Origin of the sequence: Mucilaginibacter sp. UYP27, from assembly GCF_040547175.1 — a bacterium.
Lineage (GTDB): Bacteria > Bacteroidota > Bacteroidia > Sphingobacteriales > Sphingobacteriaceae > Mucilaginibacter.
Genome location: NZ_JBEPPE010000011.1, coordinates 1 through 57,671, shown reverse-complemented (window position 1 = coordinate 57,671; position 57,671 = coordinate 1). Strand labels below are relative to the sequence as shown.

The following is a 57,671-nucleotide window of genomic DNA, read 5'->3' as shown; positions in this document are numbered from 1 at the left end:
TCCTTTAAGTCAACTTAGGATGGAATGGCATCGTAATATTGTTACCTTAGACAACTCGGTACTGATAAAGCGGATAAAATTTAAGAACGGGTCAGTTACATTTACTTATGAAGGCGGACGCAAGGATTTCATGAATAACAGATTGAGCGCTGTAACAATCAACACCATCAATAACGCCGGTGCGGAGGTTCCATTAAATAGCTATCAATTAGCACATACCTATTTTGGGGATGTGAATGCAGCAAACCCCCAATTTGCTACAAGGTTACGCCTGGATGAAATTAAAAGATTCGATAAAAATAATCAATATATCAATAGTTATCATTTCCATTACAATCAAATGATACTGCCGGCGATGATTGATCCGAATCATCCTTCAGGGCCAGCTTTAAGCAGCCCTGCATTTGCGCAGGATTATTGGGGCTATTATAATGGTCATTTGGAAAATAGGCACCTCATGCCTGATATACCGGCGGAGGGCGGAAGTCCGGCTAACCGTAACAGTGATGAAACTTATATGAAAGCTGAGAGCCTTGAAGAGATTGATTTCCCAACCGGTGGAAAAACGGTATTTGAATTTGCGGCCAACCGTCTGGGCTTATCTTTAACGGGAGGCCTAAGGGTGAAAACGATAACTTCAACAGCAAATAGTATGGCTCCGGCTGTAGTCAAACAATATCAATACGGCAATGCAATATCTATAACGCCAAATGGCGAACCTATCTATTTTTCATTTCTTCAAAAGTTTGATAACGGGTTGGCAGAAAATTGGGGCTCTTACGAATGTCCTGCTAAAGCCGTTTATTTTTCAGAGCCGGTCGTTCCATCGGGCTCTCATCACGGAAGCCCTGTAATTTACGGGCAGGTTACAGAATTAATGGACGACGGCTTGAATCAGAAGCAAAAAACGGTGTATACTTATGATACCGAAAGCGACCGGTCTTATTCTGTTCCTGAAACTGGCAAATATGGCAACTCGGCTTATTCGGATAAGTCCTGGGCCAGGGGAAATCTTTTGAATACCGCGTATTATAAATTCGTCAGCGGGAACTATGTGATCAACAAAAGCATCACCAATCTTTATGACCCCAAACAGGTTAGCACGATAAATACCGGTTTAAATTGTTATATACAGACGCTACATAGTCAAAGACAGGTTCCCGATGTTGGATATCAGGATGGTGTTGCATTCTCCCATTACCCACCTCCCTTTGGTTATCCAGCCGGCACAGCTCCCGCTCCGCGCTATTATGATTTTAGCTATTTCGATGTTTATGAAGAAGCCGGCGTAAAAAAAGTAACCAGCACAGAAGAAATCGATTATGATGATAACGGAAACCCAACCACAGATAAGGTAACCAACCTGGCTTATAATAGTCCTGACCATCTGTTCCCTACACAAAAAGATGAAACTAACAGTGACGGTACAAAGTATATAACCCAATATAAATATCCGCTAGATTTTCGTGGAATACCTCCATATGATGTAATGATAGCAAATAACATACTTTCGCCAACGATCCAGGTTTTTAATTATAAAAACACAATAAGCAACCTGCTATCCTTCCAAAAAACGAATTATTCCGATTGGGGAAATAACATCATTGCGCCGGCAACGATAGACTTACAAAAAAGCAACAATCCGGTGCAAAGAGTCTATAATTACCTCGGCTATGATGAGGAAGGTAATGTGGTTAGTACGGGAAAAACTGCAGGGCCGATAACCAGCTATCAATGGGGATATCAGCAACAATATCCCATTGTACAAATCAAAAATGCGGCGAACACCTTAAAAACAACAACGAACTCTGTAGGAAACAGCTTTTCCATTCAATTCCCGGCCACAAGCAGGGCCGTCAGTAGCCAACAGTTTACCGTAGGGGCCAATGGTACTGCCAGCTTATCAATCGATTTTGGTGGTGACGAAGGAAACGGTACTGTTCGTGCGGAAGTTTCTATAAGTCTTACAGGACCAAACAATTATAACTCGGGTTCTTTTTCGCTCTGTCTGGCTGCTGGTACAGCTACTTGTGGAAATTATTCGTCAAGCAGGGTTTTGACCGGCTTAGCTCCCGGAAACTACACGCTGTCAGCGAGTATTTTTGACGCTCAGAACCTGATCGTTCCCGTTAACTTATCTGGGTCTTATTCAAGCTTGGTACCTATCATCTCAGGTAATAAGGACTTTTACTATGACGGTTTTGAAGAGAGCGGGGGAAACAGCGCCAATAACGATTGTAGGACTGGGCATTTAAGTCATACAGGAGGATATAACGTTATTTTAAGTAATTTATCATCAAGGAGCTATATCCTGAGTTATTGGATGAAAAGTGGCAATAGCTGGGTTTTACAAACATCTTCACCAGTAAGTGTAACAGGCGGAACTTGTACAATAGGTATCCCCGGTGGACAGGTTGATGATGTGCGTTTTTGCCCGGTGGATGCCCAAATGACAACTTATACATACGATCCATTAGTAGGTATGACAAGCATGACGGACTCCAAAGGACTTACGATGTATTTTGAGTATGACGGTTTTCAACGTTTGATAAATATTAAGGATAAAGACAGAAATATTATCAAGCACACAGATTACCATTACCAAGGCCAATAAAACTATAACCACAAACCTTACACATGTATATTTATAACATTCGCATAATAAGGCTGTTTGTAGCTTTGTTTTTAATATTTGCCACAATTAGCCTACGCGCCCAAACGCAGGTAACGTCACCGATGACGACAACACCTGCTGCGGGGGACTATTTCAGTTATACGGGAATAGTGCTAAGCCCGGGATTTAGTTTTACGGCAGGGGCCGGACAAAGCTTCCGCGCATACATTGCCAATGCCGATTGTCAGCCGCTGGTTACCACTGCAAGCGCAAACCAAAACTATATCATGACCTCTGTGCCGAGGCAACCGGGGATCAATCCATTAGCTACAGGATTATCCACCTGCGACATGATGCGGACGGTACAATATTTTGACGGGCTGGGCCGCCCGTTACAAACGGTTCAGGTACAAGGCTCGCCATTAGGAAAGGACATTGTACTGCCGGTAGTTTATGACCAGTTTGGCAGGGAAGCGGTAAAATACCTGCCATATGCCTCTTCGGGTAATGGCGGCAGTTATAAAGCGACAGCTGTTTCTGACCAGCTCAACTTTTACCACCCTTTAGGTACAGCCTATACCACAACACAGTTGGCAGGAGGAATAGCCCATATCCTTACACCTTATGCCCAAACCGGTTTTGAGGCGTCCCCGTTAAACAGGGTGTTGGAGCAAGGTGCCGCCGGTGATGCCTGGCAGTTAACCGGAACGGTTAACCCAAGCGGGGTAAGCAGCGGCCACACCGTAAAGATAAATTATACTACTAATAACACCACCGCATTATCCACCCCCTCAACCAGCTATTATGCGGCGCTGTATACGATCAGCGCGATCAGCGCTACGGACCAGAAACGTACGCTTGCCCTAGGTAACGGAACAACAAATGCATACAACGCCGGGGAACTATATGTAACAGTGAGTAAAGATGAGAACTGGACAAGCACAAACGGCAAAGCCGGTACAACGGAGGAGTACAAGGACAAAGAAGGGCGTGTAGTGCTTAAACGCACGTTTAACCTGCCATCCGGCTCATCTACCATAGAAGTACTATCTACCTACTATGTGTATGACGACCTTGGCAACCTGGCCTACGTGCTGCCCCCCAAAAGCAATGCCGACAATGCGCTGCCTACGCAAACTACGCTAGATGCACTTTGCTACCAGTACAGGTATGACGAGCGGAACAGGCTTACCCAAAAAAAGCTGCCGGGCAAGGGCTGGGAGTATATGGTGTATAATATGCTGGACCAGGTAGTAGGTACGCAGGATGCTATACAAAGGGGCAAAGCCCCGCAGGAGTTCACCATTAATAAATATGATGTCATGGGACGGATAGCGATAACGGGTATTTACACACACCCGTCAAGTACCGCCGGTACCGATTACCGGTCAGCCATCCAAACCCTGGTCAATAATCAAACTATGCAATGGGAAAACCCAACAGGCGCATCGGGTAGCTATGGGTATACAGCCGAAAGCTGGCCTGGATTAATATCCACCTTTTTATCTGTCAACTATTATGATGACTATAGGTTTTCGGGTACAAATCCTTATCCCTTTACAGGCAGCAATATGACCCAAGGCACGCCAACAGGTACCCTTACCAACGTACTTGGCACATACTATATGCTTTGGACAGTAATGTATTATGATGATCTGGGCAGGAATGTAAAAACCTTTAAACAGCATTATTTGGGCGGCGTGGTAAGCCCATATAATTATGACGAGATCACAAGCACCTATAACTTTACTGACCAGGTAATTGCTACCAACCGTAAACATTATACAAAACCCACAACAGGGACAACCGCAACATTAGCTGTAACCATTGCCAACAGCTACGAATACGACCATATGGGGCGTAAAACCAATACCAAAGAAACGATAGACAGCAACCCTGAAATATTGTTATCCAGGAACAACTACAACGAAATAGGCCAGTTGAAAGACAAACATCTGCACAGTACAGACCAGGGGGCTACTTTTAAGCAGGATATTGACTACGCATATAACGAACGGGGCTGGTTATCAAAAATCAATGACCCTGCCGTAGCTGCTACGGCTACCCGATTATTTGCCGAGCAATTAAACTACAATACCGTACAATATGGTGCCACACCACAATTTAACGGTAATATAGCCGAACAGACTTATAAGGTATATAACTCAATGGCAACCGGCATCCAGACGGTAAATTACGCTTATGACAAATTGAACCGGCTTACAGACGGAACCGGTAGCAGCGGTTTCAGCGAAACGGGCATTACCTATGACCTGATGGGGAACATCAATTCGCTGACACGGACAGCGCCTAACGCAGCCGTTCTAGGTTACATCTATAGCGGGAACCAGTTAACCAGGGTAACCAAAGGAGGCGCAGCCTTCCGCAGTTACGTTTACGATTCAAACGGGAACGCGACCAGCGACGGGCAGGGCAATGCCATTACTTATAATATGATGAACCTGCCGCAAAATATAACAAGCAAATCATTAAGCTACGTTTACGATGCAGCGGGCAATAAACTCAGGAAAGGGAGCCAAGCTACCATAACCGAATACATTAGTGGCCTTCAATATACCGGGGCCAATATTGATTTCATCCAAACCGAAGAAGGCCGCGCTATAAAAAGTGGGGCGACTTATAACTATGAATACACGCTGACGGATCATTTAGGCAACAACCGGGTGACGTTCGACCAAACGGGCGGCAAAGTAGGCGAGGACGATTATTATCCTTTTGGTTTAAATGTACACAGACAAATAAACGCCGGAAATAAGTACCTTTACAATAAAAAGGAGCTACAGGAAGAATTAAGCCAATACGATTATGGGGCAAGGTTCTATGATCCGGTGATTGCAAGGTTTACTACAGTAGATCCGTTGGCTACCCAATATCCTTGGTATGCATCATATCAATTTGCAGGTAACGAAGTTCCTAATGCTATTGATCGTGATGGTTTAGAACCAGCTTACCCAAGGGCTGACGGCACCTATACAATAGCAAGGGATGGCCAGCTTCAAAGGCCACTTTCAGACGCTGCGGCAAAAGATTTTAAAGAATATTATGGTAGTAAAGTATCGCCAGGAATAAGAGAAGTTGACCCTGTGACTCAAGTATTGGCAGGTTTTGTAACACCAGCATTGGGAGCTCTTAATACACTTATAACCGGTGAAAATATTGATGGAACAAAAGCCAATGCCTTTGACTATGCAGCCGCACCATTCGTGATATTAACTTCATTACCCGCGAAAGGCGGGGAAGGTAATATTGGGCTTCCTGACGAATCATTTGTAGTACGTGGAGGAATGAATACTCCTGAAAGTCTTTCAAAGATTAGTACAGAAACACATCCCAGTGGTGTTACAGGTGTTTCCGTAGAATGTGGAACTTGTTCTATTAAAGAATTATCTAAAAACATTCCACATGGTAAAATTGGGGTAACAACTGTTGGTGAAGTTCGCGCAGCAGGTGGTGATGTAATTCAAACTACAGGCGCGAGCAAGTTTCATGCTACTTTAACTAATCTGCCACCTGAAATTGCTAGCAGACTTTTAAACCCGGTTTTTAAAAACCCCAATAAGCATTAAAATAAATTTATTGAAATGGGCGGTTGTTTGATACTGATAAAATTAGTAAAATAGCTTTATGTAGCAACGATTTAAGAGTTTGTCATTATTTGAATTTCAGGCGAGATATCTCGATGAGGATAGCTGTATAAAATATTTAGCTGAGTTGAAGTGGTCTGACGGTTATAATTGTAACAAGTGCGGTCACGATCATTACTGTAAAAGTAATTGTAGCGAAGACCGGCAATGCACCCGGTGCAGGTATATAGAATCCGCTAAATCGGGGACATTGTTTCAGGGCTGTAAGTTTTCAGTTTTAAAGGCATTCTATATTGTATATTCTGTTTCCACTAACAAAAAATGGCATCAGCAGTACTGAACTGAGCAGGAAGCTAGCTTTAAGACAGAAAACTTGCTGGTTGTTTAAACAAAAGGTAATGAGGGCGATGAAAAGTAGCGGTAACTTTCCTATGAATGGCAAGGTAGATGTCGACGAGACTTATGTGGGCGGACAGGACGATCAGGTCATAGGCCGAAACGAAGGCCGAAAGAAAATTGTAGTGGTATCTATTGAAAAACAGGGGAAGGGTGTATCCAGAATGTATGCACGCGTAATTGAAACAGCCAGCAAGGATAACTTGAGGGGCTTTATGAAAGATCATCTCAAGGCGGAAGCCAATGTGCGTACCGATCAGTGGGAGCGCTATAAGGGCTTAGAAAAAGAGTTTCCGGATATTGTGCGTGAAAAGTCAGAAAAGAAAGGTAAAAACTTTGCTGAACAACACCGGTGCATTATGATGTTTAAAGCATGGTTAAGAGGTGTCCATCATTCAGTCAAACACCTCCAATCCTATCTCGATGAATATACCTACCGCTTTAACAGGCATACAATGAAAGAGGGCATTTTTGAAAATCTCATGACCAGAATGATCGAAAACCCGCCGTATACCTATAAAAGGATTATCAACTAAACGCCTATTTCAATAAATTTATATATTATGATGTCAAAAGAAGAATTGGATCAAGTTGAACAACGATGTTTAAGAGCTCAAAAAGGCCCTTGGAAGGCTTATATCGAAGGTAGAGATCATGAAAGTGGATCTGACTTTATTATGACCGGTGAAGGTGAAGGGCGTGGTGAAGATATAGAGTTATTAGGTGCAACGAACTCAGACTACGATTTTATTGCCAATGCTAAACAGGACATCCCTATTTTGATTAGAGAAATAAGAGAATTACAACAACAAATTTTGGAGATAAAGAGGCATTCCTAACCTGGCGCGAAAACGTAGCGTAGCGTAGTGTAGTGCCGACATCATCGATTATGACTTTAGATTTTATAAACAGATGCAGAATAGTAAATGCAAGAATTGGTTTATCAGCATAACTTGCAGCAATCTATATAAATTACTAAATTTACCTAAGTCATTAGGAATCAAACTGTATCAAATCAATTGTGGAAAATTCGGGAATTACCACGGCTTGAAGATTATAAATAATTGAAAATGAGGAGTGTACTAAACTTGGTTCGAGTCCCGTCCATTCGCTAATGGGTAGCAAAACCCATCGAAGGCGCTTAAATCAATGATTTAGGCGCTTTTTTTTGGTCATAAATACCTGTTCATACCAAGAAAAATAAATTCCTCGATTACCTATTTTGAAGTCTGTATTTTTAGGTAACCGAATAGCTCATAATTTTTTTGATTTTGAATGACTGCAAATCAAAACAGTTTAAAACGAATTAATTCGGTCACTTATATATAACCAAAGCTTTTAGCAAGTAAATTATGAAATTACCAACCAAGGCAGGGTCGTTGTTACCGGGTTGTGGACGGATGCATCAACTACACCTCTGTCTCAGTCTACATTGCAAACTAATATATATGCAGGTGCACAATAGGATATCCCTGACGATACTAATGCCCCGGCAACATACCCTACAGGTTATATCTTAACAAGCTACCCCATTTTAACTAAAGTGCTAACGGTAAACTATTATGATGATTACATTGGTATACCAGGTATACCACAGGCCTTTACAACCCCTGCAGGGGTTAGTACAATGACCAAAAGCTTGCTCACCGCTACAAAGACTGTTGTGTTAAATACTCTTACCAATAGTAGTCCCGATTATTTATGGTCAGCGATGTATTACGATAACGAAGGTCGAAATATTAAAACATTTAAACAACATTACCTGGGCGGTATAGTAAGTCTTTATAATTATGACGAGATTAATACCGAATATAATTTTACCGATCAGTTAACGGCCACAACTCGTAAGCATTACACAAAAAACACAGCAGGTACCGCAGCCGTACTCGCTGTAACTATAGCCAACAATCTCGATTATGACCACATGGGCCGTAAAACCAATACCTGGGAGCAGATCACCAACGGGGCATTGGCCGCCGATACTAAAATACTGTTAGCCAAAAACGAATATAATGAGATCGGTCAGTTATGGAAAAAGTACCTGCATAGTGTAGATAATGGCGTCACCTTTAAACAACCTGTTACCTATACCTATAACGAACGGGGCTGGCTGCTAACCAATAGCGCCCCCTTGTTTGCCATGCAGTTATATTACAATACAGGCAGCCGCAAAGCATATAACGGTAATATTGTTTACCAGTATTGGGGCACACCAGGCACGCTGAACAATAATTATGGTTATACCTACGACCAGTTGAACCGACTAACCTCGAGCACCTCTTCCGCTGGTAATCGGGAGGATAATATCGGGTACGATCTGATGGGGAACATCACCACCCTTAACCGTTATGCAGCCAATACACTGATAGACCAGCTAAGTTACACCTATACAGCAGGCACAAACCAGTTACAAAGCGTAACGGACGCTACCACAAATAACGCAGGCCAGGTAAGAGGAACCGCCACTTACGCTTATGATGGTAATGGTAACCTTACAGCCGACAACAGCAAAAGCATCACCAATATTGTGTACAACCTGCTAAACTTGCCGCAAAGCATTGTCGGGAAAAGCACCATCTATACCTATGATGCAACCGGGCAAAAGCTAAGCAGGTTAATCACTACAGCCAAAACAGATTATATAACAGGCATCCAGTATGAAAGTACGGCAGCGGCTTCCACCATCAGCTTTATTCAAACAGAAGAAGGCCGCGCCATACCGAACGGAGCGACAGCTTACAACTACGTATATACCTTAAGCGATCACCTTGGTAACAGTAGAGTGAATTTTGATACAGGTAGCGGAGTAGCCAATCTGGTACAAACAGATAACTACTATCCATTTGGGATGGATGTTGTAGTTGGAACAATACCAAGCCCTAAAAATAATTATCTTTATAATAAGAAGGAGTTACAGGAAAACCTTGGATTATACGATTATGGCGCGCGCTTTTATGATCCGGTAATAGCAAGGTGGACAAGTATTGATCCATTAGCGGAAAAAGGCAGGCGTTGGTCACCATACGTTTATGGGTTTGATAATGCTATCAGATTTACCGATCCTGACGGTATGTGGCCTGAGTGGGGTGAAGTAGGGATGTTTTTGGGAAGTGTAGCGCAGAACTTACAACAAGGCTATAATAATTTCAAAGCACTGATGCGTCAGCCCCCTGAGCAAACAATCAAAAACCTTAATACAGGTTTAAAAAACGGGAGCATTAAAAATGCTATTATAAGTGCTGTTGTAAACAATGTGGTAAAATATGCTACAGGTGATAAATATGCTAAGAGGCAAGTTGAGGGGGCTATTGCTGGAGAAGTAATACAATTAGTTTTTGCTGGCCAAATTGGGAAGGCCGGGGAAGCTGTAAAAGCAAGTGAATTTGCTATTAAGCTACCCGAAGCCTCTAAAGTTGTTGAACTTTCATCTTTTGCAGAACTACAAGCTAATCCACTAGCAATATGAGGTAAATCTGCTAGTGAAGTTAAAGCCATTTTGGGAGAAGGGTGGACTCAAAAAGCACTAAATGATGGCTCAAATGGTTGGAAGTTCTTGCAAGACGGTAAAGATGGCTTTGTTTCCTATACCGAAGGAAATACTCGTCACGGTGGAGATGCCGCTTATTATAAGATAAACAGTGGAAAAGGAAAGATAAAGGTTGTAGATGAAAATTATAAGGCAACGTCAGGGGAAAAATCAACTATTTTAAAAACTAACTAATGAATAAAGATATCAACATTCTTAAGCTACATGATTTATTAATAAATACCTTAAATATAATTACTCCTAATCTAAGTGAAACAAGTGATAGTAAACTTGATTATTATCTCGAAGAGCTTGAAGGTGATTATTACACTTTTTTAGATTATAATAATGTAAAATTATTATTTGAAAGCAATCTCTTAAGTTCCGATCATGTAGAAAAAATAACAAAGTTAAAAGTTATGATTAATGACCTACCTACGAGCCTATGGAATACAACCTCATTTAGATTAGATTTAAGGTGGAAGGAAATACAAAGCGCTGCACATAATATTTTAGAATCCTTAAAAAATACACCTTCTGATATAAGTCCATCTGATGAGTAAGCTAATGACAATTTATAATTACATTCTAATAATCAATTACTTTTTAAAATTCGCAAAGATCATTTCAAATAACCAAAACACTAAACGAGGGCACATATAATAATATTTTACGCAAGTGATAATGGGTTCGGTTCTGGCTCTATCCGGACTTTAATATTATACAAGCAACATATATAAACTTTATCCAAAGGTAAAACAACAGGCAAATTTTATGTCACTTTATGTTGACAAGCCAGCAAAATTCTTCTTACTTTATGCTAGTGATTTCAAATGTTGAAATTTCCTGCGAGGTGCATTTTCGCCTTCGGCTTGGGTCTTTACCCACCTCCGAGGCCGATCGTTGCCCCTGACCATTAAAAGGCATGAAAAAAGCCTAAACCGGGGTCGGTTTAGGCTCGTTATTTAGCGCCCCTGAGATTATTGCCGAATTAAATTATTTATTAACCGACGAATCTTGAACCAAGCATGGTAAATACTTTTTGATTGGTTCTGAGCTGTCATGATTTAATTCGGTTTCCATGTTCCCAACTTAGGTTTTCTATAGGATGTCTCAGATGTATTTGTTTATTTGATGTTAGATGAAATCCTCATGGTTTAATCTATTTAAAAGAGCGTTTATCGTTGCTTTTTGAAACCTAGACAAGTCAACTGTTTTGTCATTCGATTGCTTTAAATCGAATGACCATTTACGCGCTTTTAGCTGCATCGTCAGAAGCATATCAATATCAAACTTGACATTGATATTTCTCTTTTTCATCCAATGGTCAATCTCATCTTTATAGCAATAAATGAATTTTCCTCTTTTTCGGCAAGGCATTTCTTCATCATATACCCATCTGCCAAGGGTGCTTTCGCTTATGGTAAATAGTTCCATTCCCTTTCCTTGTTAAGCCATGGCTTGCTGAGTTTCTGCTTTGCTTCCTGCATAATGTTTAACTCACGTTCAACATCTTCTTTAGTCAGACGTTCCGTCGTGTTCTCAATATACCATAGATGGCAGAAGGAGTCATGCAACTAGCAGCGGCGTATGCAGGCAATCGAGTATCTTTAAGTGATAAAGATGACAAGGGAACCCAAAAGAACATTGCAAATAGAACCGGCAAAGTGCAATTATTCATCACCTTGTGCTTTATGGTATTTGTGATATTAAAAGGTTAGTCAATAAAAAGCAAGATAAATGTAAATAACAAAGCCCCGATTGGGGCTTTGTTAGGTTATAAATCGGCGGTTTTGTATCGGGAACTTTCGTAAAAATTACTAATTTTCTAATACGCCCTTTTGGCCCTTCACTATTAAATTCGTAACCCTGATAATCATTTGTAAAGTAGTTGTAACGCTCTAAATTCATCGTAGGAAGCTTCAAAACTAAATGAAAAATACAAATATCACAGCTTTGATTTACCAATAAATCGTATATTTGAATAGTCGTTAAGGCGTGTTACCTATGTAACTACCTTAAACGAGAAAAGCTTTACAACTGTCTGATTTTCAGTTGATTTAAGGAATAGGTTCGAGCCCAGGTGGGCGCACAAGCAAAAAGCCGCTTCTTTATTGAAGTGGCTTTTTTGTTTTGGTAGCCGGGTAATTACATCGCTGCAAACTTAGCCTAATCATGTTTTACAATGGTAGGGCATTCGATTTGTTGCTGGTTAAACTTGAACGCTCAACTGGTATTAAAGTAGACTTACAGCCCCTTAAAGCCCGATTTTATCCTGTTCCTTTTCTTTTGCAGGTAGTCTGTCGCATGGTCTGTCAGTTCAGCTGCAACAGTATCTATTTCGCTTTTATTGCGACTGTAAAAATATTTGGCGGCGCCTGCCACCAAAGCCCCAAGGGCCACTCCAATAATTAAGAGCCCTTTTTTATTATCTTTTTTTAATGGATCTTCCATGTTATGTAAACTTAAGTTTATATACAGCCGTTAATACTTAGCAATTTAACTGCTTTTGTGCTTTTAATACAACTGTTAAAAATAATAATTGTTTAAAGGAGAGGGGTAAGGTGAAAGCATAATATATTTGGGTCGAAGTTAAAAACGTCGACCGATAGAGATAAAGATTAGAGATACCAATTAAGATCGGTCTTTATGACTATTCAGTCTTTTATCATCTTTTGCGACGTAATAAAAAATAGAACCGAAGAGTAACATCACCCCGCCAAAATAAGCCGGTATCTTTACAGACCATCCACCTTTAAAAGTTGTAATACTTGCAGAACCGCCGCTATCATCAGCGTTTTGATGGTTTTTATAAAGGACATTACCCAAAATGATCAATAACAAACCTGCCACGATCAAAAAAATGCTAACTTTTTTCATAATACTTCTTAATTAAATCCTGAGAGGAAGTACCGGCGAGACATTATTGAATGGGTACTTACGGAGAGGGTATTATTACTACAAGCCAAAATGGATTGTGTTTCAGATCATAAAAAACAATTGAAAAAATCTTTGGTTCAAATTGAAAGGAACATTTTTTTGTTCCCGGCACTCCTTCTTAAAAGTGAACGATGAAAAAATTAATTGTATTTGATTTAGACGGCACCCTGGCCGAAAGTAAAGCCGCCATTGATGAAGAGATGGCTAACTTGTTTAGCGAGCTTTTAACCGTAGCTAAGGTAGCCATTATATCCGGCGGCGATTGGCCCCAGTTCCAAAAGCAGGTTATAGGCCAGCTGCCTGCAGGCAGCGACTTGAGCAACCTATCTATATTGCCTACCTGCGGCACTAAGTTTTACGCGTTTGACGAGACCGGATGGAAAAAGCTATATGCCGAGGATTTTACTGATGGCGAGAAGCATAAGATAATTACATCCCTTCAAAAAGCGGTTGCTCAATCGGGTTTCCAGGCTGCTAAAACCTGGGGCGAACAGGTGGAAGACAGGCAAAGCCAGATCACCTTTTCGGCATTGGGCCAAAATGCCCCGCTCGAACCCAAAAAGGCTTGGGACCCCGATTTTGAAAAACGGCAAAAGATCAGGAAAATACTTGTAGGGATGATTCCCGAGTTTGCGATAAACCTGGGTGGCGCAACTTCTATAGACGTGACCAAGCCCGGTATTGATAAAGCTTACGGGATGCGCAAATTGAGGGATATCCTGAAAATAAACGTTGCACAAATGCTTTTTATGGGCGATGCGCTTTTTGAAGGGGGCAATGATTTCCCGGCCCGTGCATCGGGTGCCGATTGTATCCAGGTACGCGACCCTACAGAAACTAAAAGAATAATAGAAGCAATTATAGCCTGCCAAAAATAGTATGAAGGCAGGCGGGCCGCATGTGTCTTAATATAGTCGATAAATCCGATTATGGGGTAAGCTGAAAGCCTAATGTACCTTGGGCAAGGTAAAGTTAGGCCAGGGGTAGGGACGCTTACAGAATGATTATCTAAAAATTCCAGATTAAAAGTATTAGAAGAATTAGGTTACGAGGCAGAGTCACAGCATCTAATATCGCTGCTCCTTTAGCTAATCTGCCTTTACCTACAGGCAGTTTAATAATTTAATACCTCACTTATGCTACCACCCCGCAAGCATCACACCTTTTCTTACCACACAATCCCCACCCCCAAACCATAACATTCCCTTAACCTCAAATCATTACGCCCCTTATACCTTTGTACGCAAATACAAAGTACATTTGCCACTATGTTTAACCGCCGTAAGTTTATCACTACCAGCGCCACGGGTTTGGCGGGGGTGTTTTTGCTGCCTGCTATCAACAGTTTCGCTAATGTGGGTAATGCTTATACCAATAAGCCTGCAAAACTAAAGCTGCGGTTCGCGCTGGCGTCTGATATCCATTACGGGCAGCCGGGTACCAACTTTGCCGAAAACACGGGCAACATGGTTAAATGGCTTAACGACGACCATGCCAAAAACCACCTGGACCTGGTGATCATTAACGGCGACCTGGTGCATAACCGCCCCGATCTGCTCCCTGAGATAAAAACCCAATACCTGGATAAACTGAACGTGCCTTACCAAACCATCCCCGGCAACCACGATTTTGCCGACGCCGCCGTTTGGAAAAGCGTTTTTAATTACGAAGACCACTACACGGTAGAGCATGGCGACATCGCCTTTGTATTAGCTAACACTGCCGATACTAAAGGCAAGTACGTTTGCCCGGATAATGAGTTCATCAAAGCCTCGCTGGATAAGTTTGCCAACAAAAAGATAGTATTTGTGATCCTACACATCCCGCCCGTTAAATGGCAAAAAGACGAGGGCTTTTTAGACTGCCCCGAAACGGTGAACCTGCTGCACAGCTACCCAAATGTAAAGGCCACCTTCCACGGGCACGATCATTTGTTAGATGGGGTGCGCTACACGGGCAACAAGTTCCCGCACTTTTTCGATTCGCACATTGGCGGCGACTGGGGAACCGACTACCGTGGCTACCGCATTGTAGAAGTGAACGAGCAGGACGAAATTTTTACCTACCAGGTTAACGCCAGCCAAAACCCAAGGCTAAATTCAAATAAGATTTAGCCTCACCCTGCCCTTGCCATAGGAGAGGGTTCAGAAAGTTTTTAAGTCCCTCTCGCTTGAAGAGAAGTTTGGGAAAAGGCCCTACCTGCGATTTAACCTTTCCCTGCCTTGTCCAAAACGGATGAAAAAAAAGATTTTTAAGCCCCTCTCCCTCGGAGAGGGGTTTGGGGAGAGGCTCCCAACTCTAATTTATTTAATAACACACCCCTAACATTCCTGTTATACTAAGCCCGTAGCTTTATACTGTTAAACATAAAACAAATGGAAATGGGATATTCATCGCTTGATCTGGCAATGCTACTTATTGCGGCATTTGTAATATGGGCCGCATCGCGCGTTCCGGTAAAACGTACCGACGGGCCAAAAAGGCTGATGAGGCCGCGGCTAAAACAAAAGAACCAGCACCAGCACTCTATGTAGTTTTGCTGTTTGGGCGGGTAAGTTTATTGTGAAAAGGAGAACCTTTGAGAAAAATTAAGGTCGCGTTTTTTGCCGATATATTGGTGGAAGACTTTGATGGCGCCGTGCGCACCATTTATCAACTGATAAAACGGATAGATACCACACGGTTCGAGTACCTGTTTATTTACGGTGCCGGGCCGGATAAAATATTAGGTTTTGATGGGTTCAAGGTACCCAGGGTATCGGTGCCGCTTAACGCCAGTTATTCGGTAGCCCTGCCTGTACTTGCCCAAAAAAAACTAAACAATAAGCTAAAGGCCTTTGGTGCAGATGTTGTCCATCTCTCCACACCGTCGTTTTTGGGTAATTTTGGGCTGGATCATGCCAACCGGAATGGCCTGCCGGTCATCAGTATTTACCACACGCATTTTATATCCTACGTTGATTATTACTTTAAGTACACGCCTATATTTATCAAAGGGCTTAAACAGCGCATCGCTAAAGGCCACAAAAGCTTTTATAACCGTTGCGATAAAGTGTACGTACCGTCGGACAGTATCAAGGCCGAGCTTTGCGATATGGGTGTCTTCCCAACAAAAATGAAGATCTGGAAACGGGGGATAGATACGCGCCTGTTTTCGCCATACAAGCGGGGGCGCAACCTTATCCGACGCTTAACGGGTAACACAAACCCTACCATCATTTTTGCCAGCAGGCTGGTTTGGGAAAAGAACCTCGAAACCCTTTTTAATATTTATGACCTGGTGCAGGAGCGGGGCGTACCTGTTAATTTTTTAATTGTGGGCGATGGCACCGCGCGCCAGGCCTGCGAAGAACGGATGCCTAAAGCAGCCTTTACGGGGAAGATAGAGCATCAGTACTTGTCCATATTGTATGCTTCCGCGGATGTGTTCCTGTTCCCTTCCGTGTCCGAAACTTACGGCAATGTGGTGGTAGAGGCCATGGCGTCGGGCCTGCCGTGTGTAATTGCTGATGGCGGCGGTTCTAAAGATTTTATTGAGCAGGGTGTAAACGGTTTCAAGTGCAGCCCCTACAACGCCGCCGACTACCTGGAGAAGATAGAACTGATATTGAATAACAAGATCCTCAGCATCCAACTATCTGCCGAAGGTTTAAAAATAAGCCGCCAGCTTAGCTGGGAGCAATTGGTTTACACTTACTTTGATGATGTAAGCAACCTGGTGATAAAACGCCCCGAGGGCTTGGAACTGGTTAAGGTATAAAGGTATTGCGGATAACCTTTGGCAGCGTTAAAATAGCGATGGTACCAAGCCCTTCCTCCTCGGTTTTCTTACGGATCTCGAATCCCGCTTTATGTGTTTTGCCCATTTCATTGATGATCTCGATCCGTTCGCGGATGGCGTTCAGGCCTATCGATTTGCTTTTGATAGATGAGTAAGTTTTAAACTTTTCCGATTCCTCCATTCCAATGCCGGTATCATCCACAGTAAAATAGATCTCGGTATCGGTTTGTTCCAACCGTACGTTCAAGCTGCTTTTTTCTTCTGCCGAATTGCGCAGGCCGTGGTGTATCGAGTTTTCAATAAGTGGCTGTACCAGCATGGGGGGTAGCATCAGGGTGGCCAGGTCAAGCTCCGGATCTACATAAAACGCATAGCTAAACTGGTTGTTAAAGCGCATGGCTTCCAATTCGGTGTATAGCTTAAGGGCTTTCCATTCGCGCTCGGCGATTACCATACTTTGGGTGGAGTTTTCCAATATCAAACGGCTCAGGGTAGCAAACTTTTGCACCAGCCTGCTGGCCGTTTTTGAGTCGTTCTCCAGCACGTATGATTCGATAGAGTTAAGCACGTTAAATATAAAGTGCGGGTTCATTTGCGATCGGATGGCCTTCAGTTCGCTTTCAGATAATTTGTTTCGGTAGCTCAGTTCCTTGGCCTCTTGTTGTGCTTCCTGTTGTTGTAAGGTATGGTTTAGCCTCAGTTGCTTAATGCGGTAACGGTTTAAAAGGGACAGCAAAATGCCCGTTAAAAGTACAATAAACAGGATGCCGTAGATCCAAAGCTGCTTAACCTCCAGTTTGCGGTTAGCTATCTGTTTATCACGGATGGCTATCTCACGTTCGCCCTCCAGCGCGGCTATCTTGTTCTTGTTATCCTGGGAATACAACGAATCGTGCAGCGTAGTATAGCTTTTTAAGCTGGTTAGTGCCTCTTTGTAATCTTTTTTATACTCGCTTAGGTCGGCATAATACTTTATAACCTGTAAAAGCAGGTCGTTGTTGCCCGCTTTTCGGCTTTGCGCTATGCCTTTCTTCAGATAAGTCTCGGCCCCGGCAAGCAATTGCTCTTTAGTCATTCCAAGCTTTTCGTGTACAATTTTATAAGCATTGGGGCTGGTCAAAATAGCATAATAGGTAGCCCCGTAATTAGCTGTATTTGCAATAGCGTTTAAGTTTTCGGGCGCGAATTTTTCCCATAGTACTTGTGCTTTATTTAAATATTCTACCTGTTTTACCGGGTCATCGGCACTGCAATTTACCAGTTGTGTGTATATGATGGCTTTGCCAAGTTCGTCGTTCTGGCTTTCGTAAAGTTTTAAGGCTTTTAAAAATAGGGGTATGGCCTGTTTAAATTTTGCAGCAAATACATAGCAAAGGCCATATATCTCCAGGTTTTTAGCCCTTTCGGATGGCTGGTTAAGATGCTGATAAAGTTCCTCTGCCCTCCGGGCATGTTTTATGCCCTGGTCAATGTTTTGCTGTTGCGCATATAAGGTGCCAATATTGGTTTCGCTTTGAGCAATTGCTTTATCATCTTTGTAACCTTCGGCAATTTTAAGGCCTTTAAAAAAGTAATTAGCCGCCATAGGGTAATTGCTGGTACGCTGATAAATTGCGCCTATGTTATTTAAACCGGCTATCATGCCGTATGTGTCGTTTAACTGTTCAGCTATTTCGTATGACAGTTTAAAATTAGCCAGTGCCAGGTCATTCTTGCCCAGGTCCATTTGGATAGCACCCATCAGCCTGGCCGAATTTGTCACACCTTGTTTATAGTTCAGTTTCTGCGCCAGTGCCAGGCCTTGCCGGGCGTATTTTATTGCGCTATCTGAACTAAAGCCCGAGGTGATCAGCGCGAGGCTATCCAGCAGTTTAACCCTGTTGATGTCGGGTTTGGATTTTTTAAGGGTAATCAGCATAGAATCAACCGCAGCCTTGCCTTGCTTTTGAGCGGAGGTGTTAATAGAAAAGCAGGTTATAAACAGCACGAGTATTAAAAAAATCCTCTTGGTCATATTACGGGGTGGTTGAATTATTATAAATATATCCAAATTAAAGCATAATCATTTTTATTAAAGGTAGCACACGCTAAGCAGAACCCTGCATTCACTCGGTAAAAATGCCTGTTCAATAGGTTCGTGCTTTTCGGGCGATTTTTTACCCCTTCTTTGAGGAAACAAATACAGAGAGAAATGAAAAACTACCTACTTATCGCTTCACTGTTGCTATTGGCGGCATGCGGCAAAAAAAATGAATCTAATCCCAATAACCCGGATAACGGCAATGTGCAGCCACCGCAACAGGTGGGTGGCATATCGCAAAAAACAGAAACCAATAACGGCATTACCTACCGTGTTTTTACCAAAGATGGCGCGGCTAATTTTAAAGGCATCCTGGTAGTGGGCAGCGGTAACAACGAAAATGACCCGTCGCCAGGCACCCTTGATGGTGGTGCCGAAACCGACCTTTGCCAAACCGCTGCTAAAGATGGCTATGTAACCGCTATTGTACAATACCGTAAAACTGCAGGCAACGCCGATTGGAACAACAGCGCCGCGCAAATAGCGCAGGACTATGATAAATGTATCACAGCCTTATCAGAAAAATATGGGGTTGCTAAATCAAAATCGGCAGTGGCGGGCTTTTCTTACGCCAGCTTTATGCTGCTTACCGATATTACAGTGAACAATACGCTGGCCTATACCAAGGGTGTATTAGCTGCCTGTGGCGGTGCCGATACCTGGAAAGCCGAGCATTTTAAAGTGCCCGTATTCAGCATTAATTGCAAAGGCAATAACGAAGGTGATTTTAACGGCAAAGCATTGTATGATATGATCCCGGCCAACTCGGCCATCAAAGCCCAAAGCGGTGGCGTTACCGATAACAGCTGCGAAACCCATTGCGGCGGCAACTGGACACAGCAAATGAACGCCAAATTTAAAACCTGGGTACAATAGCAAGGCTTACCCGATAAAAGGGCTTGTTCGCTCATTGCCGGTTCGGGGGTAACTCGTTATCAAAGAACGGCTTAAGGCATGCTGCTACTTTAACATTAACAAAAGCAATTAAACATTAACCATCATGAAAAAAATACTATTTATACTGCTTGTGCTACCATTTTGCATGGCGGGCTGCCGTAAAGATGCATCAAATAAAGGCGGCGATTCGAAAGATTATGTGGGATACATTATCCAGGGGAAAATGAAAAATACCATTGTTACCGATGGAGGCGCGGAGCACCCTTACGTACTAACCCTGATGGCTGGCAACAAAGCCAAACTGCTAAACCTTAACGGCGAAAGTACTTTGAACTTCCACGTAGAAAAAGATAAGATTGTATTGGACGATAACGGCTATTTTAACCTGAAAGACGGCCAGATAACCGACTGGCTTATCGCGGGCCTAAACTTTACATCGGCAAATTTAGGCCCGCAACCCGGGGCGAGTTTATTAAGGGGCACAAAGTTTAAAGGGGTCATCCATTACCCAAATTTTAACCTTGATTTTACTGCTGAAATAGATTTTGAAGCCGCCACGGATCAGTTGTTTTTTGCCGGTGATACACAAAAATATACTTACACCCCCGGTGGGAACATAGCGGCTTACGTTTATGACACACCAAGCAAATCAAGCCTGTTTTTGATTGTACAGAACGGCAAGCTTAACTATGAAAGCTATTCGGCTGCCGACGGGATAATCACCGCGACGCTTGATCCGAAATAAGAAAATTCAAATCAGCCAAATAATCCTATATTAGTTTACCATCAAATTTATACCATCTACCAATGTTAAAAGCAGTAATATTAGATGACGAGGAGCGGGGCAGCAGCTTGCTTAACCGCAAACTGGAATCGTTTGAGGACGACCTGGAGGTTGCCGCCGTATTTAACGACCCGTATAAAGCTCTGTCGAAAATTGTTGACCTTAACCCGGATGTGCTTTTTTTAGATGTGGAGATGCCGGGCCTTAACGGGTTCCAGTTTTTAGAGAAGCTTGGCGCGTTCAATTTCCAGGTGATATTTACCACGGCTTATGACACCTATACCCTGGAAGCATTGCGCCTTAGCGCGGTTGATTATCTTTTGAAACCTATAGACGAGGAGGAGCTGCACACAGCCATTTATCGCCTAAAAAAGCGCTTTGCTGAGCAGGATAAACAGCAAATTAAAATATCAGATAAACCATCGCGCAACCGCATTGCCCTGCCAACTGCCGAGGGGGTGTATCTTATAGATAAAGCCAACATTGTACGCGTAGAAGCCATGAGCAACTACAGTACCTTTTACCTTGCCGATCGTAAAAAGATAGTGGTATCAAAAACCCTTAAAGAATACGAGAACGTACTTACGGATGCTTTCTTTCTGCGCATAAACCGCTCCGTAATCGTAAACCTTGATTATATTGTAAAATACCGCAAGGGTGATGGTGGTACACTGGAAATGAGCGATGGCACCGAGGTGGAGGTATCCGCGTCGCGTAAAGAGGCTTTGGTAGAGAAGCTGTTTGGTGGTTGATGGCTTAATATTAACTTAATATTAAAATAGTTCATTTGTATAGTTGCTGTTACGCAACACGCACAAATGGCTAAACGTTTATTCCTGTTTGTTTTTACGGCCTGTATTTCAGTCTGCTGCTTTAACCTTAAAGCACAGGACAAGGAATTGCTTTCCACACGCTCGCTTAGCCAGAAGCATCCCGATTCGGCACTTATCATCCTTAAAAAACTGCATGCGCAGGCAATAGATAAGAACGACCCGCTTACAGAAGGCATCTGCCTGCAGCAAATGGGGCAGATTTGTTATAACCAGGGCCACTATGCCCAGGCGCTCGATTTTTATTTACACGCCGATAAGATCTTTAGCGCAGGCAACAACCGCGACAGGCTGGCCGCCAATACCGGCGAAATGGGGGTGCTGTATTACTACAATAAACAGCTGGACAGATCGCGCGCTATGTATAACAAAGCGTTAAGCATCTACAAAGAGAATAATAACCTGAAAGGCCAGGCGGAGATTTTTGGTAATATCGGCCACCTGTACGAAAAAAGCCATCGGTACGATAGCGCGTTCTATTACCAAAACCTCGCATTAAAAAACTATACCCAAGCCAATTATAAACAGGGTGCCGCCAAAATATACGAGAACCTGGGCAGCATTTATGAAGACCTGGCTAAATACGACAGTGCCTACACCAGCTTTAACCACTCGCTGCAACTTTATAAGGAGGATCATAATGACATTGGCACTATAGAAGTAATAAACAACCTGGGCGACATTTTGCGTAAGACGGGTAAGTATGCCGAGAGCATCGTGGAATCTCGCAGGGCGATGGCTATGGCGCAGCAAACGGGTAATATTTACCAGCTGGCATCCTGTAGTAAGGACCTGGGCAAGGCTTATGAGTTAATGAACCGCATGGATAGCGCTTATCATTACGCCGAACTTAGCCGCAAGTATTCATTAGAAGTATATTCAAAAGATGGGGTTAACCAAACCGCGTTTTTACAGGTGCTATACGACATTAATAAAAAGAGCGACGAGATAACCCGCCTCAACAACATCCGCAAAATAAACCGCATTATAGGTGTGGCCGTGTTTGTAGTGATTGTACTATTGGTGATATTGGGCATGGTGATCTTTAGCCGCCAACGCTTAAAAATTAAAGATCAGCATGCTTTGGCAAAACAAAAGGAAGCCGAGCATGAGTTAACGCAGTTGGAACTTAAGAACCGGCATTTAGAGGAAGATAGCCTTAAACAGCAGCTGGATATTAAAAGCCGGGAGCTGTCTACCCACACCCTCAACCTGATCAAGAACAACCAGTTTTTGGAGCATTTGCGTAGCAGCTTACAGGCTATGGTAAAAGAAGATAAGCGCGACCAAAAGAAACAAATGCAGCAGCTTATCCTCCAGATAAACGAAAACTTTAACCACGAGCAGCATTGGAAAGAGTTTACCACCGCCTTTGAACAGGTGCACCAGCAGTTTTTCGACAGTATTAAAAAATACAGCACCGATCTCACCTCGGCAGATATGAGGTTGATAGCCCTGCTCCGCATCAACCTCGACTCGCACGACATTGCCACTTTATTAGGAATTTCTACCGATAGCCTCCGCGTATCGCGTTACAGGCTGCGCAAAAAGCTGAATATCCCGCAGGGCGATAACCTTACGGCGTTTATACAAACGTTGTAAAGCGTTACAAGGCCGCTCATTCAAACCCAGTTTGTGATTATTTTAACGACTTAACATTACGGTAATGTAACGGTAATGAAATGGTAACGGAGGTTTCTATTTATGATATATAATTGAAAATCAATAATTTGAATTTGGTTGTTGCCTTTTGATATATAGGCTTTGTAACGCTGTTGCCTTTCGGTAACGCTGTAAATTCTTTTTGTGATAGGATGTAACACAACTTTACATCGTCAAATAAAAATGGACGTTATCACACAGCAATGAATAAACTTTTACAAGTACTGTTGCCACTTCTCTTTTGTGCAACAATAGCCGGTGCCGCTAAAATTAAAGGCCACGTTTACGATAAACATTCGGGCGAAGCCTTGGTAGGTGCCACCATTGTTTTAGATGGGACAGGCAAAGCCACCAGCACCGGGCTGGATGGTTCATTCGAAATAAAGGGTGTAGCTGCGGGCGCGGCAACACTTCGCATCAGTTATATCACCTACAAAACCATTACCCGACAAATAACGGTGTTGGAAAAAGATAACGACCATGTTAAAATTTACATGGAAAGTGCAGCTAAAGACCTGGGCGAGGTTACTGTGCGTGCCACAGCAAGCGGTTCTACCGAGCGCGATGCCCGCCGTATCGAGCAAAATGCTACGCAGGTGATGAATATCGTATCGGGCCGTGCTATTGAGGTATCTCCGGATTTGACCGTTGCTAACGTTATGCAGCGTGTATCGGGCGTATCTATCGAGCGTAACAGTAATGGCGACGGCCAGTTTGCTACCATACGTGGTATGGATAAACGTTATAATTATACACTGGTTAACGGCGTAAAGATCCCGAGCCCGGATAACAAATACCGCTATGTACCACTGGATCTTTTCCCGTCGGACCTGCTTGACCGCCTGGAGATCTACAAAACCCTTACGCCAAACCTCGAGGGTGACGCGATAGGTGGTGCTGTAAACATGGTGATGAAAAACGCGCCCGATCATTTCCAGATCAACGCCAACATCGCTACCGGTTACAGCCAGTTATTTTTCGACCGTAACTTTACCGGCTTTGATGCATCGGGCATCAACCATAAATCGCCTTACGAAATAAACGGCCGTGCCTATAGCGCCACCCAAGCCGATTTTTCTAAAGGTGTGCTTGATTATACTTCAAAAAAGCCTGCGCCAAACGTTATTGGCAGTATTTCTATCGGTCAGCGGTTTTTAGATGGCAAACTGGGTGTAATTGTTGCAGGCAGCTACCAAAACAACTATCGCGGTAGCAATAGTACATTATATGGTTCTACAGTAAGCGGTACTGATGAGTATAGCACCATTACCAACAAAAGCGAGCGCCAGATATCTGACCACCAAACCCGTTTAGGCTTGCACGGCAAGGTTGATTATGTGTTTGACAAGAACAATAAGATCAGCCTGTATAACATGTACGTAAACCTTAAGAGCCAGCAGCTCCGCGAGGCGCTAATAACCAATTATAACGGCGTATATGACCCAGCCAATGGTAACGCCGAACTTGTTTACAACACCCGCAGCCGATTGACCGAACAGCAGATATACAACAGTACCCTGCATGGCGATCACAAATTTTTTAACGATAAGTTTAAAGTGCAGTGGTCGGCAGTGTATTCATCGGCATTAAATGAGGTGCCTCAAAATACCAATATCGAATTGAATGGGCTGCGCCAGAATAACGGTGACACGCGCACTTCGCTGGTAAACACATCACCGGTAGAGAGCCGCTGGGAACGCAATACAGATGAGGACAAGGCAGGTTACCTGGATCTTACCTATAACATCTTTAGAGGTGTTAAAAATTTAGACATCAGCATTGGTGGTTTATACCGCGATAAACAACGAAGCAGCTTTTATAACAACTATTCGTTATCGCCATCTGCCGCTAACGCGGGCTTGCTTTATGGTGTGGATTTTCAAAAATATACCGACCTAAACCTGGTTGTTAATAATCCTACAGGTGGTGTAGCCAACCCGCTTACCTACGATGCGTCAGAAAAAACCAGCGCAGGCTACGGTATGTTTAGCTACCGAAACGAAAAGTTTGAATTAACAGGGGGCGCGCGTGTAGAGCATACCAACCAGGGCTATAATATGCTGTTCCCGCAGGGCGAAACAAGGCCTACAGGCAACCAGGTATATACCGATGTGCTGCCAAGTTTGATAGCCAAATACCATTTAACAGATAAGGCACAATTACATGCATCATATTATAAGGCAGTTAACCGCCCCGGCTTTTTTGAGCTGATACCGGGCGGTGTGCCGGGTGATGATTACGATGAAAGAGGTAACCCTGATCTTAAACGTGCACTTGCCGATAATTATGACCTGCGTTACGAGTTGTTCCCGGGTGCATCCGAGCAGTTACTTGTAGGCGCGTTTTATAAAAACATAAAAGACCCTATCGAATTTACCTTCGAGTCTGATGGTTCTGCGCACAATAATATTTACTACATACCGGGCAACTTTGGCACAGCCAAAAACTACGGTGCCGAGATAGATTACGTTAAATTTTTTAACAAAATTGGTTTCAAGGCAAACTATACTTACACCCATTCGCGCATTACCACTACAAAAAACAAACGCCAGATAAACGGTACAACCGGCGATATCGAAACGGTTGAAGTTAACCAGACCAGGCCGCTTTTTGGGCAGTCGGAGCACATTGCAAACTTGTCGTTATTATATAAAGACACTAAAAAAGGCTGGGATGTACAGATAGCCGGCGCTTATACAGGCCCGCGCATCAATACGGTATCGCAATTTGTTAACAATGATTTTTGGCAAACGGGCTTTATCCAGATGGATGCCTCGGCCGAGAAAAGGTTTAAAAGCGGCATAAGCGTATTTGCGAAAGCCGGTAACCTGCTTAATACACCGTTTAAACTTTACATACAAGGTGTTAACGCCGAAAACGATAAGCTACAGGAAAACCTGGTAACCAACGGCCACACGCTTATCCGTAATGATCTGTACGGCCAAACTTACCTGATAGGGGTTAGGTATAAATTCAATTAATTAAAAGTATAACAGCATTTCAAATAAAAATTAAGATGAAATTAAAGCAGATTTTAACGGCCCTGGCCTTAGGCACACTGGTATTTACCGGTTGCCAAAAAGCTAACAAAGATGTTGATACCACGCCGCAAAACGGTTCGGCAATTGGTGAAGTATCGGGCGTGTGGGCAAAGGGCAGCGTGCACGAAATTAAGGGTGATATTATTATCCCCGAAGGACAATCGCTTACCATTGAAGAAGGTGTAACCGTTTTGATGGATGTTACTGCCAAGCCCGAGATAGTGGTAAAAGGTAACCTGTACTCGTTGGGTACTGATGCTAACCCGGTAAAATTTACTGTAAGCGATGTTTACCGTACTGCCGAAAATAAATTTGGTAAACTTTGGGGTGGTATATTAGCAGGCCCAACCTGTGCCGAACTGGTGCTTGACCATACCATTCTTGAATATGGCGGTGCAACAACTTCAGATGCATCTACATCAGTAAAAATGGGATTATACAAAGCGATAGCGGGCGAGAACCTGCCTGCGCTTTGGTTCTCGAACGTTAACGGTAAACTGATCGTGCAAAATAGCATCATCCGTAACTTCCAGGAAGATTGTACTTACATCGAGGGTGGTAAGATCATTTTTGCGAACAACGTATTTTACACGACAGGCGTAACAGGCGGCGAGGCCATGAACTTTAAATCGGGCTGTTTGGCCGATGTGGCAAACAACCTGGTTTACAGTTGTAATACTAACGCGCTTAAGCTATCTAACAGCGGCGACCGTACCCCACAGGCATACATCATCGCATATAATAATACAATGGTTAATACAGGTTGGAGAAGGCCTACCGCCAAGGGTGGGTCGGTTTGGTTAGAGGCCACTGTGCGTGCCGAACTTTATAACAACATGTTTGCCAATACTCGTTTTGGTATCAAACACGACCCTAAAAAACTGGAAGATAACCGTTCTAAAAACGATTTCAACTGGTACTATGGTTTCGACCAGGCAACTGTAGACCAGTTCCAGGTTGGTAAAAACGATGTTGTAACCGGTGGTGCAAATGATGTAAGAGGAACCGCAGCAGGCGATAACGACCCTAAGTTTGTAAACTTCCCGCTTAACAACCCGGTATTGAGCCCTGACTTTAACACCGCGTGGGATTTTCACCTGCAAGGTAATTCACCTGCCATGGCAAAAGGAACTACCACCTTTACGCGTCACCATAAGGCGGGTATCACGATGTTAAATGGCATTACCTATGTATCTCCCGAGCCATCTGTGTACATTGGCGCTTACGGTGTTAAATTGTAATTGGGATGAAGGGAGTTAAAATATATTCATTTACGCCGTTGGCTTTATTGGCACTAATGTCGTGCAAGCCGGCGGTTGATACCAACGCCATTAAACCGGTTGTGATAACCGAGGCGGTTAAGTATGATACCGACGATCCTGCCATTTGGGTAAACAAAGCAGACCCGGCTAAAAGCCAGGTGATAGGCACGGATAAAGATGCCGATGGTGCTTTGTATGTGTTCGATCTGCAGGGGAAGATAATTAAAGATAAAGTGGTGCGCGGTTTGCATCGCCCAAACAATGTAGATCTTGCTTACGGCCTGATGCTGGGCGGTAAACCAACTGATATCGCTATTACAACCGAACGTATTAGCCACAAGCTGCGTATTTATTCGTTACCGGATATGAAACCTGTTGACAAAGGCGGCATCAATATGTTTGTTGGCGAAATAGGCATGGAGTATCGCGATTTGATGGGTATTTCTGTCTACACCGCTAAGGATGGCAAGATGTACGCTATAGTTGGCCGCAAAAATGGCCCTAAAACAGGCGGCTACATCTGGCAGTATTTATTGAGCGATGATGGCACAGGTAATGTAAAAGCAACCCTTGTGCGCAAATTTGGCGAGTACAGCGGCAAAAAAGAGATAGAATCCATAGCGGTGGATAACGAACTGGGATATATCTATTACTCGGATGAGCAGGTTGGCGTGCGCCAATACTACGCCGACCCCGAGAAAGGTAACCAGCAGCTGGCCATATTTGGCACCACTGGTTTCAAAGCCGACCACGAGGGAATTTCGATATACAAACTGACAGATACTACAGGTTACATTTTGGTATCTGACCAGGGGGCAAACCGTTTCCAGATCTTTAGCCGCGAAGGCACAAACCAAAACCCGTTTCAGCATAAGTTATTGAAGGTCGCCAACGTACAGGCTACCCAAAGCGATGGCTCTGATGTGGTGAATATGCCCTTAAATGACACCTTTAAACACGGCTTGTTCGTGGTGATGAGCGATGACCGTACATTTCATTATTACCGTTGGGAAGATATCGCCGGTAAGGAGTTGAAGGTTAAATAAGTTTTGAGTCCGAAAGTCCGAAAGTCAGAAAAGTCCGGAAGTCCGAAAGATTCTCTGCGAAATTTATCTTCCGGACTTTCGGACTTCACCGACTTTCGGACTTTTTAATGCCCATGCATTTCCTCATCAACCTGCTCCGGTTTATACTGGAAACTCCAGATCAAATAAAACAGCGCGGGCAGGATAAATAAACTGCCAACCAATAAAGCTACACCTAAGGCCTGGATGGCTTTCTCGGCACCCTGATCTTCGATGAGGGAAAGGTGGCCGCCGTTTTTAAGGATGATGATATTGGGGTAGTGTTTATAAGTAGTGGTCAGCAAGATCATGGTTACCTGGAAGCCTGCCAGTACCCGGATGATAAAGTGTTTGCCTTTGGCGATGAGGTACCATAAAGCGATAAGCGAAATGGTTGCCGCACTAACTGCCGCTATACCTATAACGTTACCAAACACCCATTGAACCAGCGGGATGTTCTCCTTAACCGATGCGATAAATACCACCGAGCCCGCCACCACAGCCGCCACATTCATCAGTTTGGCCTTACGGATAAAACTCTTGCGTTCGGCCTCGTCCCTGGTTTCGCCGATGAGGTAGATGGCTGCTAAAAATCCGCATAGCGCAACAGTGAAGAAGCCGATAGCGATAGAGAACGAGTTGAACCAGCTGTAGATGTAGGCATCCATAAAGTTGGTGGCATGCGGATCTACCCGGCCGGATACCGCGCTGCCCGCTATAATGCCCAAAAATAAAGGAGTGATAAAGCTGGAGTACACAAAGATCTTGTTATAAACCTTCTGCATATTATCATGCACCGCATCATAATTACGGAAGGTAAGCGCCGTGCCGCGCGCGATGATCCCCATCAGCATTACCGTAAGCGGGATATGCAGATAGGTAGACATGGTGGCATAGATCACCGGGAAACCAACGAACAAGATCACAATAGCGATGATAAGCCACATGTGGTTAGCCTCCCATATCGGCCCTATGGCGTTATACATGATCTTCCGCGTGCGCGATTTATTTTTGTTAGACGTAAACATCTCTATGATGCCCGCCCCAAAATCGGCCCCACCCATTACAAGGTACAGCAGGAGCGCCACCCATAAAAAAACGATTACAACGTATATCATGCTTTTGCGGGGTTAGGGTTATCGTAAATTTCGGGCACCATTTTAATTTGCCTGTATAGGAGGAATATCACTGCCAAACTCAGCGTAAAATAAACCGCCGTAAACAAGTAGAACGAATAGCTGATGCCCGGCATTGGCGTAACGGCATCTGCCGTGCGCATAACGCCTTGTATTATCCAGGGCTGGCGGCCAACTTCGGTAACGGTCCACCCGGCCTCTACGGCGATAAAACCGATAGGGGTGGCCAAAATGAATAGCTTGAGGAACCAGCGTTTATCAAACCAGGTATTCTTTTTCCAAAGGGCTATCAGGTATATCACGCCAAGGCCCATCATCAGCATACCCAGGGCCACCATGATCTGGAAAGCGAAATGCGTTACCGCGATAGGTGGCTGATCCTTGATGGGGATTTGGTCGAGGCCTTTTACGGGTGTCTTAAAGTCGTCATATATCATAAAACTGAGCATGCCGGGCAGCTCTATAGCGTAATTAACCTTTTTATTTTTTACATCGGGGATGCCGCCGATGATCAACGGCGAATATGATTTAGTTTCGAAATGCGCTTCCATGGCGGCAAGCTTGGCGGGTTGCCTTTTGGCTACCATCTTAGCAGATATATCGCCGCTTAGCGGTTGCAATATGGCTGCCACCACGCCAAATATGGCCGCGATTTTAAAAGCCCGCATGTGGAAGTTTATATTCTGTTTACGCAATATCATCAGCGCGTGTACGCCCGCCACCGCGAAGCCTGTTGCAGCGAATGCCGCTACCGACATGTGCAGGGCCTGCGAGAACCAGGCCGGGTTAAACATCGCTTTTATTGGGTCGATGTTGGTGTACTTGCCATCTATGAGGTCGAAGCCGGCGGGGCTGTTCATCCAGGCGTTGGCTGCCACCACCAATATGCCCGATAAAAGGCCGCTGATGCCTACCACAACCCCCGTAAACCAATGGAACCAACGGTTAAACCTGTTCCATCCGTAAAGGAAAAACCCTAAAGCGATGGCTTCTATAAAAAAGGCTGTTCCCTCTAACGAAAATGGCATACCGAAGATAGGCCCGGCGTGTTTCATAAACGTTGGCCAAAGCAGGCCAAGTTCAAAAGAAAGTACCGTGCCTGATACCGCGCCGGTGGCGAAGAAGATGGCTACGCCCTTGCTCCATGCCTTGGTTACATTTTGATATACAGGGTTGCCTATGCGCAGCCAAAGAAAGTGCGACACAGCCATAAAGAATGGCATCACCATGCCAATGCACGAAAATACTATGTGAAAGCCCAGGGACAATGCCATTTGCGACCTGGCGGCCATAAAATTATCCATGTCGGCAAGTTAGATACTATGTTTAAGTAACCGAATTATTTAGCTTATTTATAGCGAAAATAAATTGCAAAAATCGCGGCTAATATATTGTATATCAATAGGGAATGTGTATGATGGCACAGTAGCGCGCACATACCTGCGCCTTACTTTTGGCTTGAGTTTCTTTATTCGTTTACCCCCACCAGATGATGAAACCCGTAACCGGTAATGTAGCTAAAATAAGGCTTGCCGAAAATGCCAGTTTAGTGTGTGCGCAATTTCTCAACCAATGCAGCTGGCATTTCTTCGGCCGAAATCCCGTAACCGTTTACCAGCGTGCCTTTAGTGCCGTCTTTTTTTGATGATATGGCGTAAAGTACGGCCTCGTCGTCGGGGTTAGATTCTCCCTCGAAACGGAATATACCGTCTATCTCAAAATCGTTTGGTGATAGCTGGGTGTTGCTGGCTTGGCACAAAAGGCCGTCTTGGTGGATATTAAAATCTAAGATATAGCCGTCTTCTTTTAAGCCGTTAATGGTTTGCGATAGGGTGCCGTAGTCTGTTTTCATGATGTGTTAGATGTAGGGCCAATATCGGGTTTTTAATGCGTTTTTTGTTCGCCGGGGGATAAAAGCTTGTTAAGCGATATGGGCCCGGAGCCAATAACGGCGAAGATGCCCAGCAGCACACAGGCAAAAATAGAAAGCCACAGATCGGAGTTTGGGGCCGATTTAAAAATGTTAATCAGAAAAATCGCCCCGATAACGATGGGTAATTGCAGGATGGAGGATAATCGCGTTAGCAAACCAAGGGCAATTAACACTCCGCCGGCAAGGTGTACAAAAGTGATATAGTACATCAAAACTTCCAAAGCTGTTGGCGATAGGTCTATTAACCTTTGATCTTCGATGGTATATTGCAAAAAAGCCATGTTGTGAAAAAACGCGTAACCCTTCATGAACAAAAAAATGCCTAAAGTTATCCGCAGCAGGTCAAGAATAGCGGGGTGATGTGCATCGCCCCAATGCTCGAGTTTATGTATCGCATTCATAATTGGTTATTTTAATTTAACAATTAAAACACGGGTGTTGCAGCCTGGCAGCTGTCAAAATGCGCCCTTGTATAAATATAGGGAATTTTTGAGGATTTTGTTATCGATGAATTTATTTTTTGGGAGCAGATAAATTGATGCTTCAAGTATAAATGCCATTTTTACCTTAGGTAATTTTTACCGGCTTTTTGAAGGACCGTTTTTTGGCTACGATTTTTTTGATGCCTTTGCATCTCGCATCTTCAGCCATTTCAATAATTATCTTATCTAAAGCGATCAACTCTTTTTCGATATGAACCAAAACTTCGCTATCTAAATTATCGTCCTTCAAGAGGCCGGTAAGGCCCTGTAGGTTGGCTAACGGGCGGCGGATCATATGCGATTGTTTCCAGGCAAGCCCTTGTATGGTTTTTACGTGGTTTTCAATATCCTTGTATGCAGCTTTAAGGTTTATTTCTGCATTTTTGCGGTTGGTTATATCTTCAAATTGGCTAACAAAGTAAATTGCGCCACCTTTTTTGTTGTTAACCGCCGCGGTATTTACAGATATCCATACGATAGATTTGTCTTTACATTTATAGCGCCTTTCAATTTTGCCAGGGTTGCTAAAAATGGCTGACAGCTCATTTTCCTGATGTGGATTAACCATCCGGTTATCGCCGTAAATACTATCGATTGACATAGTAAGCAGTTCTTGTTCTTTGTAACCCATCATATCACATAAACTTCTGTTTACCTGAAACCACTTGCCTTTTAAGGTTACCAAAGCTGTCCCTATGGCAGAATGTTCAAAAGCAGCCTTAAATTTAGCTTCGGTTTCGCGGTATTTTGCCATCAGGATGGTTAATTTGTCTGACCGTTGTTTCACCCTAAGTTCAAGCTGATCATTCATCAATGCTACCTCTGTTTCGGCATCACGGCGCCCCGTATCAAGTTTGTTCATCCACCGGGCCATGTTCCAAACCATCACAAATCCGGCGCATATAAAACCAATAATGAGTAAACTCATACCATTCTTAAAAGAGAACAACTTAAAATGCCTGCCTATTAAACTTAGAATTCCAAAAAATAGGATTATAAAAACAGCAATAATAAGAACCCTTTTAGCCATAACATTGCCTACAAGCTTACCGGCGAATAATTCATTTATCCCTATAGAGGGCTGAAGCCAGCTTGCGGTAAGCGATATTAAAAACAATAAGAACGCGGTATGTATAGGTATTGATCCCGCATAACTAATGCTGTAAAATGACGATAAGCCGTATAAATATCCTATTATGGCCACAGCAGAAATGGCTGTTACAAAGTTTAAGCAGTATTGAGAAATGATATGGTTAATATTCGACTTAGTTGTAAAACCCCAAAACGAGCAGCCCAGCAAAATAAAACAAACAGCAGTTATTAGAGACATCCGCCCGGGGTAAGATAAATGTTGGTTAACAGCAGCTGTATCAGCAAAAAATAGTTCGTCTATATCTAAATTAAATTGGAATATACTCTCAATTAACGAAGCAAAGCCGATCACAATAACAGTTAAATACAAGATACGCGCGATGATCAGGTGGCTTTTTCTGATTTTGAATTGTGTAACCAGCAAGGCAAACCCCACTAAAATGAATTCGATAGCTGTATTAACCTTCATTGAAACAAACTTTGGTAACACAGCTTGTAAAATAGCTATGTGGAATATCCAGCCGGTTAATACTAAAGAGCCTATGGTGATACTTATAAAACCCGTTAAGGTTATAGATCTTAATTTTCCGGGTAAAGGGGCCGGGCTGTAAAGTGAAGTACTTATCGCGTTTTGCATCGCTAAAATTTTTTGGAAGGGAGTATTAAACGATCTTTAATATATTTAAGATCGTGGCATAGCGGTGAAAAGAATAGTTGCGTAACATTATGTACCAACTTGTTAATTATAAATATATTCAATTAAGTACTCGTATATTAAACAATAGTAATATCGTAATAATATCTTTAATTAAAAATAAATTGCAGTTTATGAACTAATATATAATATGCTGACTGTGTTTAGACTTTTGGCACTTAATAATATGTACGCGCTAACCTTTATTATGCCATCGCCATTAAAATCATATAAATTTATACCATCTAATAATTCAATGGAAATCCAGCAGGAACAACAGGTAGCCGAAGCAGTTATAAAACCCAGGGTGTTTAGCACAACGCAGATCCGTTTTGGTACATTTTTAGGCGGGCCAATTGTGGCGGGTTACTATTTTGCCGAAAACTACAAAGCTTTTGGCGACAAGGGTAGGGCGAGGGCTTCCTGGATCTACGGGATTGCAGCTACAATTATAATTGCCGGCGGTATTGTTGCAATACCCGCTGACGTTAAAATCCCTAACTATATTTTTCCGTTAGCATACGGTTGGACCGCCTATTACATGGCAGATCATTTTCAGGGAAGCCAAATTATAGTTTACACCGCAGGTGGCGAAGGTTTATTTGGATGGGGCAGGGTTATCCTGGTGGCTTTTATTGGCGTAGCAATTACTTTTTTATGCCTGTACCTAGCCGTAATTATTGCTGATAGATAATCAAAACGGAGGGGTGTACCACGGTGTCCCATTCTGTACCATTTTTTGATTAATGAGAAATCTTATATAAAATATATAAATAATTCATATACAGATACATATGTATTTTATATGAAGGGATTGTTTTATTTTTGATGAATCTATAAAAACTTAATTTATTGTATATCATAGTGTTACGTAAGTGTCCCACACGTTGGTCACAAAAACGGGACAGTACAAAATAACAAAGCCGCTCACCAGGGGGGAACCCCGGTAAAGCGGCTTATCACTCATCACTCATCAATGGGTATTTTTATCTCCAGCCACCGCCTAAAGAGCGGTACAGGTTGGATACGGCGCTGAGCTGCGCACGTTTGATGGACGCCAGTTCCAATTCGCTTTGCAGTACGTTACCCTGTGCGGTTATCACCTCCAGGTAAGTTGCCAAACCATTTTTGAATAACATATTGGCATTGCCGGTTGCCTGCTGCAGGGTAGTTACCCTGTTAGCTGCTATGGTTTGCTGTGTTTTTAACTTTTCGATAGATACCAAAGCATCAGATACCTCGCCAACGGCGTTCAATACCGACTGGCGGAATTGTATTACTGTTTTTTCGCGATCTATTTTCGCAACTTCGTATTGTGTCCTCAACCTTTTTTTGTTGAACAATGGCTGGGTTAAACCACCCAAAACGGAACCAAATAACGAAGCCGGGATGTTAAACCAGTTGCTTGCTTTGAAGCTATTAACCCCACCGGATGCGCTGATAGTTAATGCCGGGTACATATTAGCTTTTGTGATGCCAACGTTTGCGTTAGAGATGTTCAAAGCTAACTCGGCAGATCTTACATCGGGCCTGCGGCTAACAATGGCCGATGGTAAGCCCGATGGCAGGTTATCGGCAATTTGCAGGTTGCTTAGGGTATTGCTGCGTTCTATCCTATCTGGCAGTGTACCTGTTAAAATACGCAATGCGTTTTCCTGAATAGTGATATTCTGCTCAAACTGGGGTACCAATTGGGCTGCTGCCTGGCGTTGCGCGTCGGCTTGTTGCACTGCTAATGAAGTTACCTGGCCTGCATCAAACTGCAAACGGATAATGCGCAGTGTGCTATCGTTCAGCTTTACATTCTTTTGGGCGATAGTCAATTGCTCGTCCAGCATCAGCAGGTTATAGTACCCTTGCGATACACCGGCTACGATGTTGGTCTGGATGGCTTTTTTAGCCTCGGCAGTTTGCAAATATTGCACTAAAGCGGCTTTGTTTTGGTTGCGGATCTTACCCCAGATATCAGCTTCCCACGATAAATCAAGGTTGGCCGAGTAATCTTCGATATGTTTAGTGCCTACGCCAAATGCGCCCAGGCTTAAACCGTTCAGGCTGTTGTCGCTTGGGCGGCTGGTGCTTGCCGTAACGTTAAGGTTTACGGTAGGGGTATAGTTCCATTTTACCTGGGCAAATAGTAATCGCGAGGACTCAATGTTTTTTACCGCTATCTGCATATCGTAATTATTTACAATGGCAGTATCTATCAACTTTTGCAGGGTAGGATCAGTAAAAAAGCTTTTCCACTGTATATCTGCAATGCTGGTAGTATCGGTAGTAGCTGCATTCCTGAATGCCACGGGCAATGCAGGTTTGGGCGTTTCAATATCTTTTGAAACCTTACATGCGCTTAATGCCATTAACAGCATAAAGGCGAATGTGTTGATGTATCTTTTCATTGTGTTATGTTTTTAGCCTTTCCCCAACCCCACTCCAGGGGAGAGGGGTATAACGGATCGGTTGTTATTGAATGTTTTCTACTCTGCGATTTACTCACCCGGTCATTGCTTCGCTTGACCACCCTCTCTCCGTAAGCGGAAAGAGGACTTGACTTTTTCACCCTCTTTGCAAAGCAGAGAGGGTCGACCAGCGAAGCGTAGTCGGGGTGAGTAAGACCTTTTAATGTGCTTCTGCTATTTCTGTAGGCTTAGCATCCGGGTTGTAATTTTTATCCAGATGGCGTGATAACGGTGTGCCGCTAACTTTTTCCTGCAAATGCTGGAAGATCACAAACAGTACCGGGATAATTAATAATCCTAATATTACACCAGATACCATACCGCCGGCAGCACCGATACTGATAGAGTGGTTACCCTGTGCAGACGGCCCTGTTGCTATACTCATTGGGAATAACCCGAATACGAAGGCAAGTGATGTCATCACAATAGGACGGATCCTTAATCTTGCAGCTTCGATGGCTGAATTGACCAGGCTCATACCCGACTTGCGTTTCTGCACCGCGAACTCTATGATAAGGATGGCATTCTTGGCCAGCAAACCGATAAGCATGATAAGCGCTACCTGTACGTAGATGTTGTTTTCTATACCGGTTAATCCAAGTACGGCAAACACACCAAACAAACCTGTAGGGATAGAAAGGATCACAGCCAATGGCAGGATGTAACTTTCGTACTGCGCAGATAACAGGAAGTAAACGAACACCAAACACAGCAGGAATACCACTGTAGACTGCCCGCCTGATGAGATCTCCTCACGGGTTTGGCCCGAGAACTCGTAAGCGTAACCCTCCGGCAACTCTTCTTTTGCTGTCTGCCTGATAGCCTCAATAGCATCACCCGAGCTGTAGCCCGGTTTAGGGATAGCGTTCACCTCGATAGAGTTGAACAGGTTATAACGCGATGCGGTTTCTGAACCATACACACGGGTTAATTTAACCAGGGTGTTGATAGGCACGGTTTCGCCTGCTTTGTTTTTCACAAACACACGGTCGATAGTTGTAGGGTCGGTACGGTCGGCGATATCAGCTTGCACAACCACACGGTAATATTTACCGAAGCGGTTAAAGTCTGACGCTTGCGCGGTACCGAAGTAGGCCTGCATGGTTGATAAGATATCTTTAACACTTACACCAAGCTGGTTGGCCTTTTCGTCGTCAATTTCTAATTGCAATTGCGGGTAGTCGGCTTTGTATGATGTAAAGGCGTAGGCAACTGCCGGTTTCTGCATCACCTTGGCGATGAAGTTGTTGGCAATGCCGCTAAACTTATCCAGTTTGCCGTTGGTTTTATCCTGCAGCATCACATCCAAAGCTTCCACATTGCTAAAGCCCGGTACAGTTGGGAAACTGAACACGAAGAATGTTCCACCCGGTACAGCACCTAATTTGCCACGTACAATGTTTTGGATCTCGTCGATATTTTTTACATCGCCACGTTCATGCGTAGGTTTTAATAACAGGAAGATAACACCTGCCGACGGGCTGCTTGACTGTGTTAAGAAGTTGAAACCCGATAGCGCGGTAACGAACCTTGCAGACGGCAGTGTTTTCAACTGTTCTTCGGCTTGTTTGAAGATCTTGTTAGTACCGTTTAACGATGTACCCGATGGGGTTGAAACCGCTATGGCCACAAAGCCCTGATCTTCGGTAGGTATAAAGCCGGTTTTTGTGCGGCCCACCATAAATACGGTGGCAACAATAACCAACCCAAGGCCGGCCAGGCTTATCCATTTATTTTTGATAAGTAATTTTAACCCGCCAACATACCTGTTGGTGATGAAGTTGAAACCGCCGTTAAAGCCCGCGTAAAACTTGTCTACGAAACCTTTTTTTGGTGCGTTGTGCCCATCAGCAGTGTGCTTGTTCTTTAAGAAAAGCGCAGCCAAAGCAGGGCTTAAGGTTAAGGCGTTAACAGCCGATATGATAATGGCTATAGCCATGGTCAACGCAAACTGTTTGTAGAAGATACCGGCAGAACCGCTCATAAAACTTACGGGCAGGAACACTGCAGCCATTACCAGGGTGATGGATATAATAGCACCGGTTATTTCGTGCATTGCTTCGGTAGTTGCCTTTTTAGGGCTGAGGCTTGGGTCGTGCTCCATTTTGGCGTGCACGGCCTCGACAACCACAATGGCATCATCCACCACAATACCAATAGCGAGTACGAGCGCGAACAACGTTAACAGGTTAATAGAGAACCCGAACAATTGCATAAAGAAGAACGTACCGATAATAGCCACCGGGACGGCTATAGCCGGGATAAGCGTAGAACGGAAATCCTGAAGGAAAATAAATACTACTATAAATACAAGCACAAAGGCTTCTATTAATGTATGCTCTACTTGGGTTATAGATTCGTCCAGATCTGTTTTGGTACGATAGAACTGGTTGTATTTGATGCCGATAGGGAAGCTCTTAGCGGCTTTTTCCATCAGTTTATCAATTTGGATCTGGATCTCGTTCGCGTTAGAACCCGATAGCTGGATGATACCGATAATAACACCATCCTTGCCGTTTAGGTTGCTATAGCTGTTGTATGAGTATGCACCCAATTCAACACGCGCCACATCTTTTAAATGCAATACCGAACCATCTGCGTTAGAACGAATGGCAATATTCTGGTATTCCTCGGGTTTGGTGAGTTTACCTTTATACTTAATTACGTACTCGAATGATTTATCACTACGCTCGCCAAAACGGCCCGGGGCAGCTTCAACGTTTTTATCCTGAATGGCGGCCATAACTTCGGCAGGGGTAATTTTATAAGTCGCCATTTGTGCCGGGTTTAACCAAACACGCATGCTGTAATCTTTTACACCGCCAAATACCTGTGCCGAACCCACGCCGGGGATACGTTTTATTTCGGGTACTATGTTGATCTGCGCGTAGTTGGCAACAAAGGTCGCGTCGTATTTTTTTGGATCATCGGTATAAATGGCCATCGCACCAATAAAGCTATTTTGCTGTTTAGTGGTGGTGATACCATATTGAACAACCTCGGCAGGTAATTGGCTTGTAGCCTGCGAAACGCGGTTTTGCACGTTTACGGCTGCCTGATCTGGGTTAGTGCCTTGTTTAAAGTAAACGGTGATACCAAGTGAACCGTCGTTACTGGCGGTAGATGTCATGTAAGTCATGCCTTCTACACCGTTAATTGCTTCTTCCAGGGAAGGTGTTACCGACCGTAATATCGTTTCGGCATTTGCGCCCGGGTAAACAGCGGTTACCAACACTGCAGGCGGGGCAATATTGGGGAAACGCTCTAAGGGCAATTTGGTTAGGCCAAGTATACCTACTATCACCAACAATATGGAGATAACGGTTGATAATACCGGCCTTTCTATGAATTTCTTAAACATGATTTTTTTATTTAGAGAGGCAGGATATGAGGAAGCAGGAGACAAGACACCCTACGGCATCACCCCAATTCCTCATATCTTGTTTCTTGATTCTTAAATTCTTGTGTCTATTCTCAGATTAGTTTTTAGCTACAGCAACTGCTTTGTCTGCAGATTTTTGCGGGGCTATAACCATTCCTTCCTGCAATTTGTCGATACCGCTTAGCACTATTTGGTCACCGGCTTTAACGCCATCTTTAACCAGGTAGTTTTCGCCGCTTGTGCCTTCAATCGTAATAGGTAATTTTTTAACCTTGTTGCTATCTGCCAATGCAAATACGAAGATCTTATCCTGCATTTCGATGGTAGCCGATTGAGGTATTATCAATGTGTTTGGATGCGGCAGGCTTAACCTAACCTTACCTGTATTTCCCGAGCGTAATAAGCCTTGGGGGTTTGCAAAGGTTGCCCTTACTGTAATGGCGCCGGTATTTTTATCAAACTGACCGTCTATTACATCTATTTTACCTGCTTTGGCGTATTCGCTGCCATCGGCTAATAGTAAGCTTACTGCTGGCAGGTGTTTAAGTTTATCCTTAATGGTGCTGCCTTCGTACCGGTCTTTAAAGCCTACAAAGTCTTTTTCGCCAAGGGCGAAATAAACGTGTACTTCGTGCACGTCAGACAGTTGGGTTAACGCTTCAACATCCTGTGGCGAAACAAGGCTGCCTTGTTTTTTTAACAAACGGCCAATGTAACCGCTAACCGGTGCTTTTATTAAGGTATAACCTAAATTGATCTGCGCGGTTGCAACGTTGGCTTTGGCCGATTCGATATTTGCTTTTGCTACCTGGTAGGTCGCTTTCGCTGTTTTCAACTGGTATTCTGATATTACTTTGTTTGCAACAAGGGGGGTAAGTTTATCAACCTCTATCTGGGCGTTACCCTGTGATGCTTCTGCCGCGTGTAAACTAGCTAACGCGTTGTTTAATGCAGCGCGGAACGGTTGTTCGTTTATTTTAAATATCGGTTGGCCTGCGCTTACAAAAGCGCCTTCGTCAACAAATACTTTATCTAATGAACCGCTTACCTGTGGGCGTACTTCAACGTTTACGGTACCTTCTATAGATGCAGGGTATTCCTGGTAAGTTGTTTGGTTACCTGTTGTTACTGCCGCTACGGGTAATGCCGGTGGGGGTGGTGCCTGTGGCGCCTGCTGCTTTGGCCCGCAACTGAATATGGAAATGGCGATGATCGCTGCTAAGATAATTTTCATGATGATTAGTTTTGATGGTGAGTTAATGGGAGTGAGTGCAGCCCGGAGGCTGTTAATATATATGGTGTCAGTTGTTTTTGTTGTATTGTACATGCTTATAAGTATTGTTGTATCCGATATTATATGTTTGAGTTTTTCGGTTAATTATCACCGTAGCTAACGGCAACAAAAGTTAGTTATTAACATTGGTAGATTATTTAACACTGTTAAGTGCCTTAATGTGGAGGTGATTATAGTTTCCATGTGATGTGAGTTTTATATTTGTTAACGTTAATTTAGCACCGTTAGATAATTTAACGATGTTTAAATGTTTAGAAAAAAATTAAGGGGTGATAGACCTTATTATGCCGGTGATAGCATCCCTTAACACTTGTCTGTTTATTTTATCAGAGTCGCCGCGGTCCAGCAGGTTAATAGAAACTAACCCATGTACTACCGACCAAAAAGTATAGTACTTGGTACAAATGATATCCGAATCCATATCCTGAATGTTCATCAATTCGCCAATAGATGCCGAAATAATATCCCATGGTAATTCTGCCTCGGGCAGTTCGTTCACCATTTTACAGGCGCAACTGGTTGTGATGCCAAACATACCCTGATAAAGCTCTTTGTTTGCAAAGGCAAAATTCCAATAGCTAAGCCACATTTCTTCCAGCTGGTTTGCCGGTGAGGTGTGTTTGTCTTTAGCTTCCTGTAATTGCTTTGATAATTTTAAATAACCCTGGCGGTTAAGTTCTAAAAGTATTGCCTCTTTGTTGGCGAAGTATTCGTAAATAATAGGGGCGGTATATTCAATAACGTCTGCTATTTTACGCATACTCAGGGCCTGCCATCCTTCTGCTTTAACAATTTGCAAAGCGGCCTCCAGGATGTTCACCCTGGTTTCCTCTTTCAATCGTAATATCCTATCCTTGCTGGCCATTTTATTTACCCCTATTAGATTATTTAACAGTGTTAAGCAAATGTACAACGGTAAATAATAAACCGTTTCATCCTAATGTCATTTGCTTATTAAATTCCTAATTAATTTATGATTATTAACCTGTGCAGTTATTGTCTTCATGAAACTTTACAAGTTTCAGCATCACTTCAATAGCGATTTCGTAATTTTTGGTACCTGCAACTTTTTTATACTGATCTTCAAGGTCGGCAACCTGTTTCTTTAAGTTATAATAGAATGCCTCGCCTTCGGTGGTAAAATACAACATTACCACACGGGCATCATCAATGCTTTTCTCGCTGCGTACCATATTAATGGCTTCCAGCTCTTTTACCATTTTACTGGTGGCTTGTTTGCTCACGTTCATTTTGGCGGCCAGCTCGTTATTGGAGATCCCCGTTTTGCCTATGCTCATAAACAGTGGCAAATGCGCGCTGTTAAAACCCGGCTGGTCTATACGGCAAAGCTTTTTGCTCATCCACTCGTCCAAAAGGCGCTTAAGCAAGTACACCAGCTTTGGGGCAACCTTTTTTGTTTCTTCGGTCATTACACAAGTTTCTGCCATGATAGTACTATTAACAATTAAATGTCAACCTGGTTTACGAATTTATATAATTAAAAGTCAAATTTGACAAAGAACCTCACACCGTATCTTGGTGCACCCGGGTTATCCAGGTAGGTAAACCTCTTTACAAAATCTACACGTAGCAATTTAAATATGTTACCTACACCTATGCTGCCCTCAACATAGGGTGTGCTGCCTAAGGCATAAGTGCCCGCACCGCCATTTAATGCACCCGGGAAACGCAGTAACGATGGGTCGCTGTTAGGGTTGTTTTCTGTACGTACACCGCCCCAAAGGCTTTTTACATCTATTATCTCGCGCAGTTTCAGTTTTTTCAACAACGGGATGCGGTTAAACAAAAAGCCGTTAAAGTTATGGTCGATAGCGATGCTGGCGTAGTGGTCGCTCACAAATTCCTGGAAGTTCATTAAGTTATATGATTGCAGCTGGAACGCGTAGGTCTGGTTGGCGTGGTGGATATCCAATAACGGGAATGGCACCTTGCCAAACACAACACCACCCTCGGTAGTAACATCGGTAAAACCTAACTGCGAAAGGTAAAAACGTTTGCTGATGTTACCCATTACGTTTTGGTAATTGTATTCGCCACCAAATACACCTTTAATACCTTGTGTATAGTTCAAGGTAAACACGGGATATTTGTCAGGTATTGGAGTGCGGTAAAGTTTACCCTGATAAAATTTCTCATGTGGTGCCCAACGGATCTGTGCCGATAACTCGGTGGTCTGGATCAGGTCTACATTGTTTAAAGCGCCATTTGGCAACAGGTTTTGATATTGTAATGCACCTGCAGGTGTCTGGTTCCATTTTTTGAAACCTAAAGTGTACGATAAGTGGTTGGTAAACTCGTGCACATAATCAAACCTCAAAATGTCGTTATACAACCATATATCATTTGCACCGCGTTTAAATGATAGCAGGAAGTTGCTTTCCTGTACAAACTGCAGTTCCTGGCCCGGTATTTTGGTATCGTGCTGGAAACTTGCCCTTACGTAGTTTTGCGGGAACGAATAGATAGATTTGTTGTTAAGCGAGTAAGTACTGCTTAAAAAGTATTTGAATTTTTCGTCGCGTACACCGTAAGCACCGTACGTTTCAAAGTAAACACGTTTACTAAGGGTAGGGGTGGTACGGCCGCCTAAACGAACGCGGAAACCTTCTACCGGGTTAAAGCTGTAGAATGTATTGGCAGGGCCAACTTCAAATGTGCCATAGTTTTTATAACCGGCTAAAACCAGCGTTGCAATATCCATTGTTTTTTTGAACGATGGGATGGTTTGCAAGCTATCGATGTTCTTATAGATACTTGCCGATGCCGCGTCTAAAGTATCGGGGCGGGTCATTTGCCAGTAGGTATCGTCTTTGTCCTCTGCGTTTAGCGCTATAACTTGTGCAGGGCCTTTATAGGTATCGTTGGTACGCGCGTTGTTGATCACAAAGTTGCTCACCGTAACCAGGCGTTCGCCATATATACCGCCGCCTTTTTCTTTGTTGATACCAAACTCGATCTTCAGGTCGCTTTGGTTAAGGTGGTAACGGCCGTCGTTGTTCTTCTCGAACGACAAGTCGGCCTGCATTTGCCTTACAAAGTTAAGGTTGATGTTTTTATTAACGGTTAAGTGCGCGTTTTGAACGGCGTAGTTGCCATCCATCGTGATATATATTTTACCCTCGAATAAAAGGTTGTTGGTGTTGCGTGGTGTAAAGCTTAGCTCGATAAGGTTCGGCTGTACATCTTTAAGTGTATCAGTAATAAAGAACTTGTAAAATTCGGGAGAGCCGTTAGCGATAGGGCTTAACAACTGGTTGCTTAACAGTGATACGTTGTTGTCATAGATGTTGATATCCTGGTACATACGGTTAAAGTATGCGGTAAGGCCCTGGTTATCTACAAAATTCTCGTCGTATTTTACTTGTTTGTTGGCGGTGATGATCTGCTTTTTAGCGAATGGCGCCTTGCGGAAGTAGTTGTCAGATGTTTTTTCTTCCTGGTACATCGGCAGCAATGTTTTGCCACCTATAGCGGTAGAATCCTGCTCGCGGAACAGGAACTGATAGTTCTTAAAGATCTTTTTACTGCGGAATTTATCGCTTAGGTTACTTAACGAAAAGTTCATGCGTTCGTACTGTTTGTACTCGGCATAGTTATAATTCTCAACCTGGTTTTGTGCTTTGTGGGCAATTACCTGGCGGATCAGTTCGACAGCGGGGTTATTCTTATTGGTGTATTTTTTCTTTTTGGCCGATTTTACAACCACCTCGCTTAACGAGTGGTTATCTTCGGTAAGTGCGATGTTAATGGTTTGGTCCTGCCCGGGGGTAACAGCACGTGTAGCGGTGCGGTAACCTACAAAAGATACCTTGATCTGGTTGATGCTTGCATCGGTAGTGGAGATACTGTAATGGCCCTGGCCATTGGTGCCTGCGCCTTGTGTGGTGCCTGCAAAAGTTACGGTTACGTAACTCATTGGCTGTTTTGTTTTGGCATCTGTTACCACACCGCGCACAATGGTTTGTGCATGTAGCGCCGTAAACGACGAAAGCAGCACCAAAAGCAGCACTGCAATTTTATTAACTATTTGAGTAAAAAGTGTTTTCATTTTATTGTGAGATTAGATAGAGGTTTGGTTGACGTTTTGTTGTTTGGCAGGTTTAGCCGTCATTTTGCGGATAGCTTTAACCGTTGATGTTGCATAGCTGCGAACAGTAAGGGTTAAAAACTCCATATCAATATCAGCACCTAAAAAGTTTTGTTTAAACCCTTCTTCCAACGCGCTGATGATGTACTGGCTTGCAGACATGCTGTTTTTGCTGCCTAAAGTTGAGGTAGATACGGTGTTTTGTGAAACAGCGGTATGGTCAGTATTTCTTTTGAAAAGATTGCTGATGCTTTGCTGAGGTAGGGTTAACGTTTTCATTGCTGTGATTAATAACACAACAAAGGTAAACCAAGTTGACGAATATCGTCAACCAAATTTACTATTTAACTTTGGCATGACAAAAGTCAGTAGTTGAGATAGTGGTATGACAAAAGCGCCCGTTTAGCTATAAACGGGGCGCTGCGCAAATAGTGTATTTTAAACACTTAGCTGGCCGTAATTTATCGTAAAATGATAAAATATTAATTATTAAATTCTAAAGTTTAGTGAAACGTATGGGTACCAACCCTCGGTAGAATGGCCCGCTAAAACCTGTAAAATGGTTAAGCCGCCCGGCGAAAAATATACGCCGCCGCCAACGCCATGGTGCCATTTGTCAGATCTGTCGTCATCGACCCAAACACGGCCTGTATCGTAAAAGCCGCTTAGGCCAAATTGACCCGGCACTATGTAGCTGGCTATATCAAATAGTTTTACCCTTGCCTGCAGATTATTATAAACCATGTGTTTGCCTGCGAAACGGTACTGCAGATAGCCCAGTAAATTGCCCTGCCCACCCAAAAACATTGACTGGTAAAAGGCAGGTTTACCCACGCTGATACCACCACCAATCCGGTCTGATAATACCACCGATGCATTGCCGGTAAGCTTTTGATAGAAAGTAAATTCCGGGCGGATCTGCAGATAATCTGCAGAGTAATTGTTTAGGCCGGTATAACCTTGCAAACTAATGTTAATGTAATAACCACCCCTTGGCAAAATACCGCCAACACGCTGGTTGCTGTTAAAGTTTAACGACAGGCCAACGTGCGCCTTGTCTCTATCAACGGTAACACTATCAAAAGAGCCAATTAGCGAGCTGTTACTAATTAACCTGCCCGCGTTATCTTCTAAATTTAAATGGTAAAACTGGAACGAAGGGCCTGCACTTATTGTGCTGTTTTTACCGGTATGCCACCGCAGTGCGGGGTCAACTTCGTAGGTATCAAAACGGGCGCGGTAAAACCTGCGGTACCTTGGTTGTACCTTATCAAGCGTTGTTTCGTTACCTAACCCAAAAAAATTGGCGGTATTATCCGGTGCTTGCGCGTTTACCCTTAAAACAAGGTCGGCTTTGCCAATGGCTTCTATCCATTCGCCTGTATAATTAACACGAAAGGCATCTGTAGCAAAGGCATGCGTTAACATAAAACTTTGCGAACTGGCGTATGGCAGCTTACGGAAGCCGTCATTTTTAATGTATTTGAACCCCGCGCCAATCAATAAGCCATCATCGGCATTTAATGCACCGTTTATAAGTGGCATCCATAAATTGTATGGGTTTGTGCGCACAAAGCGGGTGTTGCTGGTATCGGCCGAGATATGTTTGCTTAGCCTGTTGTCCAAACCCTCAAATTTAGCGGTGGGGATATCATAAACGCGCACTTTATTGGCTGATCGTACCACGTTATAAACCTTATTTCCGTCATTACCGCCTATTACCCGCAGATTTATAGGCGAGGTGGTGTTATCGATGGTGATTTTGTCGTCACCACCGGATGCATAAAGCCTAATTTCTTTAGTGTATTTTGGCTCGTAGGCAATGTCCATCAGTACGTCTTTTACTTCGCCATCTTTATTGATTTTGTTTACCTGGATGCGCAGGCTGCTATCCGGCATCCCTGTTATAACCACCTTTTCGTTCTTGTCGCTCAGGCGGATATCCAGGATGTGCGATATGTAATGGTAGTACTTATCCATGGTAGCCGGGATAAGCGCGCGGCGGGCTTTCAATTTTGCCAGCAGTACGTCATGCCCCATTTTATAGGTATCGCCCGGCAGCAGCCGAAGGGCTTTTTCGAACACCTCATCTGTTTCGGAGGCTACAAAGTCGTTGGCAATTTTCATCCATTGCGCATGCGACATTTGCGCATCAGGATAGGCGTTTATGAAACGGGTTTTATATATGCCAAACCTATAGTTGGGGATGGATGTAAAATCCCCTAAAACCGGGTTTACATAAGGCAAAGCGGCAATATCCGGCAGTAAACCTTCCTCAAGGTGAAACACCTGGTCGCGGTCGCGGGGGACGCCAACGTAACCCTTGCCTTTGTCTTTTTTAGTTTCGGCCCAGCGCCATTGGTCCTCATGGCGGTCCCAGTCGCCAATCAGCATATCCAGCATGCGGGCACGAAGAAAGCTTTCACCATCAAAACTGTTATCGTTATCCTTTACAAGGTTCTCCAGCATTTTTAGGGTATTGTCAGATTTTCCAATCGGCTCGCGCTCTTCCAGCAGGCAAACCAGGTTGGCAAACACCTTGTTGTATTCGCCAAGGGCAGGGTCGTCAACTACAACACCAATAACAGGGTTAGCATGCGGTACATTAACAGCATTTGCCAATGGCGGAACAACCAATGCCGAGAACGGGTGCTGGCCGCTCAGCGCATCGTCCAGCCAATCTACCGCGAAGGTCTGGCGCAGGCTTTCGGGAACCAGTTTATCCGGTGTTTTCTCCACACTGCGAATCACCCATTCCTTACCGCTTTTATCTTTAAGCCGCAGTGATTTTGATTGCATGCCGCCGCCCTCTTTCTCGGGCGTTAAGCCCCCATAAATTTCAGATATGCGGATAATAGGAAGTTTTACAGCGGCAGCCCATTCGTTACGGTAATTTTTGCCAAAGAACCAGCGGTGGATGCCGCCTCCTTCGTTATATTTTGGGTGTACTTTTACAACTATGCTATCCCTGAAAACAACCGTTGGCGGCGGTGCTTTTTGCGCGTTGCTATACGATAATGCGGCAGGCACTACTATAATTGTGATAAATATTTTTCGTAGCATAGGGATAGGGTTTAGTATTTATAGTATCGGGTCGTTTTAGGTTTTTGGCTTGAATATCAAAATATTACCGGGTGTTATTTTGTCACCCTCGTTAGATATGTATAAGTTGCCATCGCTGTCAAATGCGATGCCCTCGGGTTGTAAGAACACCTTGCCGCTAATAGGGTAGGCCTGCAAAACGTTCCATTGCCCGTCAAGCACCACTATTAGTTTGTTTACCGATGACAGCACATACCATTGTTTCGTAACAGGGTTTTTAGCCAGTGCCGATGGATGGAACTTCATTTTGCCTTTGCCAACCTGCGCGGCAATTTTTTCTACATCAATAGTGAACTCGCCGGCGGCGTTAACTGTACCATCCGCGGCCATGTTGTAGACATAACCGTTATCTTGTTTGTTGTGGTTGGTACCGGCACATTGCTTACACAATATATATAACTTACCATCGGCGGCGTGCAGGCCTTCGTACTCGCCGTCGGGTAAGATCTTTTTAAATTCTTTAACGTTGTTTATTTTGCCTGCCTTAACCTCCGCAAGCGGAGATGTGAAAAGTGAACCATCGCTCCGTAATATAACAGCAAAGTTATTTAGCACTGCCACATCTTCGTAATCGCCGGGTTTGCCAAAGGTGGCCTGATTTACCTTGCTATCCCCGGGGCGGAACGAAAAGATCTTACCTTCTTCATCCTGCTCTGCATAAATTGTGCTTGCGTCGCCGTTGTTGAACGCAATGCCCGAGATCTCGAGCAGATCTGTCCCCATATTATATTTTACAGGATTATTGAAATCGTAAGGTGCGGGGGCGGCGCTACTGCTTGTAGCAACAGCAGGTGCTTCGGCTTTTTTCGATTTCTTTTTTTCCTGGCTGCAAGATGTTCCTATAATGCCTATAAGTAAAAGGGGAATTATGGCTGCTGCTTTCATACTATTTGTCGGGGGTTAAATATTGATAAATGGCCTGCTGCGACTGCACGCGTTCGCCCGTTATTTGGGGCTTGTTTTGGTTTAGATGACTATCTATTTCAACCGCCTGTACATTATCCCTTAGTTGAAAATTAACCAGTGCTGTTAATTGCTGTTTGATATGATCGGCATAAATAGGGAAACAAACCTCTACGCGGTGGTAAATATTACGGTTCATCCAGTCTGCCGAGCCCATGAAAATTTCCGGGTTGCCGTTGTTATTAAAGATGACGATACGGCCATGTTCCAGATAGCGGTCAACAATACGTTTTATGCTGATGTTCTCGCTCATGTCTGTTATGCCCGGTATTAAACAGCAAATACCACGGATAATAAGCTGGATCTTAACCCCCGCCTGTGATGCTTCATAGAGCTTATCTATCATCACCCTTTCTTCCAGGTTGTTCATTTTAATGATTATGGAAGCGGGCTTGCCTTGTGTGGCCAGTTCTATCTCGCGGTCTATTAACTTTAAAAAACCTTTTTGAAGATTAAAACCGGCAACCAGCAAATGCTGAAAGTTTATCTGGTTATCCTCTTTTGGTTTTTCGCGTTTAGCTAAAAAAATAAAAAGTAATTCCACCTCGCGCAGCAGATCGGGGTTGGTGGTAAGCAGGATTTGGTCGGTATAAAATTTGGCGGTACCCTCGTTAAAGTTACCCGTAGCCATCAGGCCCGAGTAGGAGATGCGGTCGCCCTTGCGGGTTTTAACCAACGCTACTTTGGCGTGTACCTTTAAAGCGGTTACACTGTAAATAATTTCGGCACCGGCGTTCTTTAATTTTTTGGCCCACTTTAGGTTATTGGCCTCATCAAACCTGGCTTTTAATTCTACCACCACATTTACCTTTTTGCCGTTTTTTGCCGCGCTGATAAGCGCGTTCACAATTTTAGAATCGCTGGCTACGCGGTAAAGGGTAACGTTTATTTCTTCAACATCGGGGTTGTTAGCGGCCTCGTTAAAAAAGCGCAATATGGTATGGTACGATTGATAAGGCGCATTTACCAGCAGGTCGTGCTTTGCCATGGCATTTACCAGCGGCTCATCGTTTGGCAGAAACAGGCTTACAGCCGGCCATTTATCGTAAAGCAGGGCGGGGCTGTTTACCGGCAAACCATAAAAATCTTTCAGGTTATGGTACCTGCCGCCCTGCACACTACTTGCGTTTTCTAAACCAAGATGTTGTACTATCAATTGCAAAATGCGCAACGGCATATTTGCGGGGTGCAAAAAACGAGTGGCAAGCCCATTGTCGCGTTTTTGCAGCTGTTTTTCTATCTGTTCAGATAGACCACCGGGGTATTCGTCCTTCAGGTCAAGCTCAGCATCGCGGGTTATTTTTATGCTATAGCAACCCTCTACAGTTTGGGTTTTAAAGAGCTTGTTAAGATTAAAGCGGATAATATCATCCAGGAAACAAATAAACTGCTCGCCATCGCATTTGGTAGAGAAAAAACGCGGCAACTCATCCGACGGGATGTTAAGCAGCATCAACTTTTCGTCTTCACCATCGCGCAGCTGAATTACGAAATACAGTTTGTTATTTTGCGGAAAAAACTCGGTATCCTCATTTAACGCAACCGGTTGTAAAAATGCCAAAACCTCCGACAGAAAATAATCTGCAACCTCTTTCTCCAGACTTGGGGGCAACTCTTCGTTATAAAGGAGTTTTATTTTATTAGCTTTTAATTCGGGTATAAGCTGTGTGGTCAGGATCTGGCCAAAGTGCTTTTGCTGAGTGAGCACGGTAGCCATAGCTTGCTGTAGGATGGTTTCCTGCTCATTGGCATCAATAGTATTGTCTGCTTTTTGGCCGATATTTTTTAGCGCCCTCAACACAGGCATCCGCACGCGGTAAAACTCATCAAGGTTTGACGAGTAGATAGAAAGGAACCTGATCCGCTCTACCAATGGCACGGCAGCAGAGCCGGCTTCATCCAGCACACGGCCGTTAAAGCTAAGCCAGCTTAGGTCCCTGTTAAAGTATTTTGGGTTTAGCATGCTTATTTATGGCCGTTGTTATATAAAATAGATGCGATGATAAATGCCACTACAGAAGCTATCAACCCAAACATAAATATGTTATAAGCTACACGTAGCAAACGGTACTTTTTACCGAGCACCACACCCTGGAAATATACATCCTTAATTAAACTGCCATATAAAAACTCTTTATCTTCCATCATTTTTACCATGCCGTAGGTGTAATCTTCTAAAGGCATTTTATAAAAATTACCAAAAAAAAGCAGGTTTACTTTCTTCTCGTCCACATCGCTGCGTTGAAAAATACCTGTTGGGATAGACGGGCGGGTAGCCAGGATAGAGAAGGTCATGGCCAGCAAACTGATAGATAACAGGATGAAGGTTGGGATAGCCAAATATTCATACTCGGTAAGTTTACGGAGCAACAAACTGATAACCGCCGATAGGATAATGGAGTTAACCGTTATCATGATGTGGGCTTTATTATCGGCCATGTCGCTCAAACGCTGATGGTTGCTGGAGCTGATCCTGAACATGGTCTCAATGCCCTTCTCCGGGCGTTCCTCCTTTTTTTTATTCTTTTTCTCTTCAGATTCGTCATCGGATGATTTATCGGCTAATAACATGGTTTGGGTACGTTTTCCGGTTTCTTTTTCTTCTTTTTCGGAAACTTTATCTTCGTCTGATGCAATTTTATCTTTCAATGCTTGGATGTTGGCCTGCTTACCATCGTTTAGCAAAACCTGGGCATAATCGGTATGGTAATGGTGCTCTTCTAAAAATTTAAGGGTTTTTTTACGCCAGTCCTTTTTACTTAGCTCGGGGTTATGTAAAGCCCTTACCTCTTTTAAAAGGCGCTTGTCGTTTTTGCCAAAATCATCGCTGCCTAAGTGGAAAAGGTCGGCGTCGCAAATGATCTTATCTAAAAGCGTAACGGGCTTTTGAGGCATTTTAGTAGCCATTATACAGCCCTTTATATCATCAATATCAGACTCGGGCACGTTTTGTTTTTGCAAAAAGTTTTCTGCAAGCACCGCGCTTTGTGCTTCATGGTGTTCCATATCAACCATGTAGCCCAGGTCATGGAACCACGCAGTAGCCTGTACAATAAAAAAGTCGCGGTCGTTAAGCTGGTAGTGGTTGCCAATTTGCATAGCGGCAGCTACCATGCCTTCGGTGTGGCCTTTGTCGTGGTAGTATAATTTATCATCACCGTGTGCCTTGTAATACGATAACGCGTATTCCCTGATCTGGTGCAGTAACTCGGGGTAGTTCATGATGTGCGTTTAGATGTAAAAAGCTGTTATGCCTAACACGTTTTTATTACCCGTGTCTGACCTTTTGCGCCGTAAATATTATTTACTTTGGTAAATATAAAATTAAATTTTTAGCCGCGCATTCATGGGGTTCATCTGTAATAAATACTTCCTTCCTGTATTTGTTGTTATACAGCTTATTACAGCTTTGCCGGGGGCTTTTAAATCGGTAGCACAGAACCAAATTCAACAGTTTGATGACAGAATAATGCTTGATCTGCAAGATCATCGCTCGCCGCCCCAAACAGATGTGATGCTGTTCTTATCGCGTACCTATAAATATGGCGACGTTGGTGTGCCCGCTGCATTGTTGGTTGGCGGTATTGTAACTAACGACAAGCAAATGCGCCAAAACTCGCTTTATGTGGCCAGCAGTACGGCCATATCATACGGAGTGATGTTGTTATTAAAACACTTAGTAAAACGCCCGAGGCCTTTTGTGCAGAATATTAATATTGTGCCTGTTTACAGGGCAAGCAGCACCTCGTTCCCGTCCGGGCATGCGGCAAGTACATTCTCTACGGCCATGGCATTATCAAATGCGTATCCAAAATGGTATGTTATAGCCCCCGCGTTTTTGTGGGCAGGCTCGGTGAGTTATTCACGAATGTACCTTGGCGAACATTACCCTACCGATGTAGCCGCTGGTGCATCAATTGGTGTAGGTACGGCGTTGTTGTTGCGGGGCATAAGGCGCTAAACGCCTGTGTAACGTTATATTAAGTCATAAACATTTTTTAATAAAATGTTCTGTTTAATATAATAGCTAAATTTGCTTTCGAATTTTTGACGTGGCATTTAATGCCATTTAATAATATATGACCCTTAAACCATTTGCAGACAGCCCGTTCCAGATCCGGATATCATTTCACATACTGATAGACCGGTTGAAAGAACAAGCCGCTTTAAATAACGGCATGCGGTCTGCACTTGCGCAGGAGTTACTTGATGAGGTAGCCCCATACCCCGAACTGATTTACGGCATGACTGAGGCTGCTCAAATTGAAGCACACGCCGGCCTTATTAAACGCCTTACTGCAGATATTTTCCCCGAGGCATTAACCAATAATGAGATCAAAGCCATAACCGTTCCTTTCCAGGATATGCTTTTTAACCAGACTAATCGCTTGCAAAAGATATTGGGAGAGGCAGGCGACGCGTTTGATATTAACATTAGGGATTTTACCGAACACCAGGTTTATGTGAGCAGCTGCTGTATTATCCTGAACGAATTTTACGGAACCAATTTTAATTTCGCCCGCCCGTGGTTTTATGACATCCCCGATGCAAAAGGGGTAATGAAACATTACCGCATACTATATAATGCCGATTTTATGGACGTGGAGCCTGCACCGGGCGCACCCGTGCTTACGCCGCAAGATATTGAGCTGCTTCGTGATAACTACACCGACATTAGCCTTTGGAAAAAATACTTCCCTGCAGATAGCTGGGTTTTGAGGGGTTTTGCCATGATAAACCTGTTTGATGCAACGGTAGAGAATGCGGTATCATCATTAAAAGGCACATTACTTGGCGCGGATTATAGCGCAGATCTGAGAACTAACATTATAGAAGTCTTCCGTTCCATATATAAGATAGCCGACCTGAAAGTTGGTTTTACCTCGTTTAATGACGCCGATAATACTTTCACCAAAGCCACATTCAACCCAAAACTAAGGAGCTTTTTACTGCCGGAAGATATCGAAGAGCAGTGCTTTGACGATATATGTGTGCGCTGGTTGGTGCAACTGGTAGAAGAGCGCACATACTTCGCGGTATCTGATATTGGCAAGTTTTTAAAGGAAGAACCGGAGAACATCATGGCGCAGCGCTTTGTTGACCAGGGAATACAAAGTATGATATTGGCCCCCGTGGTTAAGAACGGGCACCTACTGGGTATTATAGAACTGGTATCTTCCAATATTGGCGAACTGAACAGTATTAACGCTAATCAATTGGAGATAGTAATGCCTTACATTACCGATACCATTGATAAGCAATACACCAATATGCAAAACCAGGTGCAGGCGCTTATACAAGACGAATACACAACTATCCACCCAAGCGTTTACTGGAAATTTAAAAAAGAGGCGGTAAAATTTATTAAAAATAAAACCCTTAAAAAGGAATACGCCTTAAAGGAAGTAAGTTTCCATGATGTGTACCCGCTTTATGGTCAAATAGATATTAAAGGATCATCAGATACCCGCAACCACAGTGTACAATTAGATCTGCAGGATCAGCTAACGGCGCTTATCCCTATTGTAGAGCGCCTAAAAGGGCAGGTAAATGATGATAACCTGGAGCAAAACGTGCGTAACCTGCAAGAATTGGTTATGGATGTGCAAAATTCTCTCCGGGCCGATACAGAGCAGCATATCCAGAACTACCTGGAAACGCATATCAACCCATTATTAAAAGAAGCTTGTGACCTGCCGGTAAGGGATAAAGCCGCCATTGATAATTACTTCGAAAAAGCAGATAAGCAGGGCGATTTTCACCAAAACCGCCGCAAGTACGAAACTACGGTATCGCTTATAAACGAGAAGATGGCCCAATTGCTGGATAGGGCGCAAGTACAGGCACAGGAAGCTTATCCGCATTATTTTGAACGTTTTAAAACGGATGGTATAGAACACAACATGTACATAGGGGCGTCGATAGCCCCCGGCAAGGTATTTAATATGAGTAGCCTGTACAACCTGCGCTTATGGCAATTACAAGTGCTTTGCGAGATGGAACTTGAACATTATTTTATGAAAAGCACCCTGCCTTATCCGCTTGATGTTACTTCGCTAATATTGGTGTTCAGCCTGCCAATGTCTATCCGTTTCCGGATGGATGAAAAACGATTTGATGTAGATGGTACGTATAACGCCCGGTTCGAGATTGTTAAAAAAAGGATAGACAAGGCCTTTATAAAAGGCAGTACCGACCGCCTTACAACGGTTGGCAAACTTACCATCGTGTACTCTAACCACGAGGAAGAGGTAGAATACCTTAATTATATCCGTTTCCTGCAAACCAAAAACATGCTGGATAGCGAAGTAGAACTACTTGAGGTGGAGGACCTGCAAGGCGTATTTGGCTTAAAGGCTATGCGGGTAAAAATTTTCTACAATACCAGCTTGCCGCTCCGCAAATTTTATACCTATACAGAACTGTTGCAGGAAGGCACCACGCTTGCCATGTAACTTAATTACCCCCGTAAATTTAAAATGATACTTTTGCGTTGTGAAACTACTTTGCATCCTATTTTCATTTGTTGTTTTTTTTCTATCGGTAAAGCCATGCTGTACAGATAGCGATTGCGATACGGGCGTTAAAACGGAGCAAGGTGCTGCAAGTAACGCCAAAGATTGCGCGGGCTGCTCGCCATTCTTCTCTTGTGGTACCTGCGCGGGTTTCACCGTTGCCAAAACCGCAACCATTACCTTACCGGCAAATTCTGCTAAACTGATGCAAAGTTACCCGGCTTATCAGCAACCCAATGTTAAGGATGTGGTGCTTGCTATATGGCAGCCGCCAAAATTAGGTTAATACCAACCAAAGACCTTATATGGGTCGCCATTCAGTATTAATTCTAATTACAAAACATGAAAAAACTTCTTGTGCTTATTACAGCACTGCTTTGTACTGTTCCAGTATATTCCCAAAACACATTTAATGCCGTTTTAAAAGATGCGGCAACAGATCTGCCGCTTATTGGTGCCACTTCAAAAATACAGGGTACAACCATTGCCGCTACTGCCGATACGGCGGGGATAGTCACCTTAATTAATATTCCCGCTGGAAAACAAATAATCAATTTCCGTTACGTTGGTTACGTTAGCAGAACTGATACGCTCAACTTCCCGTTTACCGGGCAACAACCTATGGTGATTTTGCTGCAAGCCGAAGAAAACGAACTAAATGAAGTGGTGGTATCTGCCACGCGCAGCAGTCGCACTATTGCCAATATCCCTACCAGGGTAGAGGTAATATCCGGCGAGGAACTGGATGAAAAAAGTAATATGAAACCTGGCGATATCCGCATGGTATTGGCCGAAAGTACAGGCATCCAAACCCAGCAAACATCGGCCACAAGCGGTAACTCCAGTATCCGCATCCAGGGGCTTGATGGTAAATATACGCAGATCATCCGCGATGGTTTTCCGTTGTACTCCGGTTTCTCGGGTGGCCTGGGTTTGCTGCAGGTTACCCCGTTAGATCTGAAACAGGTAGAAGTGATAAAAGGTTCATCGTCTACCCTGTACGGCGGCGGCGCAATTGCCGGGCTGGTAAACCTGGTATCAAAAATACCAACTGAAGAACGGCAGCTAAACTTATTGTTAAACGGTACATCGGCTTTGGGGTTAGATGCCAGTATATTTTATGCTCAAAAGTTTAATAAGACAGGCGCTTCTGTTTACGCGGCCTATAACCACGGTACAGCTTATGATCCATCGGATATCGATTTGACGGCCATTCCAAAATTTAACCGTTATACACTAAACCCCAAGCTGTACTTTTACTTCAACAATAAAACTACCCTAACCGCCGGCGTTAACGCCACGTTAGAGAACAGGATAGGCGGCGATCTGCATTATATACAAGGCGACAACGACCCCGCGCATTCTTACTTCGAGGAAAATAAAACCGGCCGCTACAGCACCCAGGCCGAGTTGGTGCACAAACTAAACGGCACTCAAAAGCTCATACTCAAAAACAGCGTTAGCTTTTACGACCGTACCATAAACCTGCCGGGCTACCGCTTCTCGGGCGAGCAGTTGTCCACTTATTCCGAGGCTAATTACATCAGCAACACGGCCAAGGCCGATTGGGTGTTTGGGCTTAATTTCCTTACGGATAAATTTAATGAGGACACTAACAGCAGTTTCCCTTTGCGCAGTTATCAAAACAATACTATTGGCGGGTTCATCCAAAACACCTGGAATATTAGCAAAACTTTTACACTTGAAACCGGCATCCGCGGTGACTACCATAATCAATACGGTTTTATGTTTTTGCCTAAGCTCTCCGCGTTATGGAAGATCAGTCCGCACTTGTCTACCCGCCTTGGTGGTGGCCTTGGATACAAAGGCCCTAATGTATTTACCGAAGATGCCGAGCGGATCCAGTTCCGCAATGTGTTGCCTTTAGATGTTGCCAATACCCGCACCGAGCGGTCATACGGTGCTAATTACGATAACCCGTTGTGCGGTTTAAAAAAGATCAAATAAGTTGTGCATGATACTGAAATTCAGTATCTTAAGAGAGTATCTGACGCTTTCTTATATGCAC

General features: G+C 43.6%; 45 protein-coding genes and 1 pseudogene (1 of these 46 running past the window's edge). 25 read left to right on the top strand and 21 right to left on the bottom strand.

From position 1 onward, the window contains the following. From ABIB39_RS20685 to ABIB39_RS20655, 7 genes and pseudogenes are all read left to right on the top strand, one after another. Positions 1-2,614 carry the 3' portion of a hypothetical protein gene (locus ABIB39_RS20685; RefSeq protein WP_354432084.1) on the top strand. The gene continues 848 nt to the left of window position 1, outside the view, so only the last 2,614 of its 3,462 coding nucleotides appear in the window; the start codon falls outside the window, past its left edge; the stop codon is at positions 2,612-2,614. 23 nt (positions 2,615-2,637) lie between these two features. After that, on the top strand, positions 2,638-6,201 hold the full coding sequence (locus tag ABIB39_RS20680; protein ID WP_354432083.1) for a DUF6443 domain-containing protein: 3,564 nt from the start codon (positions 2,638-2,640) through the stop codon (positions 6,199-6,201). Between the two features lie 79 nt (positions 6,202-6,280). Further along, positions 6,281-7,151: pseudogene (locus tag ABIB39_RS20675) on the top strand (IS1595 family transposase). A gap of 27 nt (positions 7,152-7,178) precedes the next feature. Then, positions 7,179-7,454, top strand: a complete 276-nt coding sequence (locus ABIB39_RS20670; RefSeq protein WP_354432082.1) for a hypothetical protein — start codon at positions 7,179-7,181, stop codon at positions 7,452-7,454. Positions 7,455-8,158: 704 nt separating this feature from the next. Continuing rightward, positions 8,159-10,081 carry an RHS repeat domain-containing protein gene (locus tag ABIB39_RS20665; RefSeq protein WP_354432081.1) on the top strand — a complete coding sequence of 641 codons (1,923 nt, stop codon included), beginning with the start codon at positions 8,159-8,161 and terminating at the stop codon, positions 10,079-10,081. Positions 10,082-10,111: 30 nt separating this feature from the next. Then, a complete protein-coding gene (locus tag ABIB39_RS20660; RefSeq protein ID WP_354432080.1) occupies positions 10,112-10,336 on the top strand; it encodes a hypothetical protein in 225 nt (74 codons plus the stop codon). Next, positions 10,336-10,704 (top strand): hypothetical protein, encoded by a 369-nt coding sequence (locus tag ABIB39_RS20655; protein ID WP_354432079.1) that lies wholly within the window; start codon positions 10,336-10,338, stop codon positions 10,702-10,704. The genes ABIB39_RS20660 and ABIB39_RS20655 overlap by 1 nt, the downstream gene beginning before the upstream one ends. A gap of 574 nt (positions 10,705-11,278) precedes the next feature. Here ABIB39_RS20655 and ABIB39_RS20650 read toward each other — a convergent pair. Next, entirely contained in the window at positions 11,279-11,578 is a 300-nt protein-coding gene (locus ABIB39_RS20650) for a helix-turn-helix domain-containing protein (protein WP_354432078.1), read from the bottom strand. 119 nt (positions 11,579-11,697) lie between these two features. Here ABIB39_RS20650 and ABIB39_RS20645 point away from each other — a divergent pair, with 119 nt between their 5' ends. Beyond that, positions 11,698-11,862: a hypothetical protein gene (locus ABIB39_RS20645; RefSeq protein WP_354432077.1), complete on the top strand. Its 165-nt coding sequence runs from the start codon at positions 11,698-11,700 to the stop codon at positions 11,860-11,862. Here the strand turns inward: ABIB39_RS20645 and ABIB39_RS23315 are convergent. The 3 genes from ABIB39_RS23315 to ABIB39_RS20635 form a co-directional block, all read right to left on the bottom strand. Then, positions 11,834-12,052 (bottom strand): DUF6934 family protein, encoded by a 219-nt coding sequence (locus ABIB39_RS23315; RefSeq protein WP_502916210.1) that lies wholly within the window; start codon positions 12,050-12,052, stop codon positions 11,834-11,836. The genes ABIB39_RS20645 and ABIB39_RS23315 overlap by 29 nt on opposite strands. Positions 12,053-12,388: 336 nt before the next feature. Continuing rightward, positions 12,389-12,595: a hypothetical protein gene (locus ABIB39_RS20640; RefSeq protein ID WP_354432076.1), complete on the bottom strand. Its 207-nt coding sequence runs from the start codon at positions 12,593-12,595 to the stop codon at positions 12,389-12,391. Positions 12,596-12,775: 180 nt separating this feature from the next. Then, positions 12,776-13,021 carry a hypothetical protein gene (locus tag ABIB39_RS20635; RefSeq protein WP_354432075.1) on the bottom strand — a complete coding sequence of 82 codons (246 nt, stop codon included), beginning with the start codon at positions 13,019-13,021 and terminating at the stop codon, positions 12,776-12,778. 191 nt (positions 13,022-13,212) lie between these two features. Between ABIB39_RS20635 and ABIB39_RS20630 the strand changes: the two genes are divergently transcribed. From ABIB39_RS20630 to ABIB39_RS20615, 4 genes are all read left to right on the top strand, one after another. Then, the gene (locus tag ABIB39_RS20630) at positions 13,213-13,959 is read left to right on the top strand and encodes an HAD-IIB family hydrolase (RefSeq protein ID WP_354432074.1); all 747 of its coding nucleotides are present in this window, start codon (positions 13,213-13,215) and stop codon (positions 13,957-13,959) included. 390 nt (positions 13,960-14,349) lie between these two features. Further along, positions 14,350-15,195 (top strand): metallophosphoesterase family protein, encoded by an 846-nt coding sequence (locus ABIB39_RS20625; RefSeq protein ID WP_354432073.1) that lies wholly within the window; start codon positions 14,350-14,352, stop codon positions 15,193-15,195. A 261-nt stretch (positions 15,196-15,456) separates the two neighbouring features. Further along, positions 15,457-15,615, top strand: a complete 159-nt coding sequence (locus ABIB39_RS20620) for a hypothetical protein (RefSeq protein ID WP_354432072.1) — start codon at positions 15,457-15,459, stop codon at positions 15,613-15,615. Between the two features lie 44 nt (positions 15,616-15,659). After that, positions 15,660-16,841, top strand: coding sequence for a glycosyltransferase (locus ABIB39_RS20615; RefSeq protein WP_354432071.1), 1,182 nt, complete (start codon positions 15,660-15,662; stop codon positions 16,839-16,841). Here ABIB39_RS20615 and ABIB39_RS20610 read toward each other — a convergent pair. Further along, a complete protein-coding gene (locus ABIB39_RS20610) occupies positions 16,831-18,876 on the bottom strand; it encodes a tetratricopeptide repeat-containing sensor histidine kinase (protein WP_354432070.1) in 2,046 nt (681 codons plus the stop codon). The two genes, ABIB39_RS20615 and ABIB39_RS20610, sit on opposite strands and share 11 nt — an antisense overlap. A gap of 177 nt (positions 18,877-19,053) precedes the next feature. On the opposite strand from ABIB39_RS20610, the gene ABIB39_RS20605 reads away from it, so the two are divergent. From ABIB39_RS20605 to ABIB39_RS20575, 7 genes are all read left to right on the top strand, one after another. Continuing rightward, positions 19,054-19,818 carry a hypothetical protein gene (locus ABIB39_RS20605; protein WP_354432069.1) on the top strand — a complete coding sequence of 255 codons (765 nt, stop codon included), beginning with the start codon at positions 19,054-19,056 and terminating at the stop codon, positions 19,816-19,818. Between the two features lie 124 nt (positions 19,819-19,942). Beyond that, positions 19,943-20,584 carry a hypothetical protein gene (locus ABIB39_RS20600; protein ID WP_354432068.1) on the top strand — a complete coding sequence of 214 codons (642 nt, stop codon included), beginning with the start codon at positions 19,943-19,945 and terminating at the stop codon, positions 20,582-20,584. Positions 20,585-20,646: 62 nt separating this feature from the next. After that, entirely contained in the window at positions 20,647-21,375 is a 729-nt protein-coding gene (locus ABIB39_RS20595) for a LytR/AlgR family response regulator transcription factor (RefSeq protein WP_354432067.1), read from the top strand. Between the two features lie 66 nt (positions 21,376-21,441). Further along, the gene (locus ABIB39_RS20590) at positions 21,442-23,055 is read left to right on the top strand and encodes a tetratricopeptide repeat protein (RefSeq protein WP_354432066.1); all 1,614 of its coding nucleotides are present in this window, start codon (positions 21,442-21,444) and stop codon (positions 23,053-23,055) included. 263 nt (positions 23,056-23,318) lie between these two features. Then, positions 23,319-26,096, top strand: a complete 2,778-nt coding sequence (locus ABIB39_RS20585) for a TonB-dependent receptor (RefSeq protein WP_354432065.1) — start codon at positions 23,319-23,321, stop codon at positions 26,094-26,096. Between the two features lie 35 nt (positions 26,097-26,131). Then, positions 26,132-27,397, top strand: a complete 1,266-nt coding sequence (locus ABIB39_RS20580) for a right-handed parallel beta-helix repeat-containing protein (RefSeq protein ID WP_354432064.1) — start codon at positions 26,132-26,134, stop codon at positions 27,395-27,397. A gap of 5 nt (positions 27,398-27,402) precedes the next feature. Continuing rightward, entirely contained in the window at positions 27,403-28,464 is a 1,062-nt protein-coding gene (locus ABIB39_RS20575) for a phytase (RefSeq protein ID WP_354432063.1), read from the top strand. Between the two features lie 104 nt (positions 28,465-28,568). Here ABIB39_RS20575 and ABIB39_RS20570 read toward each other — a convergent pair whose 3' ends face one another. The 5 genes from ABIB39_RS20570 to ABIB39_RS20550 all read right to left on the bottom strand — a co-directional run bounded on the left by ABIB39_RS20570 (position 28,569) and on the right by ABIB39_RS20550 (position 32,961). Next, the gene (locus ABIB39_RS20570; RefSeq protein WP_354432062.1) at positions 28,569-29,600 is read right to left on the bottom strand and encodes a cytochrome d ubiquinol oxidase subunit II; all 1,032 of its coding nucleotides are present in this window, start codon (positions 29,598-29,600) and stop codon (positions 28,569-28,571) included. Further along, the gene (locus tag ABIB39_RS20565; RefSeq protein WP_354432061.1) at positions 29,597-30,922 is read right to left on the bottom strand and encodes a cytochrome ubiquinol oxidase subunit I; all 1,326 of its coding nucleotides are present in this window, start codon (positions 30,920-30,922) and stop codon (positions 29,597-29,599) included. The genes ABIB39_RS20570 and ABIB39_RS20565 overlap by 4 nt, the downstream gene beginning before the upstream one ends. A gap of 242 nt (positions 30,923-31,164) precedes the next feature. Then, on the bottom strand, positions 31,165-31,470 hold the full coding sequence (locus ABIB39_RS20560) for a phosphoribosylpyrophosphate synthetase (protein ID WP_354432060.1): 306 nt from the start codon (positions 31,468-31,470) through the stop codon (positions 31,165-31,167). Between the two features lie 32 nt (positions 31,471-31,502). Then, complete coding sequence (locus ABIB39_RS20555) at positions 31,503-31,952, bottom strand: DoxX family protein (protein WP_354432059.1); 450 nt, start codon at positions 31,950-31,952, stop codon at positions 31,503-31,505. A 166-nt stretch (positions 31,953-32,118) separates the two neighbouring features. Next, positions 32,119-32,961 carry a PAS domain S-box protein gene (locus tag ABIB39_RS20550; protein ID WP_354432058.1) on the bottom strand — a complete coding sequence of 281 codons (843 nt, stop codon included), beginning with the start codon at positions 32,959-32,961 and terminating at the stop codon, positions 32,119-32,121. Between the two features lie 604 nt (positions 32,962-33,565). Here ABIB39_RS20550 and ABIB39_RS20545 point away from each other — a divergent pair. Beyond that, positions 33,566-33,736 (top strand): hypothetical protein, encoded by a 171-nt coding sequence (locus ABIB39_RS20545; protein WP_354432057.1) that lies wholly within the window; start codon positions 33,566-33,568, stop codon positions 33,734-33,736. A gap of 339 nt (positions 33,737-34,075) precedes the next feature. Further along, on the top strand, positions 34,076-34,513 hold the full coding sequence (locus ABIB39_RS20540; RefSeq protein ID WP_354432056.1) for a hypothetical protein: 438 nt from the start codon (positions 34,076-34,078) through the stop codon (positions 34,511-34,513). 292 nt (positions 34,514-34,805) lie between these two features. Here ABIB39_RS20540 and ABIB39_RS20535 read toward each other — a convergent pair whose 3' ends face one another. From ABIB39_RS20535 to ABIB39_RS20485, 11 genes are all read right to left on the bottom strand, one after another. Further along, positions 34,806-36,218 (bottom strand): efflux transporter outer membrane subunit, encoded by a 1,413-nt coding sequence (locus tag ABIB39_RS20535; RefSeq protein WP_354432055.1) that lies wholly within the window; start codon positions 36,216-36,218, stop codon positions 34,806-34,808. A gap of 220 nt (positions 36,219-36,438) precedes the next feature. Then, entirely contained in the window at positions 36,439-39,639 is a 3,201-nt protein-coding gene (locus ABIB39_RS20530; protein ID WP_354432054.1) for an efflux RND transporter permease subunit, read from the bottom strand. A 118-nt stretch (positions 39,640-39,757) separates the two neighbouring features. Continuing rightward, positions 39,758-40,894, bottom strand: coding sequence for an efflux RND transporter periplasmic adaptor subunit (locus ABIB39_RS20525; protein ID WP_354432053.1), 1,137 nt, complete (start codon positions 40,892-40,894; stop codon positions 39,758-39,760). A gap of 322 nt (positions 40,895-41,216) precedes the next feature. Continuing rightward, entirely contained in the window at positions 41,217-41,819 is a 603-nt protein-coding gene (locus tag ABIB39_RS20520; protein WP_354432052.1) for a TetR/AcrR family transcriptional regulator, read from the bottom strand. Between the two features lie 115 nt (positions 41,820-41,934). Further along, on the bottom strand, positions 41,935-42,402 hold the full coding sequence (locus ABIB39_RS20515; RefSeq protein ID WP_354432051.1) for a MarR family winged helix-turn-helix transcriptional regulator: 468 nt from the start codon (positions 42,400-42,402) through the stop codon (positions 41,935-41,937). 50 nt (positions 42,403-42,452) lie between these two features. Beyond that, entirely contained in the window at positions 42,453-45,023 is a 2,571-nt protein-coding gene (locus ABIB39_RS20510) for a DUF5686 and carboxypeptidase-like regulatory domain-containing protein (protein ID WP_354432050.1), read from the bottom strand. A gap of 12 nt (positions 45,024-45,035) precedes the next feature. Next, positions 45,036-45,341, bottom strand: coding sequence for a hypothetical protein (locus ABIB39_RS20505; protein ID WP_354432049.1), 306 nt, complete (start codon positions 45,339-45,341; stop codon positions 45,036-45,038). A gap of 210 nt (positions 45,342-45,551) precedes the next feature. Next, complete coding sequence (locus ABIB39_RS20500) at positions 45,552-48,125, bottom strand: BamA/TamA family outer membrane protein (protein WP_354432048.1); 2,574 nt, start codon at positions 48,123-48,125, stop codon at positions 45,552-45,554. A gap of 36 nt (positions 48,126-48,161) precedes the next feature. Then, positions 48,162-49,049, bottom strand: coding sequence for an SdiA-regulated domain-containing protein (locus tag ABIB39_RS20495; protein ID WP_354432047.1), 888 nt, complete (start codon positions 49,047-49,049; stop codon positions 48,162-48,164). A 1-nt stretch (position 49,050) separates the two neighbouring features. Beyond that, the gene (gene ppk1, locus ABIB39_RS20490) at positions 49,051-51,090 is read right to left on the bottom strand and encodes a polyphosphate kinase 1 (protein ID WP_354432046.1); all 2,040 of its coding nucleotides are present in this window, start codon (positions 51,088-51,090) and stop codon (positions 49,051-49,053) included. Between the two features lie 2 nt (positions 51,091-51,092). Next, positions 51,093-52,349 (bottom strand): Pycsar system effector family protein, encoded by a 1,257-nt coding sequence (locus ABIB39_RS20485; protein WP_354432045.1) that lies wholly within the window; start codon positions 52,347-52,349, stop codon positions 51,093-51,095. 124 nt (positions 52,350-52,473) lie between these two features. On the opposite strand from ABIB39_RS20485, the gene ABIB39_RS20480 reads away from it, so the two are divergent. The 4 genes from ABIB39_RS20480 to ABIB39_RS20465 all read left to right on the top strand — a co-directional run bounded on the left by ABIB39_RS20480 (position 52,474) and on the right by ABIB39_RS20465 (position 57,610). After that, on the top strand, positions 52,474-53,088 hold the full coding sequence (locus ABIB39_RS20480; RefSeq protein WP_354432044.1) for a phosphatase PAP2 family protein: 615 nt from the start codon (positions 52,474-52,476) through the stop codon (positions 53,086-53,088). 118 nt (positions 53,089-53,206) lie between these two features. Then, the gene (locus ABIB39_RS20475) at positions 53,207-55,582 is read left to right on the top strand and encodes a GAF domain-containing protein (protein WP_354432043.1); all 2,376 of its coding nucleotides are present in this window, start codon (positions 53,207-53,209) and stop codon (positions 55,580-55,582) included. A gap of 40 nt (positions 55,583-55,622) precedes the next feature. Beyond that, positions 55,623-55,928 carry a DUF6660 family protein gene (locus ABIB39_RS20470; RefSeq protein WP_354432042.1) on the top strand — a complete coding sequence of 102 codons (306 nt, stop codon included), beginning with the start codon at positions 55,623-55,625 and terminating at the stop codon, positions 55,926-55,928. A 56-nt stretch (positions 55,929-55,984) separates the two neighbouring features. Beyond that, entirely contained in the window at positions 55,985-57,610 is a 1,626-nt protein-coding gene (locus ABIB39_RS20465) for a TonB-dependent receptor (RefSeq protein ID WP_354432041.1), read from the top strand. Positions 57,611-57,671: the final 61 nt, after the last annotated feature.

Excerpts from the sequence above, each read along its gene's own strand:
- ABIB39_RS20680 (WP_354432083.1), top strand. The coding sequence starts at position 2,638 with ATGTATATTTATAACATTCGCATAATAAGGCTGTTTGTAGCTTTGTTT.
- ABIB39_RS20670 (WP_354432082.1), top strand. The coding sequence starts at position 7,179 with ATGATGTCAAAAGAAGAATTGGATCAAGTTGAACAACGATGTTTAAGA.
- ABIB39_RS20655 (WP_354432079.1), top strand. The coding sequence starts at position 10,336 with ATGAATAAAGATATCAACATTCTTAAGCTACATGATTTATTAATAAAT.
- ABIB39_RS20650 (WP_354432078.1), bottom strand. The coding sequence starts at position 11,578 with ATGGAACTATTTACCATAAGCGAAAGCACCCTTGGCAGATGGGTATAT.
- ABIB39_RS20645 (WP_354432077.1), top strand. The coding sequence starts at position 11,698 with ATGGCAGAAGGAGTCATGCAACTAGCAGCGGCGTATGCAGGCAATCGA.
- ABIB39_RS23315 (WP_502916210.1), bottom strand. The coding sequence starts at position 12,052 with ATGAATTTAGAGCGTTACAACTACTTTACAAATGATTATCAGGGTTAC.
- ABIB39_RS20640 (WP_354432076.1), bottom strand. The coding sequence starts at position 12,595 with ATGGAAGATCCATTAAAAAAAGATAATAAAAAAGGGCTCTTAATTATT.
- ABIB39_RS20635 (WP_354432075.1), bottom strand. The coding sequence starts at position 13,021 with ATGAAAAAAGTTAGCATTTTTTTGATCGTGGCAGGTTTGTTATTGATC.
- ABIB39_RS20630 (WP_354432074.1), top strand. The coding sequence starts at position 13,213 with ATGAAAAAATTAATTGTATTTGATTTAGACGGCACCCTGGCCGAAAGT.
- ABIB39_RS20625 (WP_354432073.1), top strand. The coding sequence starts at position 14,350 with ATGTTTAACCGCCGTAAGTTTATCACTACCAGCGCCACGGGTTTGGCG.
- ABIB39_RS20620 (WP_354432072.1), top strand. The coding sequence starts at position 15,457 with ATGGAAATGGGATATTCATCGCTTGATCTGGCAATGCTACTTATTGCG.
- ABIB39_RS20610 (WP_354432070.1), bottom strand. The coding sequence starts at position 18,876 with ATGACCAAGAGGATTTTTTTAATACTCGTGCTGTTTATAACCTGCTTT.
- ABIB39_RS20605 (WP_354432069.1), top strand. The coding sequence starts at position 19,054 with ATGAAAAACTACCTACTTATCGCTTCACTGTTGCTATTGGCGGCATGC.
- ABIB39_RS20600 (WP_354432068.1), top strand. The coding sequence starts at position 19,943 with ATGAAAAAAATACTATTTATACTGCTTGTGCTACCATTTTGCATGGCG.
- ABIB39_RS20595 (WP_354432067.1), top strand. The coding sequence starts at position 20,647 with ATGTTAAAAGCAGTAATATTAGATGACGAGGAGCGGGGCAGCAGCTTG.
- ABIB39_RS20590 (WP_354432066.1), top strand. The coding sequence starts at position 21,442 with ATGGCTAAACGTTTATTCCTGTTTGTTTTTACGGCCTGTATTTCAGTC.
- ABIB39_RS20585 (WP_354432065.1), top strand. The coding sequence starts at position 23,319 with ATGAATAAACTTTTACAAGTACTGTTGCCACTTCTCTTTTGTGCAACA.
- ABIB39_RS20580 (WP_354432064.1), top strand. The coding sequence starts at position 26,132 with ATGAAATTAAAGCAGATTTTAACGGCCCTGGCCTTAGGCACACTGGTA.
- ABIB39_RS20575 (WP_354432063.1), top strand. The coding sequence starts at position 27,403 with ATGAAGGGAGTTAAAATATATTCATTTACGCCGTTGGCTTTATTGGCA.
- ABIB39_RS20570 (WP_354432062.1), bottom strand. The coding sequence starts at position 29,600 with ATGATATACGTTGTAATCGTTTTTTTATGGGTGGCGCTCCTGCTGTAC.
- ABIB39_RS20565 (WP_354432061.1), bottom strand. The coding sequence starts at position 30,922 with ATGGATAATTTTATGGCCGCCAGGTCGCAAATGGCATTGTCCCTGGGC.
- ABIB39_RS20560 (WP_354432060.1), bottom strand. The coding sequence starts at position 31,470 with ATGAAAACAGACTACGGCACCCTATCGCAAACCATTAACGGCTTAAAA.
- ABIB39_RS20555 (WP_354432059.1), bottom strand. The coding sequence starts at position 31,952 with ATGAATGCGATACATAAACTCGAGCATTGGGGCGATGCACATCACCCC.
- ABIB39_RS20550 (WP_354432058.1), bottom strand. The coding sequence starts at position 32,961 with ATGAGTTTACTCATTATTGGTTTTATATGCGCCGGATTTGTGATGGTT.
- ABIB39_RS20545 (WP_354432057.1), top strand. The coding sequence starts at position 33,566 with ATGAATTCGATAGCTGTATTAACCTTCATTGAAACAAACTTTGGTAAC.
- ABIB39_RS20540 (WP_354432056.1), top strand. The coding sequence starts at position 34,076 with ATGGAAATCCAGCAGGAACAACAGGTAGCCGAAGCAGTTATAAAACCC.
- ABIB39_RS20535 (WP_354432055.1), bottom strand. The coding sequence starts at position 36,218 with ATGAAAAGATACATCAACACATTCGCCTTTATGCTGTTAATGGCATTA.
- ABIB39_RS20530 (WP_354432054.1), bottom strand. The coding sequence starts at position 39,639 with ATGTTTAAGAAATTCATAGAAAGGCCGGTATTATCAACCGTTATCTCC.
- ABIB39_RS20525 (WP_354432053.1), bottom strand. The coding sequence starts at position 40,894 with ATGAAAATTATCTTAGCAGCGATCATCGCCATTTCCATATTCAGTTGC.
- ABIB39_RS20520 (WP_354432052.1), bottom strand. The coding sequence starts at position 41,819 with ATGGCCAGCAAGGATAGGATATTACGATTGAAAGAGGAAACCAGGGTG.
- ABIB39_RS20515 (WP_354432051.1), bottom strand. The coding sequence starts at position 42,402 with ATGGCAGAAACTTGTGTAATGACCGAAGAAACAAAAAAGGTTGCCCCA.
- ABIB39_RS20510 (WP_354432050.1), bottom strand. The coding sequence starts at position 45,023 with ATGAAAACACTTTTTACTCAAATAGTTAATAAAATTGCAGTGCTGCTT.
- ABIB39_RS20505 (WP_354432049.1), bottom strand. The coding sequence starts at position 45,341 with ATGAAAACGTTAACCCTACCTCAGCAAAGCATCAGCAATCTTTTCAAA.
- ABIB39_RS20500 (WP_354432048.1), bottom strand. The coding sequence starts at position 48,125 with ATGCTACGAAAAATATTTATCACAATTATAGTAGTGCCTGCCGCATTA.
- ABIB39_RS20495 (WP_354432047.1), bottom strand. The coding sequence starts at position 49,049 with ATGAAAGCAGCAGCCATAATTCCCCTTTTACTTATAGGCATTATAGGA.
- ppk1 (WP_354432046.1), bottom strand. The coding sequence starts at position 51,090 with ATGCTAAACCCAAAATACTTTAACAGGGACCTAAGCTGGCTTAGCTTT.
- ABIB39_RS20485 (WP_354432045.1), bottom strand. The coding sequence starts at position 52,349 with ATGAACTACCCCGAGTTACTGCACCAGATCAGGGAATACGCGTTATCG.
- ABIB39_RS20480 (WP_354432044.1), top strand. The coding sequence starts at position 52,474 with ATGGGGTTCATCTGTAATAAATACTTCCTTCCTGTATTTGTTGTTATA.
- ABIB39_RS20475 (WP_354432043.1), top strand. The coding sequence starts at position 53,207 with ATGACCCTTAAACCATTTGCAGACAGCCCGTTCCAGATCCGGATATCA.
- ABIB39_RS20465 (WP_354432041.1), top strand. The coding sequence starts at position 55,985 with ATGAAAAAACTTCTTGTGCTTATTACAGCACTGCTTTGTACTGTTCCA.